Annotated in this window: 48 protein-coding genes (1 of these 48 running past the window's edge); 23 read left to right on the top strand and 25 right to left on the bottom strand. The window is 65.6% G+C overall.

Annotated elements, in window-relative coordinates; translation table 11 throughout:
• Positions 1 to 590: the 5' portion of a helix-turn-helix domain-containing protein gene (locus Q376_RS0100765; protein ID WP_027348676.1), read on the bottom strand. It extends 16 nt beyond the left edge of the window; 590 of the gene's 606 nt are visible here — the first part of the coding sequence; the start codon lies at positions 588 to 590; its stop codon lies off the left edge, out of view.
• A 29-nt stretch (positions 591 to 619) separates the two neighbouring features.
• Positions 620 to 778, bottom strand: a complete 159-nt coding sequence (locus Q376_RS24625) for a hypothetical protein (RefSeq protein ID WP_155834072.1) — start codon at positions 776 to 778, stop codon at positions 620 to 622.
• Positions 779 to 830: 52 nt separating this feature from the next.
• Here Q376_RS24625 and Q376_RS0100770 point away from each other — a divergent pair, with 52 nt between their 5' ends.
• The 3 genes from Q376_RS0100770 to Q376_RS20935 all read left to right on the top strand — a co-directional run bounded on the left by Q376_RS0100770 (position 831) and on the right by Q376_RS20935 (position 4,533).
• Positions 831 to 1,961, top strand: coding sequence for a M20/M25/M40 family metallo-hydrolase (locus Q376_RS0100770; RefSeq protein WP_027348677.1), 1,131 nt, complete (start codon positions 831 to 833; stop codon positions 1,959 to 1,961).
• A gap of 133 nt (positions 1,962 to 2,094) precedes the next feature.
• Positions 2,095 to 3,438: an MATE family efflux transporter gene (locus Q376_RS0100775; protein WP_027348678.1), complete on the top strand. Its 1,344-nt coding sequence runs from the start codon at positions 2,095 to 2,097 to the stop codon at positions 3,436 to 3,438.
• 30 nt (positions 3,439 to 3,468) lie between these two features.
• Positions 3,469 to 4,533: a hypothetical protein gene (locus Q376_RS20935; RefSeq protein ID WP_052364811.1), complete on the top strand. Its 1,065-nt coding sequence runs from the start codon at positions 3,469 to 3,471 to the stop codon at positions 4,531 to 4,533.
• Positions 4,534 to 4,537: 4 nt separating this feature from the next.
• Here the strand turns inward: Q376_RS20935 and Q376_RS0100785 are convergent, their stop codons facing one another.
• Positions 4,538 to 5,938 carry an aminotransferase-like domain-containing protein gene (locus Q376_RS0100785; RefSeq protein ID WP_027348679.1) on the bottom strand — a complete coding sequence of 467 codons (1,401 nt, stop codon included), beginning with the start codon at positions 5,936 to 5,938 and terminating at the stop codon, positions 4,538 to 4,540.
• A gap of 118 nt (positions 5,939 to 6,056) precedes the next feature.
• Here Q376_RS0100785 and Q376_RS0100790 point away from each other — a divergent pair, with 118 nt between their 5' ends.
• Positions 6,057 to 6,662: a LysE family translocator gene (locus tag Q376_RS0100790; RefSeq protein ID WP_043445505.1), complete on the top strand. Its 606-nt coding sequence runs from the start codon at positions 6,057 to 6,059 to the stop codon at positions 6,660 to 6,662.
• Positions 6,663 to 6,671: 9 nt separating this feature from the next.
• On the opposite strand, the gene Q376_RS0100795 is transcribed toward Q376_RS0100790, so the two are convergent.
• Both Q376_RS0100795 and Q376_RS0100800 read right to left on the bottom strand, forming a co-directional pair.
• Complete coding sequence (locus Q376_RS0100795; RefSeq protein WP_027348681.1) at positions 6,672 to 8,267, bottom strand: gamma-glutamyltransferase family protein; 1,596 nt, start codon at positions 8,265 to 8,267, stop codon at positions 6,672 to 6,674.
• Between the two features lie 47 nt (positions 8,268 to 8,314).
• Positions 8,315 to 9,058, bottom strand: coding sequence for an alpha/beta hydrolase (locus Q376_RS0100800; protein WP_027348682.1), 744 nt, complete (start codon positions 9,056 to 9,058; stop codon positions 8,315 to 8,317).
• Positions 9,059 to 9,284: 226 nt separating this feature from the next.
• Between Q376_RS0100800 and Q376_RS0100805 the strand changes: the two genes are divergently transcribed.
• Positions 9,285 to 10,340 carry an acyltransferase family protein gene (locus tag Q376_RS0100805; protein WP_027348683.1) on the top strand — a complete coding sequence of 352 codons (1,056 nt, stop codon included), beginning with the start codon at positions 9,285 to 9,287 and terminating at the stop codon, positions 10,338 to 10,340.
• A gap of 482 nt (positions 10,341 to 10,822) precedes the next feature.
• Here Q376_RS0100805 and Q376_RS23850 read toward each other — a convergent pair whose 3' ends face one another.
• From Q376_RS23850 to trpB, 3 genes are all read right to left on the bottom strand, one after another.
• A complete protein-coding gene (locus Q376_RS23850; protein ID WP_052364812.1) occupies positions 10,823 to 11,218 on the bottom strand; it encodes an I78 family peptidase inhibitor in 396 nt (131 codons plus the stop codon).
• Between the two features lie 88 nt (positions 11,219 to 11,306).
• Entirely contained in the window at positions 11,307 to 12,119 is an 813-nt protein-coding gene (gene trpA, locus Q376_RS0100820; protein WP_043445508.1) for a tryptophan synthase subunit alpha, read from the bottom strand.
• Complete coding sequence (trpB, locus tag Q376_RS20945; protein WP_052364813.1) at positions 12,119 to 13,429, bottom strand: tryptophan synthase subunit beta; 1,311 nt, start codon at positions 13,427 to 13,429, stop codon at positions 12,119 to 12,121. Before trpB ends, trpA begins: the two co-directional genes overlap by 1 nt.
• A 199-nt stretch (positions 13,430 to 13,628) precedes the next feature.
• Between trpB and Q376_RS20950 the strand changes: the two genes are divergently transcribed.
• Positions 13,629 to 14,570, top strand: a complete 942-nt coding sequence (locus Q376_RS20950; RefSeq protein ID WP_081803327.1) for a LysR family transcriptional regulator — start codon at positions 13,629 to 13,631, stop codon at positions 14,568 to 14,570.
• An 86-nt stretch (positions 14,571 to 14,656) separates the two neighbouring features.
• Positions 14,657 to 14,788, top strand: coding sequence for an entericidin A/B family lipoprotein (locus tag Q376_RS24160; RefSeq protein WP_211266577.1), 132 nt, complete (start codon positions 14,657 to 14,659; stop codon positions 14,786 to 14,788).
• 69 nt (positions 14,789 to 14,857) lie between these two features.
• Here Q376_RS24160 and Q376_RS0100840 read toward each other — a convergent pair whose 3' ends face one another.
• From Q376_RS0100840 to Q376_RS0100850, 3 genes are read right to left on the bottom strand one after another with little or no spacing between them, the layout of a single operon-like run.
• Entirely contained in the window at positions 14,858 to 15,151 is a 294-nt protein-coding gene (locus tag Q376_RS0100840) for a helix-turn-helix domain-containing protein (RefSeq protein WP_027348685.1), read from the bottom strand.
• The gene (locus tag Q376_RS20955; protein WP_043445511.1) at positions 15,148 to 15,903 is read right to left on the bottom strand and encodes a formate dehydrogenase accessory sulfurtransferase FdhD; all 756 of its coding nucleotides are present in this window, start codon (positions 15,901 to 15,903) and stop codon (positions 15,148 to 15,150) included. The genes Q376_RS0100840 and Q376_RS20955 overlap by 4 nt, the downstream gene beginning before the upstream one ends.
• The gene (locus Q376_RS0100850; protein WP_027348686.1) at positions 15,900 to 16,577 is read right to left on the bottom strand and encodes an HAD family hydrolase; all 678 of its coding nucleotides are present in this window, start codon (positions 16,575 to 16,577) and stop codon (positions 15,900 to 15,902) included. The genes Q376_RS20955 and Q376_RS0100850 overlap by 4 nt, the downstream gene beginning before the upstream one ends.
• 198 nt (positions 16,578 to 16,775) lie before the next feature.
• Between Q376_RS0100850 and Q376_RS0100855 the strand changes: the two genes are divergently transcribed.
• Positions 16,776 to 17,624, top strand: coding sequence for a siderophore-interacting protein (locus Q376_RS0100855; RefSeq protein ID WP_027348687.1), 849 nt, complete (start codon positions 16,776 to 16,778; stop codon positions 17,622 to 17,624).
• 167 nt (positions 17,625 to 17,791) lie between these two features.
• Positions 17,792 to 18,664, top strand: a complete 873-nt coding sequence (locus Q376_RS0100860; RefSeq protein WP_027348688.1) for a phytanoyl-CoA dioxygenase family protein — start codon at positions 17,792 to 17,794, stop codon at positions 18,662 to 18,664.
• A gap of 109 nt (positions 18,665 to 18,773) precedes the next feature.
• Here the strand turns inward: Q376_RS0100860 and Q376_RS0100865 are convergent, their stop codons facing one another.
• From Q376_RS0100865 to Q376_RS0100875, 3 genes are all read right to left on the bottom strand, one after another.
• The gene (locus Q376_RS0100865; RefSeq protein ID WP_052364814.1) at positions 18,774 to 20,975 is read right to left on the bottom strand and encodes a TonB-dependent siderophore receptor; all 2,202 of its coding nucleotides are present in this window, start codon (positions 20,973 to 20,975) and stop codon (positions 18,774 to 18,776) included.
• 179 nt (positions 20,976 to 21,154) lie between these two features.
• Entirely contained in the window at positions 21,155 to 22,198 is a 1,044-nt protein-coding gene (locus Q376_RS0100870; RefSeq protein WP_052364815.1) for a nickel/cobalt transporter, read from the bottom strand.
• Entirely contained in the window at positions 22,183 to 22,872 is a 690-nt protein-coding gene (locus Q376_RS0100875) for a DUF1007 family protein (protein WP_245598873.1), read from the bottom strand. Before Q376_RS0100875 ends, Q376_RS0100870 begins: the two co-directional genes overlap by 16 nt.
• Before the next feature lie 174 nt (positions 22,873 to 23,046).
• Between Q376_RS0100875 and Q376_RS0100880 the strand changes: the two genes are divergently transcribed.
• The 3 genes from Q376_RS0100880 to Q376_RS0100890 all read left to right on the top strand — a co-directional run bounded on the left by Q376_RS0100880 (position 23,047) and on the right by Q376_RS0100890 (position 28,053).
• Complete coding sequence (locus Q376_RS0100880; RefSeq protein WP_027348692.1) at positions 23,047 to 24,054, top strand: 2-hydroxyacid dehydrogenase; 1,008 nt, start codon at positions 23,047 to 23,049, stop codon at positions 24,052 to 24,054.
• A 50-nt stretch (positions 24,055 to 24,104) separates the two neighbouring features.
• Positions 24,105 to 25,724, top strand: coding sequence for an L-lactate permease (locus Q376_RS0100885; protein WP_027348693.1), 1,620 nt, complete (start codon positions 24,105 to 24,107; stop codon positions 25,722 to 25,724).
• Between the two features lie 334 nt (positions 25,725 to 26,058).
• On the top strand, positions 26,059 to 28,053 hold the full coding sequence (locus Q376_RS0100890; RefSeq protein WP_027348694.1) for a BCCT family transporter: 1,995 nt from the start codon (positions 26,059 to 26,061) through the stop codon (positions 28,051 to 28,053).
• A 440-nt stretch (positions 28,054 to 28,493) separates the two neighbouring features.
• Here Q376_RS0100890 and Q376_RS0100895 read toward each other — a convergent pair whose 3' ends face one another.
• From Q376_RS0100895 to Q376_RS0100905, 3 genes are all read right to left on the bottom strand, one after another.
• Positions 28,494 to 29,786, bottom strand: coding sequence for an MFS transporter (locus tag Q376_RS0100895; protein WP_027348695.1), 1,293 nt, complete (start codon positions 29,784 to 29,786; stop codon positions 28,494 to 28,496).
• A 266-nt stretch (positions 29,787 to 30,052) separates the two neighbouring features.
• Positions 30,053 to 31,240, bottom strand: a complete 1,188-nt coding sequence (locus tag Q376_RS0100900) for a CaiB/BaiF CoA transferase family protein (protein ID WP_027348696.1) — start codon at positions 31,238 to 31,240, stop codon at positions 30,053 to 30,055.
• Positions 31,241 to 31,257: 17 nt separating this feature from the next.
• On the bottom strand, positions 31,258 to 32,052 hold the full coding sequence (locus tag Q376_RS0100905) for an enoyl-CoA hydratase (protein ID WP_027348697.1): 795 nt from the start codon (positions 32,050 to 32,052) through the stop codon (positions 31,258 to 31,260).
• A gap of 267 nt (positions 32,053 to 32,319) precedes the next feature.
• Between Q376_RS0100905 and Q376_RS0100910 the strand changes: the two genes are divergently transcribed.
• The 3 genes from Q376_RS0100910 to Q376_RS0100920 are packed head-to-tail and all read left to right on the top strand — an operon-like array spanning position 32,320 to position 34,702.
• Positions 32,320 to 32,847, top strand: a complete 528-nt coding sequence (locus Q376_RS0100910; protein ID WP_027348698.1) for a gamma carbonic anhydrase family protein — start codon at positions 32,320 to 32,322, stop codon at positions 32,845 to 32,847.
• A complete protein-coding gene (locus Q376_RS0100915; protein WP_052364817.1) occupies positions 32,840 to 33,517 on the top strand; it encodes a GntR family transcriptional regulator in 678 nt (225 codons plus the stop codon). The genes Q376_RS0100910 and Q376_RS0100915 overlap by 8 nt, the downstream gene beginning before the upstream one ends.
• Before the next feature lie 42 nt (positions 33,518 to 33,559).
• Positions 33,560 to 34,702, top strand: a complete 1,143-nt coding sequence (locus Q376_RS0100920; protein WP_027348700.1) for a glycerate kinase — start codon at positions 33,560 to 33,562, stop codon at positions 34,700 to 34,702.
• On the opposite strand, the gene Q376_RS0100925 is transcribed toward Q376_RS0100920, so the two are convergent.
• The 3 genes from Q376_RS0100925 to Q376_RS20965 form a co-directional block, all read right to left on the bottom strand.
• On the bottom strand, positions 34,703 to 35,794 hold the full coding sequence (locus tag Q376_RS0100925) for a serine hydrolase (RefSeq protein ID WP_052364818.1): 1,092 nt from the start codon (positions 35,792 to 35,794) through the stop codon (positions 34,703 to 34,705).
• A 97-nt stretch (positions 35,795 to 35,891) separates the two neighbouring features.
• Positions 35,892 to 37,007: a serine hydrolase gene (locus tag Q376_RS20960; RefSeq protein ID WP_052364819.1), complete on the bottom strand. Its 1,116-nt coding sequence runs from the start codon at positions 37,005 to 37,007 to the stop codon at positions 35,892 to 35,894.
• Between the two features lie 119 nt (positions 37,008 to 37,126).
• The gene (locus Q376_RS20965; RefSeq protein ID WP_043445514.1) at positions 37,127 to 38,527 is read right to left on the bottom strand and encodes a DNA recombination protein RmuC; all 1,401 of its coding nucleotides are present in this window, start codon (positions 38,525 to 38,527) and stop codon (positions 37,127 to 37,129) included.
• Positions 38,528 to 38,797: 270 nt separating this feature from the next.
• Between Q376_RS20965 and Q376_RS0100940 the strand changes: the two genes are divergently transcribed.
• The 3 genes from Q376_RS0100940 (at position 38,798) to Q376_RS0100950 (ending at position 41,864) form a co-directional block, all read left to right on the top strand.
• Entirely contained in the window at positions 38,798 to 39,355 is a 558-nt protein-coding gene (locus Q376_RS0100940) for a type 1 glutamine amidotransferase domain-containing protein (protein ID WP_027348702.1), read from the top strand.
• Between the two features lie 159 nt (positions 39,356 to 39,514).
• Positions 39,515 to 41,257, top strand: a complete 1,743-nt coding sequence (locus Q376_RS0100945; protein ID WP_027348703.1) for a Na+/H+ antiporter — start codon at positions 39,515 to 39,517, stop codon at positions 41,255 to 41,257.
• 103 nt (positions 41,258 to 41,360) lie between these two features.
• Positions 41,361 to 41,864, top strand: a complete 504-nt coding sequence (locus tag Q376_RS0100950) for a YchJ family protein (RefSeq protein ID WP_027348704.1) — start codon at positions 41,361 to 41,363, stop codon at positions 41,862 to 41,864.
• A 6-nt stretch (positions 41,865 to 41,870) separates the two neighbouring features.
• Here the strand turns inward: Q376_RS0100950 and Q376_RS0100955 are convergent, their stop codons facing one another.
• Positions 41,871 to 43,463: an FGGY-family carbohydrate kinase gene (locus tag Q376_RS0100955; RefSeq protein WP_027348705.1), complete on the bottom strand. Its 1,593-nt coding sequence runs from the start codon at positions 43,461 to 43,463 to the stop codon at positions 41,871 to 41,873.
• A 562-nt stretch (positions 43,464 to 44,025) separates the two neighbouring features.
• Between Q376_RS0100955 and Q376_RS0100960 the strand changes: the two genes are divergently transcribed.
• From Q376_RS0100960 to Q376_RS0100980, 5 genes are read left to right on the top strand one after another with little or no spacing between them, the layout of a single operon-like run.
• Positions 44,026 to 44,973, top strand: coding sequence for an ABC transporter substrate-binding protein (locus tag Q376_RS0100960; protein WP_027348706.1), 948 nt, complete (start codon positions 44,026 to 44,028; stop codon positions 44,971 to 44,973).
• A gap of 14 nt (positions 44,974 to 44,987) precedes the next feature.
• On the top strand, positions 44,988 to 46,496 hold the full coding sequence (locus Q376_RS0100965; RefSeq protein ID WP_043445518.1) for a sugar ABC transporter ATP-binding protein: 1,509 nt from the start codon (positions 44,988 to 44,990) through the stop codon (positions 46,494 to 46,496).
• Positions 46,493 to 47,467: an ABC transporter permease gene (locus Q376_RS0100970; RefSeq protein WP_027348708.1), complete on the top strand. Its 975-nt coding sequence runs from the start codon at positions 46,493 to 46,495 to the stop codon at positions 47,465 to 47,467. Before Q376_RS0100965 ends, Q376_RS0100970 begins: the two co-directional genes overlap by 4 nt.
• Before the next feature lie 40 nt (positions 47,468 to 47,507).
• Entirely contained in the window at positions 47,508 to 48,620 is a 1,113-nt protein-coding gene (locus Q376_RS0100975; protein WP_043445520.1) for a zinc-binding dehydrogenase, read from the top strand.
• Positions 48,617 to 49,345: an SDR family oxidoreductase gene (locus Q376_RS0100980; protein ID WP_027348710.1), complete on the top strand. Its 729-nt coding sequence runs from the start codon at positions 48,617 to 48,619 to the stop codon at positions 49,343 to 49,345. Before Q376_RS0100975 ends, Q376_RS0100980 begins: the two co-directional genes overlap by 4 nt.
• Positions 49,346 to 49,555: 210 nt before the next feature.
• On the opposite strand, the gene Q376_RS0100985 is transcribed toward Q376_RS0100980, so the two are convergent.
• The 4 genes from Q376_RS0100985 to glgX form a co-directional block, all read right to left on the bottom strand.
• The gene (locus tag Q376_RS0100985) at positions 49,556 to 50,560 is read right to left on the bottom strand and encodes a LacI family DNA-binding transcriptional regulator (protein ID WP_027348711.1); all 1,005 of its coding nucleotides are present in this window, start codon (positions 50,558 to 50,560) and stop codon (positions 49,556 to 49,558) included.
• Between the two features lie 232 nt (positions 50,561 to 50,792).
• The gene (locus Q376_RS0100990; protein ID WP_027348712.1) at positions 50,793 to 52,226 is read right to left on the bottom strand and encodes an NAD-dependent succinate-semialdehyde dehydrogenase; all 1,434 of its coding nucleotides are present in this window, start codon (positions 52,224 to 52,226) and stop codon (positions 50,793 to 50,795) included.
• Between the two features lie 95 nt (positions 52,227 to 52,321).
• Positions 52,322 to 54,754, bottom strand: a complete 2,433-nt coding sequence (glgP, locus tag Q376_RS0100995; protein ID WP_027348713.1) for a glycogen/starch/alpha-glucan family phosphorylase — start codon at positions 54,752 to 54,754, stop codon at positions 52,322 to 52,324.
• Positions 54,755 to 54,810: 56 nt separating this feature from the next.
• Entirely contained in the window at positions 54,811 to 56,808 is a 1,998-nt protein-coding gene (gene glgX / locus Q376_RS0101000) for a glycogen debranching protein GlgX (protein WP_211266572.1), read from the bottom strand.
• Between the last annotated feature and the right edge of the window lie 344 nt (positions 56,809 to 57,152).

Consider the following 57,152-nt stretch of genomic DNA (forward strand, 5'->3'; position numbering starts at 1 on the left):
CTCGCCACCCAGATCATCTCCGCGTTCTCATCGCCGACGCACCAGAAACGAATCATGCAGGTGGCGGGAAAGGCGAAGGAGTCGCCCGCCTCGAGGCGATAAGGCTTGGCATCGACCTCGAGCATCACCGTCCCCGACAGCACGGTGCCGCATTTGAATCCCTGAGGATGGTTGTAGGGGGTATCGCCCGTGCTACCACCGGGCTTGAGCGTCATCCGGCACATCTGGATCCCGGTGCAGGCGTCCGGCGTCAGCAGCTCCTTGACCGTTCTCTTCTCGCCGAGATCGAGAATCCGGCGCCGGCGATGACGCACGACGATGCCATCGTCGGGGTCGTCCTGCGAGGTTCCCGCATCGTCGAACAGCCATGCCACCGGCATCTCCAGCGCCGCGCAGATCGCCGTCATCGAGTTGATCGATGGCATGGTCAGGCCACGTTCGATCTGGCTGAGCTGGCCGATGGAGATGCCAGCGAGGCTGGAAACCTCCTGCAGCGACATGTTGCGCACCTTGCGGCGCAGTCGCAGTCGCATGCCGAGCCCGCCCTTGCTGTCCTTTTCCTGCGCCGGCAGGCGCTGAGTTGCGCGCATCGTCTTCCCTTTCTGATATTTTTCTGATACTAAAATAATAGAACAATAATTTCAATCAGATGGAAACCACCATCCGGCCAGCGAATGAAGCCTGAGCCACCGATACCAGCGTCAGCTCCCAATGCGGCCGTCGGCATACGACGAGCGCAGCGGCCTGGCTGAATCACCATACCGAGCGTCAGGGCCACCCTCCCTTCCCTTGCATGCACAGGTGATGGGGCAAAGATACAGGAACCGATGATGTCACCGATTGACCTTCCCTTCGATCTCGAGCGGATGCTGAGCGGACTCAAGACCTGGGTCGAGTGCGAAAGCCCCACCACCGACGCCGCCGCGGTGGACCGGATGATGGACCTGGCCAGCTACGACCTCGCAGCCGCCGGCGCGAGTATCGAGCGCATCCCCGGACGCAAGGGGTTCGGCGGTTCGGTCAGGGCACGCTTCCCGCACCGCAATCCCGGCGCCCCCGGGATACTGGTGGCGGGCCACCTGGATACCGTCCATCCCCTCGGCACGCTGGACAAACTGCCCTTCAGGCGCGAGGGAGCGCTGTGCTACGGCCCCGGGATCATGGACATGAAGGGCGGCAACTACGCCAGCCTGGAAGCCATGAAGCAGCTCCTGCGGGCGGGCATCGAGACGCCGCTGCCGGTGACTTTCCTCTTCACCCCAGACGAAGAGTTCGGCACCCCCTCGACCCGCGAGCTGATCGAGACCGAAGCGGCCAAGCACCGCTACGTGCTGATTCCCGAGCCTGCGATGCCCGACGGAGGCGTGATCACCGGCCGCTACGCGATCGCCCGGTTCGGCCTGCAAACCCGCGGACGCCCGAGCCATGCCGGCTCGCTGCTGGCCGAGGGCCGCTCCGCCATCGCGGAGATGGCTCGCCGGCTGCTGCAGATAGAGGCGATGACCTCCGAGGACTGCACTTTCAGCGTCGGCGTGATCCGCGCGGGGCAGTGGGTCAACTGCGTGTCCTCGAGCTGCGATGCCGGGGCCTTGAGCATGGCCAAGCGGCAGTCCGACCTCGAGCGGGGAGTGCGCATGATGCTCGAGCTGTCGGGAGAGGCCAATGGCGTCGAATTCGAGGTGACCAGGGGGGTGACCCGGCCGGTCTGGGAACCCTCTCCCGAGACCATGGCGCTGTTCGACGTGGCCCGGGAAGTTGCGGGCGAAATCGGCTTCGAGATCACCGCCAACAGCGTCGGCGGCGGCTCGGACGGGAACTTCACCGGCGCGATGGGCATTCCCACCCTGGACGGGCTGGGCGTTCGCGGCGAGGGACTGCACACCCTGAACGAGCACATCGAGGTAGAGAGCCTGATCGAGCGTGCGCGCCTGATGGCCGGGCTACTGACCCGGCTGCGTTGAAGCCGACGAGAGGCGAGCGCCAGAACCCTCCAGCGTCTAGAATGCCCTGCACTGAATTGACGATGCGTCCCGCTCGCTGACCGCTATGGGTCGGGGAGCGGGCGCCTCGGCCGCTATCGATCCAGAGGTATTCTTGGCGCGTCCTTCTCCTTCATCCTCCACCGCTGCGGCCTCCTCCCCCTCGGTCTGGCGTCTGGCCTGGCCGATCATCCTCTCCAACGTCAGCGTGCCGCTGCTCGGGCTGATCGGCACCGCAGTGATCGGCCACCTGCCGGATGCGCGCTACCTTGGTGCGGTGACCCTCGGCACCACGCTGTTCAGCCTGCTGTTCTGGGCCTTCGGCTTCCTGCGCATGGGCACCACCGGACTGACCTCCCAGGCTCATGGGCGCTCGGACGCCGCTTCGGTGCGCGCGCTGCTGCTGCAGTCGCTGGCGCTGGCGGCGTCGATCGGCATGGTGCTGATCGTGCTTTCGCCCTGGTTGATCCCATTCGCTCTGGGATTGATCGGCGGCGAGCCCGAGGTCCAGGCGCTGGCGGCGGAGTATGCGCGAATCAGGATCTTCTCGGCGCCGGCGGTGCTGGCCAACTATGTGGTGATCGGCTGGTTCCTCGGCCAGCAGAATGCCAGGGCGACGCTGATCCTGATGGTCTTCGGCAACCTGCTCAACATCGCTCTGACCCTGGCGCTGGTGCTCGGCGTCGGGCTCAAGAGCGACGGGGTCGCCTGGGCGGCCCTGGTGGCCGACCATGCCACCCTCGCGCTGGCGGCGTGGCTGGTCCGCTCGCGCGGCCGCGAGCTGGCTGGGCGTTTCACGCTTGCGGCGCTGCGCGGACTGGCCGGCTACGCCGCGCTGTTCCAGGTCAACCGGCACCTTTTCGTACGCACCCTGTGCCTGCTCTTCGCTACCGCGTTCTTCACCTCGCGCGGGGCCGAGGCGGGCACCACCGTGCTCGCCGCCAATGCGGTACTGATGCAGTTCGTGATGCTGACCTCGTTCGCCCTCGATGGCTTCGCCCAGGCCGCCGAAGCGCTCACCGGGCGCGCGGTGGGGGCACGCCGGTTCGACCAGTTCGCCGCTGCGGTACGCGCCTGCGCGCGCTTCTCGCTGTACACCGCGATCGCTGCGGCGGCATCGTTCGCGCTGGCCGGGCCGTGGATGATCGACCTGCTCACCGGCATCGAAGAGGTGCGTGCGACCGCGCGCGACTACCTGCCCTGGCTTACGCTGATGCCGCTGATCGCGGTGTGGAGCTACCTGCTCGACGGAGTCTTCATCGGCGCCACCGAAACCAAGGCGATGCGCGATACTCTACTGCTGTCGCTGGCGATCTACCTGCCGAGCTGGTACCTGTTGCAGGGTTTCGGCAATCATGGGCTGTGGCTCGCCTTCAGCCTGTTCACCCTGACCCGCTCGGTGAGCCTCGGCGCGATCTACCTGCGCAGGCGCAAGGGCGCCTGGCGCGACAGCGCTTGAATCCAATTCTCAAGGAAGAGGCACGCGCCCATGCAGCCCCCCGATCCCTACCGCCGCGGCTATGATCCCGCCCTGGGCGAGCGAGCACGCAAGCGTTTCAAGGCCTACCAGCCCCCGCCGGTCAGCCCGGCCCGCGCGCGCTTCCACGATTTGTGGGACGCGATCATCATCGTTGTGGTCTGCCTGAGCCTGGGCCTGATCCTGTTCGATACGCTCTACCGCTGGACCGCGCTGCCGGCGCTTTTGGCGACCGCCTCTCCTTCGCTGAACGCAGCGGGTGGATGGCTCTCGGCCAACGCCACCCGCATCGATCTGATCTTCGTCGCCATCTTCGTCATCGACCTGATCGGCGGCTGGACCATGGCGATCATCGAGCGGCGTTACCACCGCTGGTTCTTCTACCCCTTCGTGCACTGGTACGACGTGCTCGGCAGCCTGCCGATCGCGGGCCTGCGCTTTTTGCGCATACTGCGCGTGATCGGCCTGGTCGCGCGACTGCAAAGGCGCGGCGTGATCGAGATCCGCGACTGGCGGATCTATCGCTTCTTCAACAAGTACTACCAGGTCGCGCTCGAGGAGCTTGCCGATCGCGTCGCGATCAAGCTGATGACCAGCGCCCAGGAGGAGATCCGCCTCGGCGATAGTCTACCCAGGCGGATGGTCGACGAAGTGCTCGCGCCACGCCGCGATGTGCTGGTGGGGTTGATCAGCGAGCGGCTGAACGGGCTGGTCGCCTTCGCCCGCGACCGGCATCGCGGCGACCTGGAGCGCTACCTGATCTCGAGCACCCGCAAGGTACTCGACGAGAACCCGCGCCTGCGCACGCTCAAGGCCCTGCCATTCGGCGACCATATGGCGCGCAGCCTCGAAAGCAGCCTGATCGATGTGATCCAACGGCTGGTGCGGGATTCCAACCAGGCGCTGTCGTCGGATCAGTTCCAGCAGGCCACCGAACGGCTGGTCGGCGACGTCTTCGATCGCGCGCTCGCAGACCCCGCGCTCAGCGACGGCCGGCTGGAGGAGACCCTGATCGACGTGCTCGAAGTGCTCAAGGACGAGATCCAGCTCCAGCGCTGGAAAGAGCGCTACGGCTGATCGATCAAAGCGGCTCGAGCGGCAGCTCCTGCGGGGTCTCGAGCTGGGCCACCAGGCGGTCGAGGGCGTGAGCCAGCGTCTCGCGGTCGCGCGCGGCTCCCAGGCACAGCCGCACCGCCTGGGGCGCCGGTGAGTGGCCGATGCAGAACGGCTCGCTGGGGGTGAACAGGATCCGCTCGGCGGCGAGCCGCTCGAGCAGCGGGCCGGCGCGCTGGTCCAGCGGCAGGGTGAGCCAGAGGAAGGTCGAACCGCGCTGGCCGCGCGGCGAGTAGCCGGCCAGGCGCTCGACGGCTAGATCGTAGCGCGCCTCGAGCTCGGCATTTTGCCATTCGAGCATCCGCGCGGCGTCACCGCTTTCGATCCAGGCACAGACCAGCGCACTCATCAACGGCGGTGTCATCCAGCTCTGCGCCCGCAGCGCCCCGCGCAGGCGGGTCGCCGCCTGGTCGGGCATCCGCATCACGCCCTGGCGCAGGCCACCGCCGAATATCTTCGAAAACGAGAACAGGTAGAGCGTACGCTCGGGAGCGAGACGGTAGAGCGGCGAGCCCCTGAGCGCCTGGGGCAGATAGAGCACCCCATCCTCGAGCAGCCACCAATCGTGACGCCGCGCCGCCTCCACCAGATGGCAGCGGCGCGCCTCGGACATCCAGCGTCCGGTCGGATTGTGCTGATCGGGCATCACATAGATCAGCTTCAGCGGCTGCTGGGCGTGGAGCCGCTCGAGCGCCGCCACGTCGATGCCCTGCGCGTCCTCCCCCACCCCGAGCGCCTTGACCCCGAGCTGGCGCGCGGCGCCCTGGAAGCCAGGGTAGGTCAGCTCGCAGCTGGCCGCCCGCTCGCCCGCGCGCAGCATCGCCGCCAGGGCGACGAAGATACCGTGCTGCCCGCCCTGGGTGAGCAGCAGCTCCTCGGCATCCACCGGCAGGCCGATCTCGCCCATGAACCCGGCGATGCACTGGCGGTGTTCGAGCAGCCCTTGCTCGCGCTGATAGCTGATCGACGCTTCGAGCATCTCCGCCCGTGCGCGAATACGCTCCATCGCACGCGCCAGGCCGGCGGCACGTTCGGGGTGGGGAGGCGCATGGGCGTGGCTCAGATCAATCGTCGAAGGCGGGTATTCGAAGGCGTTGGGCACCAGAAGCTGCTGGCGCGAGGAGATCGAGCTGGAGGAAACATAGGTGCCGCTGCCGACCCGGGCCTCGACCAGCCCCCGGCGCTCGGCCTCGGCATAGCCGCGCGTCACGGTACCGACGGTGACCCCGAGACGATCGGCGAGCTGGCGCTGCGGCGGCAGCTTGTCGTTCTCGCGCAGCTCTCCGCTGGCGATCGCCTTGCCGATCGCTTCGCATAGCGCACGGTAGCGGGGCCTGTCGGGAGCGAGCAGCGGCGTCCACATCGTCATGGTGACAATAATCCGATTGCGTTGGAAATTGACTCGATTATGCTCAAAAAAAGGGCGCAATAAAAAGAAAAATTGGGCCATTCATCGAAAATTGAACCCATACAAAAGAATCACCGCCATGACTGCCAGCCTGCTGCTCTCGTTCGTGCTGTTCGCCTTCGTCGCCTCGATCACGCCGGGGCCGAACAATCTGATGCTGCTTCACTCCGGCGTGCATTTCGGCTTTCGCGCCAGCGTGCCGCACATGCTCGGGATCAGCTTCGGCTTCGCGCTGATGGTGGCGATGATCGGCTTCGGCCTGGGTGCCGCCTTCACTCGGTGGCCGTTGCTCGATACCCTGCTGCGCTGGCTCGGGGCGGGCTATTTCGTCTGGCTCGCCTGGCGGCTGGCGAGCGCCCCGGCTCAGCCGCCGAGGCCGGCCGAGCTCGGCGCCGCGCGCCCATTGAGCAGCCTCGGCGCCGCTGCGTTCCAGTGGGTCAATCCCAAGGCGTGGATCATGGCGATCGGCGCGGTGACGACTTTCGTCCCGGCACAGGACTACGCCTTCAACGTGCTGCTGATCAGCGCACTGTTCTGCCTGGTCAACCTGCCAAGCGTCGGCTGCTGGGCCTGGGCCGGCGAACGGCTGCGGGTCTGGCTGGAGACGCCCTCGCGGATGCGCGCCTTCAACCTGACCATGGCCGCGCTGCTGCTCGCCTCGCTCTGGCCGGTACTGGCGGCCTGACCTGCGAGCTCAGAACCCCGCGGCGGCACCGTTGCTGCGCGGGTCGAAGGCACCCTCCAACACGCCATTGGGGTGACGAACCACCGCGCCGGCGTGACCCATGGTCTCGCTGAACGGCGCCAGCAGCTCGACCTCGTGGCCGCGTTCGGCCAGGGCTTCGACCACCGCCTGGGGGAAGCGCGACTCGAGCTTGAGGCTGTCGCTGGTGTCGCCCCAGGTACGTCCGAGCAGCCAGCGCGGTGCGCTCACTGCCTGCTGAAGCCCCTGGCCGAACACCGCGTAGCGGCTGTATACCGCGGCCTGGGTCTGGGGCTGGCCGTCGCCGCCCATGGTCCCGTAGACCAGGGTGCGGCCGTCGCTGAGCCGGGCGGCGGCGGGATTCAAGGTGTGAAACGGCTGCTTGCCTGGCGCCAACGCAAGGATATGGCCAGGGTCGAGGCTGAACGAGGCGCCCCGGTTCTGCCAGTTGATCCCGCTGCCCGGCAGCACCACACCGCTGCCGAACTCGTGATAGATGCTCTGGATGAACGATACCGCGAGGCCGGATTCGTCGATGACGCCCATCCAGATGGTATCGCCCGGCCCCTTGCCCTCTCCCCAGGGCGCCGCCCGCGCCATGTCGACCGCCGCCGCCTCGCGATCGAGCGCCGCGCTCTCAAGGCATGCCTGGGGATCGATGCGCATGCAGGCGGGATCGGTGATCTGGCTATCGCGCACCGCGAAGGCGCGCTTGGTCGCCTCGACCAGCGCATGGATGTGATCGGCGCTGTCGGCTTCGACCGTGGAGAGCCCCAGTCGGTCGGAGATGCCGAGGATCATCTGCGAGACCAGCCCCTGGGTCGGCGGGGCGAGATTGAATATCTCACCGGTGCTGTGGGCGAGCTTCAACGGCGTACCACGGCGTGCCCGGTAGCCGGCGAGGTCGGCGGCGGTCACCGGCATGCCGAGCCGGCCGATATCGGCGGCGATCGAGCCTGCCAGCTCGCCGCGGTAGAAGTCGTCGAGCCCGCTCGCGGCGAGCCGTGACAGCGTCGCCGCAAGCTTCGGCTGCTTGAACAGGCTGGCCTCTTGCGGCACTCGGCCATCGACCAGGAAGCTCTCGGCGAAGCCTGGGATGTGCTCGAGTTCACTGCGTTTGGCCCGGGTCGCGGCGACCTGGGAGTGGGTCACCGGCATGCCCTGGGAGGCGTAGTGGATGGCATCCGAGAGCAACCGGGGCAGCGGCAGCGGTGGCCGCTCGGCGAGCTCACCGGCGAGCTCGAGCGCGACCCGCCAACCGTCGACGGTACCAGGTACGGTCAGCGCAGCATCCGCGCCGCGAAACGGAATCCGCTCGCGCCCGGCGTAGCGCTCCAGGGTGGCGAGGCTGCCTGCCGGACCGCTGGCATCGATGGTCACCGGCTCGCCGTCGGGCGGCATCACCAGCCAGAAGCCATCGCCGCCGATCCCGTTCATATGCGGGTAGACCACCGCGATGGTGGAGGCGGCGGCGACCATCGCCTCGATGGCGTTGCCACCCTCGCGCAGGATCGAGAGCGCCGCTTGCGCTGCGAGGCTGTGAGGAGCGACGGCGAGACCGCGCGGGGCGACGGTGGCGTTGAGCATCTAGGCGAGTTCCTGGTGTCGTGGTTCGAAGCGAAGGTTAACGGCAATCAGCGGCCCGGCAGCGGCAACCAATCGAGCACGCGCTGGATCTGCTGGTCCCAATAGCGCCATTGGTGATCCCCCGGGCCCTCCTCGTAGCACAGCTCGAGCCCGGCGTCGAAAGCCGCGTCGCGGAAGTCGAGATTGGGCCGATGGAGGAAGTCCTCGGTACCGCACCACTGATAGAGCCTGGGCGCGGCCGAAGGCAGCTGGCGATAGCGATCGAGCAGCGCGAACAGGTCGTCCTCGCCGCCACGCGGATCGCGATCGGCGAAGATCAGTCCGAAATCCGGCGGCGGGTCGACACGCTGCGCGACCGCGACGATATCGAGCGAGCCGGAGAGGCTGGCCGCGGCGGCGAAGCGCTGCGGTTCTCGCAGCGCCCACTTGAAGGCGCCATAGCCGCCCATCGAAAGCCCGGCGACGAAGGTCTCCTCGCGACGACGCGAGATCGGCAGCAGCCGTTCGGCGAGCCTCGGCAGCTCCTCGGTGAGAAAGGCGTACCAGCGCGGGCCGTGGCGCATATCGGTGTAGAAGCCGCGTCCGCAGGCCGGCATCACTACCGCGAGATTGCGCTCGGCGGCGTAGCGTTCGATCGCGGTCTGCCGGCACCAGGCGCTGTCGTCGTCACTGAGCCCGTGGAGCAGGTAGAGCACCGGCCACGGGCCATCGCCCTGCTCCGGCACCAGCGCCTGGAGAGAGGCGTCGATGCCGAGTACCTCGGACGCGAATCTGTACTGCAGCCATGCCATGGCCACTGCTCCGCTTTGCATGTGATGCCCTATTACGCCGCGCGGACCCGTACTTGTCGAGCCAAGCGACGGTTAACGGCGCGTTGCTTTTTTGTGTCGAGTTGAAATTCCGGCGATCGATCCCTCCCAACCGCGGTCCATACTGCGAAAGTTCAACGCGGTGGCGGCATCCGAGCGCCGCCCGCGAGGGATCAGACGAATCAGAAAGACAAGGGACTCATCGCCTATGCTGGTTTCGATCCAGGCACTGCGGGCCTTCGCCGCTTGGCTCGTGGTCTTCCACCACTTCATGCAGGTGTTTTTCAATTTCAAGGCCGAAAGCCTGACCGGGCAGATGCTCTCCACCCGTGGTCAGGTCGGCGTCGACATCTTCTTCGTGATCAGCGGCTTCGTGATCTATCTGGCCAGCGCAGGCAAATCGATCCACACCCCTCGCTTCATGCTCGAACGCTTGATCCGCATCGCTCCCGCCTACTGGATCTTCACCCTGATCACCGCGTCGATCATCTACTTCGACGCCCGGATGATGCCGGACTACGGTCTCGATCCAGTGGCGCTGCTCAAGTCGCTGCTCTTCATTCCGACCCAGAACCCGGCCGGCTTCGGTTTCTATCCGATCCTCCCGGTGGGCTGGACGCTGAACTTCGAGATGATGTTCTACGCTCTGTTCGCGCTCTCGCTGCTTGCCGGGCGGCGCCACCGGGTGTGGGTCACGACGCTGCTGGTGGTGCTGCTCGGCGGCTGGCTGGCCCACCAGCCGTTCATCTCGAGCTTCTACACCAACCCGGTGATCTACGAGTTCCTGCTCGGCATCGGTCTGGCATCGATCTACCGTCGCGGCTGGCTGCCGGCCCTCTCGGGCTGGGCCTTGCTGGTCCCCGCGGTGATCGCGGCGGGCGCCGTAGCGATGATCCTGCAGTTCGACGATCAGCATCCCTATCGCCTGCTGACCTGGGGCCTGCCCAGCGCCGCACTGGTCGCCGCCTTGATCAGCATGGAGAAGCTGTTCGATGGCAATCGCGTGCTCAAGCACCTCGGCGACTGGTCCTATTCGGTCTACCTGCTCCACGTCATCGTGCTGTGGTGCGGCGCCTACCTGCTCCACCGTCGGCTCGGCCTCGACCCTTACCTGACCCTGGCGCTGTGCCTGCCGGTGATCGCCGTCGGCTCGTGGCTCAGCTTCACCTACGTCGAGATGGCACTGTCGCGCCGGCTCAAGCGCAGCCTGGGGCTGTCACGGCGTCCGTCGCGTGCTGAAGAGCGGCTCGAGCCGAACGCTTGAAGCGCGAGTCCCGCCGATCGTGGGTCATTGAACGCGCGATCCGAGACGACCGCGGCACGGTGCATCGAACGCCAAAGCGCCCGGCGAAATCAGCCGGGCGCTCAGATTAATGACAACCCCCCTTTAGACCCAGGCGACGCTCTCGATCCTGGCGAGTCGAGAACCGTTTTCGCTCCAACGAGCCTATCGCTCGTTTAGATGCGAGGGGCGGTCCCCTCGCGCTCCCCCTTTAGGGGGACGCGCCGCCACGAGATCGCGAAACCCTGGCCGATCAATCGCTTGCCCTCGGGTCGGCGCGCATGGACATCCCTGTCCGGGCGCGCCTTTTGCGACATCCATGTCGCAAACCCCGGTGCAATCGATTGCCGTCCAGCGCGCTCTCGGAGGCGGCTGGAAGCCATCGTGGCATCTTCAAATACTTTGTCAGCAGTCTGAAAGCGCCCGGCGAAATCGGCCGGGCGCTTCGGTGCTACTGGGTCGGATCAGCCACAGTCGAGGCCGTTGATCACGCCCTTGTCGTCGGTGCGGATGTTGAGCCGGTCATCACGATAGTCCATGGTCGCCGCGGTGTGCGGCGCCAGTACGCGCTGCTGGCGCGCGCCGCTGAGTGCGAGGATCTCCGCGTAGAGCGCATCGCTACCGGTCTGGCCGACATAGCTCTCGACCCTGCCGGCATCGCACTGCTGGTCGGGCGCGCCGGTCTGCGTCTGCTGCGTATCGCTCGGCTGTGCGCCGCTGGCACCCGTGCCCTGGTGCTGGTTCGATGGGGAGAGATACTCGACGCCGGGAGGCGCGCCCGGTATCTCTTGCTCGGGGGTGGAAGAGCAGGCGCTGAGCGCCATGGCCAGCACCACGCCACCTACGAGGGTTCCTTTCATTCCTAGCCTCCTTGATGATGGCCGGGCGCTAATGGCGACACCGGCCGACCCTGCCCAGCTTAGCAGCGGATCAACGAACCGGCGCGATTCAGCGCCGCGCGGCGCGCACGCCCTCGGCGAGCTCACGGGTCAGCCGGCTGACCTCGGCCACCGCTGTGGCGGTGTCGACCGCGCCTTCGATGCAATCGACCAGGGCGGAGCCCACTACCACCGCATCGCTGAAGCGAGCGATCTCCTCGGCCTGCTGCGCTCGACGGATGCCGAAACCCACCGCCACCGGCAGCTGGCTGTGCTCCTTGATCCGCCCTACCGCACGCTCGACATCGGTCGGCGTAGGCGCGCGGGCGCCGGTAACGCCCGCGACCGAGACGTAATAGACGAAACCCGAGGTGTTCTCGAGCACCTTCGGCAGCCGCTTATCGTCGGTGGTCGGGGTGGCGAGGCGAATGAAGTCGATGCCCGCCTCCCGGGCCGGCAGGCAGAGCTCGGCATCGTGCTCGGGCGGCAGGTCGACGACGATCAGGCCATCGACCCCGGCGGCCTTGGCATCGACCAGGAAGCGCTCGACGCCATAGCGGTAGATCGGGTTGTAGTAGCCCATCAGTACGATCGGCGTGGTGGTGTCGCGCTCACGGAAGCGTTTCACCATTTCGAGCGTCTTGATCTGGGTCTGGCCGGCGGCGAGCGCGCGCAGCGCGGCTTTCTGGATTGCCGGGCCGTCCGCCATCGGGTCGGTGAACGGCATGCCGAGCTCGATGATGTCCGCGCCGGCCCCAGGCAGCGCCTCGAGGATCGCAAGCGATGCATCGAAGCTCGGGTCACCGGCGGTGACGAAGGTCACCAAGGCGGCGCGGTTTTCCTGCTTGAGCGCGTCGAAGCGCGCAGTGATCCGCGAACTCATCAGTGCGTCTCCCCTTGGTTGGATCCCTGGCCGAACTGCAGGTCGTCGACATCGCGCGCGTCTTCGGCAGTATCGGGCAATACCTCGGTGTCGCCGCGCTTTTCGAGATAGGCAGCGACGCTCGCCATGTCCTTGTCGCCGCGTCCGCTGAGGTTGATCACCATCAGATGGTCCTTCGGCAGGGTCGGTGCGAGCTTGGCCGCATGGGCGATCGCGTGGGCCGATTCGAGCGCCGGGATGATGCCTTCGAGATGACAGCAGGTCTTGAACGCATCGACCGCTTCGTCATCGGTGATCGAGACGTACTCGACCCGCCCGGAGGAGAAGAGGAAGGCGTGCTCCGGGCCGATGCCCGGGTAGTCGAGCCCAGCCGAGACCGAATGGGCATCCTTGATCTGGCCGTCGTCGTCCTGCAGCAGATAGGTGCGATTGCCGTGCAGCACCCCCGGCACACCACCGTTGAGGCTCGCCGCGTGCTCGCCGGTCTCGATGCCGTGACCGCCCGCCTCGACGCCGATCATTCTGATCGATTCGTCCTCGAGCATGGGATGGAACAGGCCCATCGCGTTCGACCCGCCACCGATGCAAGCCACCAGCGAGTCGGGCAGGCGCCCTTCCTTGTCGATGATCTGCTCGCGGGTCTCGCGGCCGATCACCGCCTGGAAGTCGCGCACCATGGCGGGATAGGGATGAGGCCCGGCGACGGTGCCGATGATGTAGAAGGTGTCGTCGACATTGGTGACCCAGTCGCGCAGCGCCTCGTTCATTGCATCCTTGAGCGTGCCGGTGCCGGCGGTGACCGGGATCACCTGCGCCCCGAGCAGCTTCATGCGGAACACGTTGGGCTGCTGGCGCTCGATGTCGGTAGCACCCATGTAGACCACGCACTGCATGCCGAAGCGCGCGGCCACCGTGGCGGTGGCGACACCGTGCATACCCGCCCCGGTCTCGGCGATGATCCGCCGCTTGCCCATCTTCTTCGCCAGCAGGATCTGGCCGATGCAGTTGTTGATCTTGTGCGCGCCGGTGTGATTGAGATCTTCGCGCTTGAAGTAGATCTTCGCCCCACCGAGGGCGTCGCTCAGCCGCTCGGCGTGGTAGAGCGGGCTCGGACGGCCGACGTAGTCGCGCTGGAAGTAGGCCAGTTCGCGACGAAACTCAGGGTCCGTCTTCGACGCTTCATAGGCTTGCTCGAGCTGGAGGATCAGCGGCATCAGCGTCTCGGCGACGAATCGGCCACCGAAATCGCCGAAGAAACCGTCGGCGTCGGGGCCTGCGCCGCTGCGTACGGGCGTGGCGTTGGTGGTCATGGCGATAGCCTCTCGGAAGGGCTGCGCGAATACGCGCGAGCATGTCTCGACATACGCCCCGGCGGTGGAGCCCGGAGCGAAGAATGATCCCACCTTAGTGCAGCCGGGCGGCGATGAAAATCGATAAAAACGGGTGGGCTTGTGAGTTATGCTCACAAGCTCACCCGCATCGAAACTCCTCGTTCGAGACGCTGCCACCATGCCCCGCGACGACCTTCCCTCGCTCACCGCGCTGCGCGCCTTCGAAGCCACCGCCCGCCTGGGCTCGGCGAGCGCGGCGGCGCAGGCGCTCAACATCACCCATGGCGCGGTGAGCCGCCAGCTCAAGGCGCTCGAAAGCGAGCTCGACACTCAGTTGTTCATTCGCCGCGGCCGCAGGCTCGAACTCACCGCCCAAGGCGAGACCTTCGCCTACGCCTGCTCAGATGCGTTCGAGCGGCTGCGCGAGGCGCGCCGGGCACTGGAGCGCTCACGCGCGCGCGCGCCCTTCGCCCTCGCCTGCCCCGGCAGCCTGCTCGCGCGCTGGCTGATCCCGCGTCTCGACCGGCTCAACCAAGCCTTGCCCGAGCTGCGCCTGCAGGTGGTATCGAGCGAGCATGGCTTGGAGCCACTCGGGGATGGGGTCGATGCGAGCCTGCTGTTCGCCTCCCCCCCGTGGCCGTTCGAGACCGAAGCGCGAGTCCTCGCACCGGAGTGGATCGGCCCGGTGCTCTCCCGCGCCGCCGCAGAACGCATCGGCCTCGCCGCCGGACGGCAGGCGCCGCTCGAGCGGCTGCTCGACCAGCCGCTGCTGCACACCGCCTCCCGGCCTCAGGCATGGCCACAGTGGGCGGCGGCGGTCGGGCTCGATCCCAGACAGCTGACCCAGGGACAGGGTTTCGAGCATCTCTACTACCTGCTGGAAGCCGCCGAGGCCGGGCTCGGAATCGCTATCGCGCCGCGGCTATTGATCGAAGAGGCGCTGGTCCAGGGGCGGCTACTCGCCCCCTGGGGGTTCGTCGCCACGGGGGCCAGCCTGACGCTGTTCCAACGGCGCGACGCCAGTGCCGCCGAGCACCGCAGGACGAGCGCGCTGGGGGATTGGTTGGAGATCGCGCTGGGCGAAAACGGGTCACCGGCAAAGGATTGCAACCAACGGTAACCGAAGGAATGCTCCCAGCCTGCTATGGTAAGGAGAGTCGTGCTGGAATCGCGACATTCACCAGAAAAAGGAGAATGGACCTCATGATCAAGAAATATCTCGCCCTCGCCTGCCTCACCCTGCTCGGCGCCGGCGCACTGGCCGGCTGCAACACCGTGGATGGTGCGGGACAGGACATCGAAAGTGGCGGAGAGGCGATCCAAAACGCCGCCCAATAAGGCTCACGGAGCCTTCGGAAGATGCGTCCCGGGGAGTTTTTCCCCGGGGCGTTTTCGTTTGCGCCACGCTCAAGCGAGGCGCAGCGCCTGGCCTGCCGGCGCGAGGGAGAGATTCAGCTGTGCGCTGCGTTCCCGGCCACGGTCCACTTCGATCCAGCCCTTTTCGGCCAAGGCATCGGCTGCGCGTCGAACCAGCGCGTGCTCAAGTTCGAGATCGCGAGCAATCCGACCGCTGGTCAATCCGCGCTCAGCGACGAGCAGCCGGGCGAGTACCACGGCTTCGAGCGGGGCCAGCGAGTACGGTGGATCGATCAGGCGGGCGAGCCAGGCATCGAGCCCGGCTTCGAACGGGGCATCGCTCACCCCAGCTCTCCGCTGAGCAGCACCAGCCTTTCGCCACGATAGCAGTGGATGAGCTGAAGCCCGCACAGCCGCGCGGTCTCCACCGCCAGGTCGGAAGGCACCGAAAGCGTGGCGAGCGCGGGAATGCCCGCCCGCACCACCTTCTGCACCAGTTCGAGGCTGCAGCGGCTGGAAAGCATCACCAGGCTCGGCATCGGCCGCTGATCGAGCATGGCCTGGCCGATCAGCTTGTCGAGCGCATTGTGGCGACCGATATCGACCCCAACGCCTAAGCGTTCACCCTCGGCGCCGAGCCCGAGCGCCACGTGCAGCCCTGGCCGGCGCTCCTGCTCGAGCCATTCGAGCGCGGCCTCGAGCACCGTGACATCGGGTGCCACGCTCGGCGCCAGCCGATGCAGCCCGAGCATCATCGACGCCTCGGAGGCCGAACCGCAGCGCCCGCAGCTGCTGGTCGAGGAGCCTACCCGGCGCTGCTCCTGGGCGCGCTGCTCGATCCGCCCGCCGACGGTGAGACGCACGAGGAGCCCATGGCGCAGGTGATCGATCTCGATCTTTTCGACCTGGTCGCGGCGGTCGATCAGGCCCTCGCCATAGCTGAAGCCGAGCGCCCATGCCTCGAGCGACGCAGGCGTCGCCAGCACGCTGGCGTAGTCGACCGCGCCGAAGGCCAGGGTCACCGGCAGCTCGCTCGGCCCGGCGACCCGCGAGGTCGCCTCCTGGCTTCGATCCTCGAGCCGTCTTCCAGCGTTCATCGCTCGACTGCTCCCCCGAGCCGCTCACGCTCGATCCACTCGATTGCATCGGGCAAGCCGTCGGCGATGAAGCTCGCCTCACCGAAGTCGTGATCGCGGGAGTAGTCGTTGGGTATCGCCACCACCTCCAGCTCGGCGGCGTCCGCAGCCTGTACCCCATGGCAGGTGTCCTCGATCGCGAGCGCCTCGGAGGCGGGCAGCCCGAGCAGCTCGAGCGCCCGCAGGTAGCTTTCGGGGTCGGGCTTGCTGTGCGCTACGTCATCGCGGGTCACCACGCATTCGAAGAACCCGGCCAGACCATGGTGATCGAGGGTAGGGGTGAGCTCGGCGCGAGCGGTGCCGGTCACCAGGGCGAGGCGCAGCCCACGCCCGCGCGCCCATTCGAGCGCCTCGCGCGCATGCGGCATCAGCGCGACCGGGACGCTCGCGAACACCTCCGCGGTCAGGCGGGTCTTGCGCTCGACCAGCTCGAGCTCGTCGACCTCGAGTCCCCGCGCCTTGCAGACTTTGTGCGCACCGGCCGGCACCGGCAGGCCGGCATAGTCGCGCTTGTACTCCTGCTCACCCAGTTCGGTGCCGTAAGCGGCGAGAATTCGGTTCCAGACCCCGCGGTGCGCTTCCTCGGAGTTCGCCAGGGTGCCATCGAAATCGAACAAAATGGCCTTGAGCGTCATTCGCGGGTTCCTCGAAGCAGGCGAAAAATGAGCACGTACCGGGTCGATGAGGCGACTGATCCCCCGCACGTCGATCGGACTAGTCTATCAGCCGGGAGAAAGCCGCCGCGAGGTTTGAGTGGCGCGCTTTGATAAGCCTTCTCAACGATAGTACCCTACCTCCCCGCTCGGCCTCTCCCATCTCCCGGAGCCCTCTTGATGCAACACCTCCGTCGCCCTGCCGGCTCTCCGGCACCGCGCAAGAAACGCGCCCCCAGCCTGTTCGAGGTGCTGCGCACCGAGCGATTGAGCCCGAGGATGATCCGCGTGGTGCTTGGCGGCGAGGGTATCGACGCGTTCGACGAAAACGCCTACGCCGCCCACATCAAACTGATGCTGCCCCGCCCCGGCCAGCGCGAGCCCAGCCTGCCGACGCTCGGCGAGCAGGGGCCGGTCTGGCCGCCGGCCAGCCAGCGGCCGATCGTTCGCACCTACAGCGTGCGCGCCTGCGACCGGGACAAAGGCGAGCTGGTCGTCGACTTCGTCGCCCACGGCGATGAAGGGCCCGCCTCGCGCTGGGCGCTCGCTGCGCGCCCTGGCGATCGGATCGGCATCGCGGGCCCGGGCGGGCCGATGCCGATGCTGAAGCCGGCCGACTGGACCCTGCTTGCGGGCGACATGACCGCGCTGCCGGCGATCGCGGCGATGCTGGAGCGACTGCCCGAAGACGCACGCGGCTGCGCGCTGATCGAGATCCCCGACCCGGCCGAGCGCCAGGAGCTTCGTCATCCCAGCGGCGTGGAGCTGCGCTGGCTGGTGCGCGAAGCCAAGAGCCCGAGCGAATCGCGCCTGCTGCTCGATGCGGCGATTGCGCTCGACATCCCATCGCAGGCGTCGCTGTTCGCCTGGGTCGGCGGCGAGAACGCAGCGGTGATCGCGCTGCGCGATCACTTGCGCGATCGCCATTCGTTGCGCAAGCCGATGCTCTATGCCGTGCCCTACTGGAAATACACCCTCGATGAGGAAACCTATCACCAGGAACGACACCGGGTGATGGACGAACTCTGAGCCGCTCCCCCGAGCTTCCCCTGCGGGTGACGGTCGTGGATGGTCGTTCGCGCTTACCGACTGGATCGCAAAAACTGATCGCGAGCAGCGGAATTTGATTGTTTATCCACCCCCTTCATTGCCCTAGCCTCGATATCGATCCCCGCCGCTGCCCTTTCGGAGGCCACATGTTGAACCAAGCGCAGATCGATGCCTTTCATCGCGATGGCTATTTGATGGTCGAGAACGTACTCGACAGCGGCCAAATCGCTGAACTGCAGCGCGAGTTCTCGACCTGGGTCGAACAGAGCAGGGAGCACCAGGCTGCCTACGGCAGCACCCTGGACGGACGCCCCCGCTTCGATCTCGAGCGCGATCACGCCTTCGATCACCCCTCGCTGCGCCGGGTCAGTTCACCCACCGAGGTCTCGCCAGCCTATCTCACCGCCGCCTTCGATTCCCCCATGGCGGCGATGGTCGGCCAGCTGATCGGTGCGGGAGGGGTACGCTTTCATCACAGCAAGATCAATTCGAAGCTGCCACGAACCGCCACCGAGGTGAAATGGCACCAGGACTTCCTGTTCACCCCGCACAGCAACGATGACCTGGTCACGGCGCTGCTGATGATCAGCGAGGTCACCGCTGAGAACGGTCCGCTGCAAGTGATCCCGGGCAGCCATCACGGGCCGCTTCACTCCCACTGGCGGGGAGATCGCTTCACCGGCGCGGTGGATGAAGAGGTGATCGAACGAGCGTGCGCCTCGCCGGTCGAGTGCCTCGGTCCGGCGGGATCGGTCTGCTTCATGCACACCCGGCTGCTGCACGCCTCCAAGCCCAACGACTCCGACCTGCCACGCACGCTGTTCATCACGGTCTATGCCGCGGAGGATGCCTTGCCTTATGGGGAGAACCCACTGCCGAGCCAGCACCAAGGGGTGATCGTCAGCGGCGAGGAGAGCGGCACGGTAAGGACCACCGCGAACGTGCTGAAGCTGCCGCAGAAACCGCGCGGCGCCTCGTTCTTCGTGCAGCAGGCGGGAACGGACGTCGCCTCGGCCTGAACGAGCGGCAGCTTACGGGAGCGCTTGACGCTCGGATGCAACGACCGCGCCCAGGCTTTGGCCTGGGCGCGGTCGTTGCATCCGGCCTGGGGGACCAGGCCGGCCGAGCTTAGAACTGATAGCGCAGCGAGGCGACTACGTTGCGAGGCGCACCGTACATGTTGAAGGTGCCGAAACTGCCGACCCGCTCGTAGTACTTGCGGTCGAACACGTTGTTGACGTTGAGCTGGCCGCGCAGGTTCGGGGTGAAGTCGTAGGCCGCCATGGTGTCGACGGTGGCGTAGCCGGGTGCATCGATGCCCTGGGACGAACTGAAGCTGCTGGCCGCGGTGACCCCGCCGCCGACGCTGAACTTATCGAGCATCCCGCCCTGGAAGGCATACTGGGTCCAGAGGTTGACGGTATTCTTCGGCATCAGCAGGAAGACCGCGTCATTGGAGCTGGCTTCCTTGATCTCGGTATCCATGTAGGTGTAGCCGGCGATCACCCCCCACTGCGGGGTAATGTCCCCCGACACCTCGAGCTCCGCCCCCTGGATCCGAGTCTTGCCCGCCGCTGCGTTGCGATCGTCCACATCAGCGGAGGCGACCACGCGATTGTCGTCGTACAGGCGGAACAGACTGGCGCGCGCGTTGAGCCGGCCATTCATGTAGCTGCCCTTGATCCCGGCCTCGTACTGATCGCCCTCGCGCGGCTCGACCAGCCGGCCACTGTCGTCGAGATCGGTCTGCGGCTTGAACACCTGCGAGTAGCTCGCGTACAGCGAATGATGGTCGTCGAGATCGAAGACCGCGCCGGCATAGCCGGTGAACTTCGCATCATCGCTATAGGTATCGCCCTGCCCTTGCGTACGCTCGTAGGCATGGACGTCGTAGGAGCTGACCCGGCCACCGGCGATCAGTGCCAGGCGCTGGATCGGCCGGAAGGTGATCTTGGAGTAGAGACCGTACTCTTCGACCGAAGAGCGCGTGTTGGTGTAGGTGTAGCCGCTGGCGCCGTTGCGGCCATTGCCCAGGATATCGACGTAGGCAACGTCGTTGATGCCATCCACGGAGACGTTGCTGTAGAGCGCACGCGCGGCGGAGCGCTCGTAGTCCTGCTCGAAGCGCTTGTAGTCGGTACCGACGACGAACTCGCTGACGTTGCCCAAGGCCTCGAACGGCTGGCTGTAGCTTGCATCGATCGCAAGCGAACGCTCGTCCACCTTGGCGCCGAGGCCTGTGACGGTGAGGGTGTCGCTGGCCGAGACGCCGCTGCCGCCATAGGCGTAATTGAAGTCGGCGTTGCGCGTGGAGTAGCGCGCGGCCACCCGGCCGTAGCCGCCGTTGTCGAACTGGTGGGTCAGCTCGGCGATCCAGTCGTTGGACTGGCTCTGGAAAGCGTTCCAATCGGCGCCGAAGGCGGTATTACGCGAGTAATCGAGCAGATTGCCGCTGGTATCGGTGGCGACCCCGTTGTTGACGTCGATGTCGTAGGTCTGGCGCAGGAACGCCAGCGAAAGCTCGGTGGCGTCGTCGAGGTCGATGTCCAGCGCGCCGTAGAAGCTGTTGGCCTCGTTGTCGTTGTTGTCGACGAAGCCGTCGGAGTCGGTGTTGGAGATCACCATCCGCCCGCGCACGCTGCCGGAGGCGTTCAGCGGTCCGGAGATATCGCTTTCGAGATAGCGCTGGTTCCAACTGCCGTAGCTGCCGGTGAAGCTGCCCTGGAAGTCAGGGGTCGGGCGCTTGCGCACCAGGTTGACGATCCCGCCCATTTCGCTGGTGCTGTTGAAAAGCCCTGAAGGACCGCGCATCACTTCGACCCGGTCGAAAGCGCCGAGCTGCGGGACCGAGCCTGCGATGCTGGCCATCGGCGCCGGCAGGCCATCGATACTATATTCGTCGTACTCGTAGCCGCGCGAGTAGATCGAAGAACGGCCGTTGTCGTTGTTGAGCACCCGCATCCCAGGCGTACGCCGCGCCATTTCGTCGAGGGTATGGAAGTTCTGGTCCTCGATCGCGTCACGGGTCACCACGCTGATCGACTGCGGAATGTCACGCAGCGCCGCCGGGGTCTTGGTACCGACGGTGGCGGCATCGACCGCATAGCCCTTGGTTTGCTCCGAGGGCGCCATATGATAGAGACGGTTGCCCTGCACGGTGATGGTATCCAGCCGGCTGCCACCCTCGGGTGACGCGACCACCGACCCGGACTGCCCGGCGGTGTCATCGTCGGCCTGCTGGGCCAGTACCAGCGGCGAGGCGTGCATCACCATGAGGCCGAGTGCTACGCCTGACAGCGCCCCTCCTTTACCTAGACGTGAATCTCTCATTGCTCGCATTCCCTTGAGTCTCTTATCGGACAGGATCGATCGACTGATCGTCGGACCAGGGCAGCGCCGCTATGCTGCGGCTTGAAATCCCTAGATGAAACTGAAGATGAATTAGAACGCAAATGATAAGGGCTATCAATTTGATCCCGCCAAACCACGTTCTTTTCACAATCCATCGATCAGAATCCGAAAGGTGAACCCGCCTCCGGCCGGGTGAGCGACGCCACCAGCAGCAGCGTGCCGAGCAGGCAGAGCACCACGCCTCCCGCCATCGCAAGCCAATGGGAGAGCCGCAGCATACGAGTGCCATCCCGCACGCCGAGACGCAGCATCAGGTCACGGGCGTAGACGCTGAGGATCGCCAGTGCGGAAACGGTCAACCCGGTGCCGAGCCCCATCGCCAGCACCGCGAGGACACCCGCGAGCCACTGCCCCAGCAGCGCGGCGACGCTGAGCACCAGCAGCGCTCCGCTGCACGGACGCAGACCGATCGCGAGTACCGCCGCAGCGTCGTCGCGCCAGTGCCCTTCGAGCCGGGCGGGATCGATGTGATGGCCTACGCCACAGCAGGCGCAAGCGTCGCTATGCTTAGCATGCGCCGAAGGCGCAAGCCCTATGCCGCTGCGCGCTGCGAGCGTTGGCGGAACGAGCTGGAAGCCAGCGACATCGCCCAGCGGCTGCGATTCGAAGGCTTGGACCCGGGACTTTGCGCGGCGCAACCGCCAGAGACGAAGCCCCGCGCGAGCCGCAAGCCACGCACCGAGCGTCGCCACCATGGCGAAGCTCGCCGCATCGAGGTAGCGGCTGCTCGCCACCGCCTTCGAGGCCAGCCAGCCGAAACCGAAGACCAGTACCGCAACGGTGATGATCGCCACCAGCGCCTGGGCGGCGGCCGCTAGCATCGAAAGCGCGATGCCGCGACCGAGCCGGGTACGCTGGGTCACCAGGTAGCTCGCGATCACCGCTTTGCCATGGCCCGGGCCCGCGGCATGGAAAATGCCGTAGGCCAGGCTCAGCGCCATCATGCTCCAAACCATCTCGCCACTGGGCCGCTCGGCCAGCGAAGTGAAGGTCTCGACCAGCTGGCGGTGGAAGTCCCGCTGCCAGCCGAGAATCCACACCACCAAGCTGCCGTAGGCGCGCTCGAGCAGCGAAAGCCACCATGGCATGCCGATGACCAACGCCAGCAACAGCGAAGCCCAGGGGCTCAATCGGCGGAGCATAGGATCTCTCCGGTATCGGTGAAGAAGCGGCCAAGCCCATCGGGTGCCTGGCCATCGACGTCGATCATCGCGGCCTGGGCGACCAGCGCGGGGTCGGGATCGGCCGGGATCACCCGTGACTCGCAGCCCTCGGGTGCGTCGACCAGTGATATCGCCACATCGTCGGGGTCGTGAAGAAACTCGATGTAGTAGGAGCTATCGTAGATCTGGTAGCGCAGCGGCCGTTGCTTGGTCGGGCGCAGCGGCTCGGCGAGCGGAAGTTCGAAGCTGACCAGGATACGGCTGCCCTGGCGCTCGACGTGGACCTCGTCGACCTCGCCCTGGCCGAGCTCCGGGCCCGCATCGACATTGCCGGCATAGAGATGGGTCAGGTAGCGCCCGGCGGCGAGGGTCTCGGTGATATCCTGGCCGAGCTCCAGGCGGCCATCCTCGTCGCTACCGGCGGCCGCCATCTCCTCGATCAGCGTCAAGCTGTAGAACGGATCCATCCTCCACACCTCGCGCAGGGCCACTACTCTTCCCTGGTCATCGAAGCGTACTTCGACACGGTAATCGACCCAGCCGTGAGGATGGGCCTGAACCACTTGGCTCGGCGCCAACAGCGAGGCTGCGAGCAATGCCGACCAAGCGGCGCGGCGGAACAAGGATAGCCTTTGCGATGACGACGGAAACACCCGGGAAACTCCTCGCGCGATAGGCGACCGATGAACGAAGAACGAAGAACGAAGAGCGCGACATTGCGCCACTTTCAAGCTCGTAGTCTTTTAACCACACTGTGAAAACGGTTATACCTAGGGCCCAGCTCGAACGGCCTGCGGGCGAATCATTCGCAAACGAGGAATACGCTCATGCAAGTCACCGTCTTCAGTGCACACCCCTACGACCAGAATTCACTCGACACGGTGGCTCAAGAGCGGCTCTCGCATCGTCAAGTCACGCTGATCTACCAGACGGCGGCCCTGTCGCGCCAGACTGTCCCGCTCGCCGCCGGCAGCGACGCGGTCTGTGTATTCGTCAACGACCAGCTCGACGCCGAAGTACTCGAACAGCTCGCCGCCAGCGGCGTCAAGGCCGTGCTCTTGCGCTGCGCCGGATTCAACAACGTCGATATCGCCGCGGCCGAGCGCCTGGGGCTATTCGTCGCCCGGGTGCCGGCCTACTCCCCGGAGGCGGTCGCCGAGCACACCCTGGCGCTGGTAATGACCCTCAATCGCCATACCCATCGCGCCTACAACCGGGTTCGCGAGGGCAACTTCATGCTCGACGGCCTGCTTGGCGCCACGCTGCATGGCAAGACCGTCGGCATCATCGGCACCGGCAAGATCGGCCTCGCCACCGCGCGGATCTTCAAGGGCATGGGCTGCCGGGTGCTGGGCTACGATCCTTTTCCCGCCGATGCATTCAGTCAGACCGGCGAGCTGGTCGAGCTGGATCGGCTGCTCGCCGAGGCGCACGTGGTCAGCCTGCACTGCCCGCTGCTCGATGACACTCACCACATGATCAACGCTGACTCGCTCGCCAAGATGAAGAAGGGTGCGATGCTGGTCAATACGTCACGCGGCGCACTGATCGACACCCGTGCGGTGATCAGCGCGCTGAAGCATCGCCAGCTCGGCGCGCTGGCCATCGATGTCTACGAGCAGGAGGGGCCGCTGTTCTTCCAGGATCGCTCGGCGGAATTCATCGATGACGATCTGTTCGTGCGACTGATGACCTTTCCCAACGTACTGATCACCGGCCACCAGGGGTTCTTCACCCACGAGGCGCTGCGCGAGATCGCCGAGACCACTCTCGGCAATCTCGAGGACTTCCTCGACGGTCGCGAAAGCCCCAATGCGGTCAGAACCGGGCGCTGAGCCCTGCGCTTCGACACGCTACTCCAACAACCGGGACAAGGAACCTTCGCATGTGGCAGCATCTTTATGATCCCATCGGCAACGCTTATGTCTCGGCCCTGCTCGCCGCGATACCGATCATCTTCTTCCTCGCGAGCCTCACCTTGCTCAAGCTCAAGGGGCTCAATGCCGCGATCCTCAGCCTCGGCCTTTCGGTGGTGGTCTCCATAGCGCTGTTCGGCATGCCGTTCGAGAAGATCGCCTCCGCCGCCTTCTTCGGCATCCTCAGCGGCATGTGGCCGATCGGCTGGATCGTGCTGATGGCGGTGTGGCTCTACAAGATCGCGGTCAAGAGCGGCAAGTTCGAGGTAATTCGCGGCAGTATCGCATCGATCTCCAACGATCAGCGCGTTCAGGTGATCCTCATCGCCTTCTGCTTCGGCGCCTTTCTCGAGGGCGCGGCGGGCTTCGGCGTACCGATCGCGATCTGCGCGGCACTCTTGGTCGAGCTCGGCTTCAAACCGCTCAAGGCGGCGATGCTCTGCCTGGTCGCCAACGCCGCTTCCGGCGCCTATGGCGCGATCGGTATCCCGGTGCTGGTCGGTGCCCAGCAAAGTGGCGTGCCGCTCGATGCCTTGGCACTGATGATGATCGCGATCATCCAGCTCAGTACCCTGTTCGTGCCGGCGCTGCTGATCGTGATCCTCGATGGCGTGCGCGGCCTGCGCGAGACCTGGCCGATACTGCTGCTGATCGGCGTGCTGTTCAGCGCCAGCCAGTCTCTGATCCTCTATCTGCTCGGTCCGGAGCTGGTCGACGTGATTCCGCCGGTGCTGTCGATGGGCGCGCTTGCGCTATTCATGCAGTACTGGACGCCCCGGCGCATCTACCGCGAGGAAGGGGCTCCCGAGATCAGCGACAAGCGCTGGTCGCTGCCCGAGGTGATCCGCGCCTGGTCGCCCTTCTACATCCTCACCGCGGTGATCCTGGCCTGGAGCCTGCCTGCGTTCAAGGCGCTGTTCGCCGCCGGCGGTCCGCTCGCCTTCACCACCATCCCGTTCGCGATGCCCGCACTGCACCTGCAGATCGAGGAGCTGCCGCCGATCGCCACCGCGGCGCGGGCGCTGCCGGCGATGTGGAACCTCAACCTGATCAGCGCCTCGGGCACCGCGATACTGATCAGCGCGCTCCTGACCACCGCCTTCTCGTCGTCGATCACCCTGCGCCAGAGCGCGGGCCAGCTGCGCCAGGCGTTTCTCGAGCTGTGGAAGCCGTTGACCATGATCTGCCTGATCATGGCGGTGGCCTACATCGCCAACTTCTCCGGCGCCTCCTCGACCATGGGCCTGGCTCTGGCCGAGTCGGGTCAGGTGTTCCCGCTGTTCTCGCCGGTGATCGGCTGGCTCGGAGTGTTCATCACCGGTTCGGTGGTCAACAACAACACCCTGTTCGCCCACCTCCAAGCGGTCACCGCTCAACAGATCGGTACCTCACAGGCGCTGCTGGTCGCCGCCAACACAAGCGGCGGGGTCATGGCCAAGCTGATCTCCCCGCAGTCGATCGCGATCGCCGCGGCTGCGGTCAACCAGGTCGGCAAGGAGTCCGAGATCATGCGGATCACGCTCAAGTACAGCCTCGGCCTGCTGGTCTACGTCTGTATCTGGACACTAATCCTCTCGTTCTTGCTCTGAACCAGCAACGGTGTGGCAGGCGGCGAAGGGGCCGCCTGCCACGCACATCCTTAACCCTACCTTTACAACCCGCCTTTCCCACCGAATTATCACCAACCGCCGATTTCCGGCTACAGCACCCGCCGTTGAGCCATCCCTACTACGCTCGAGTCGATGCGCCGCGCCTGCACGGCGAAGAGGCGGGAATGACGTTGACGTATCCGGCCCCTAGAATGATTCGGTTTTCGTCAATTCACCGAAGGTGGGGCGAACATTCACTTGGGCGGTCTCGCCATTAAATGCCGGTAGCACCGTCCAGGCTCCGTGCCCCGCTGGAATGCACAAGGAAAAGTGTATGGCCGATTCATCCTCACCCAGGAGTTCGATCAATCCACCGGTGTTCTACAGCTCCGCCCTGGTCATCCTCGCTTTCGTTCTCTTCGCAGTGATCGCGCCCGAGTTCGCGGGCAACGTGTTCGGCGCAGTGCAGGGTTGGATCACCGATACCATGGGCTGGTTCTACCTGCTGTCGATGGGCGTGTTCCTGATCTTCTGCTTCGTCGTCGCCTTCACCCGCTATGGCAAGGTCAAGATCGGTCTCGACCATGAAGAAGCCGAGTACAGCTATGGTTCCTGGTTCGCGATGCTGTTCGCCGCTGGGATGGGCATCGGGATCATGTACTTCGGTGTCGCCGAGCCGGTCTCCCACTACCTCTCGCCGCCGACTGGCGAGGGCTCCACCCCAGCCGCGGCCCGGCTGGCGATGGAGTCGACGTTCTTCCACTGGGGGCTGCATCCTTGGGCGGTCTACGCCGTGGTCGCGCTGGCACTCGGCTATTCGCACTTCCGCCATGGCCTCCCGCTGCGGATAAGCTCCGCGCTCTACCCGCTGATCGGCAACCGCATCTATGGCCCGATCGGCAACGCGGTCGACGTCTTCGCCGTGTTCGGCACCATGTTCGGCCTCGCCACCTCGCTCGGCCTCGGCGTCCTGCAGATCAACTCGGGTCTCACCCACCTGTTCGAGCTGCCCAACAGCCTGCTGATCCAGTTGGTGCTGATCGCACTGATCACCGCCGCCGCGACCGCCTCGGTGGTCGCGGGGCTCGACAACGGCATACGCCGGCTCTCCGAGCTCAATCTGTGGATGGCGATCGCGCTGCTGCTGTTCGTGCTGGTCACGGGTGCGACGATGTTCATGTTCCAGACTTTTGCCCAGAACGTCGGTAACTACCTCTCAAGCGTCGTCGAGCGCAGCTTCAACATGTACGCCTACGACCAGGATGCCACCTCCGAGGGCTGGCTGAGCGCCTGGACCATCTTCTACTGGGGCTGGTGGATCTCCTGGTCTCCGTTCGTCGGCATGTTCATCGCACGGGTATCGCGCGGCCGTACCATTCGTCAGTTCATCATGGGGGTGCTGTTCGTTCCCACCGGATTCAACTTCATCTGGATGACCGTATTCGGCGATGGCGCGCTGCACATGCTGATGGTCGATGGCTTCACCGACCTGGCCACCGCGGTGCAGACCGATACCTCGCTCGCGCTGTTCGCCTTCCTCGAGCACCTGCCGCTGGCGAGCGTCACCTCGATCGTCGCCCTGGTGCTGATCGCCACCTTCTTCGTCACCTCGGCCGATTCCGGCGCGCTGGTGATCGACATGCTGACCACCAAGCACGGTGAGGAGTCGCCGACCTGGCAGCGGATATTCTGGGCGGTCGGCGCCGGGGTGGTGGCCATGGCGCTGCTGGTCGCTGGCGGCTTGGGCGCGCTGCAGGCGGCCTCGATCGCAGCCGCCCTGCCGTTCACCATGATCCTGCTGGTGGTCTGCTACGGCGTGCTGCGAGCGCTGCAAATCGATGCCCACAAGCGGGACAGCCTGAGTTTCCAAAGCGGTGCCGTCACCGCCAACTATGGCGTGCACAGGTCCAAGGCGTGGCAGGGCCGGCTCGAGACCCTGGTCAGTACCCCGCGCCGCCAGCAGGTTCGCGAGTTCCTCGGCAAGGTCGTCACGCCGGCGCTGGAAGAGGTCGGCCGTGCCTTCGAGGAACGGGGCCTCGACGTCAAGCTGACCCAGGAGGACGATCGCAGCTACATCAGGGTCCAGCACGGAGAAGAGGACGACTTCGTCTACGGCGTACGCGCCCGCGCCTATGCCGCCCCCTCCTTCGGCTTCGGCGGCGTTCGCCGCGACGATAAGCAGGAGGAGCGGCGAGAATACAGGGCCGAGGTGTTCCTGCGCGAAGGCGGCCAGGGCTACGACTTGATCGGCTACAGCAAGGAGCAGGTGATCAGCGATGTGCTCGATCAGTACGAGAAGCACCTGCACTATTTGCATCTGATCCGCTGAGCGCACACTTGCCCAGGCCAAAAGCCCGCCAAAGCCCGCCGAACGCTCGGCGGGCTTTCAGACTGCTGACAAAGTATTTGAAGATACTACGATGGCTTCCAGCCGCCTCTGAGAGCGCGCTGGACGGCAATCGCTTGCACCGGGGTTTGCGACATGGATGTCGCAAAAGGCGCGCCCGGACAGGGATGTCCATGCGCGCCGACCCGAGGGCAAGCGATTGATCGGCCAGGGTTTCGCGATCTCGTGGCGGCGCGTCCCCTTTCAGGGGGAGCGCGAGGGGTCCGCCCCTCGCATCTAAACGAGCGATAGGCTCGTTGGAGCGAAAACGGTTCTCGACTCGCCAGGATCGAAAGCGACACCGGGTCAAAAGGGGTTTGTCATTAATCTGAAGCCCGCCGAACGCTCGGCGGGCTTGCCTCGCTTGCTCAAGGCCACGGACCTCAGGAAAAGTCGGTGCGCATGACCGGTTTGCTGGTCGCGTTGGCATCGAAGGCCCGCTGCGGCTTCATCGTGAAGGTAAGCAGCACCCCACAGGCGAGTACGCCGATCGAGACCAGAAACGGCAGGCTCCAGTTGCCGGTCTGATCGATCAGATACCCCGCCAGCACGGGACTGATGATCGTCGCCGTCGCGGCGGTACCGTTCATGATCCCGCTCGCGGTGCCAGCGCGGTCGTTGGCGATATCCATCGGCACCGCCCACATCGGCCCCACGATCATCTCGTTGAAGAACAGCGCCAGCCCGAGGAACAAGAGCGAGTACATCGGCTCCTGGAACAAAAGCACTGGAATCAGCGAAAGGCCGGTCAAGCCCATGCACACGGCGACGAGATAGCTGCGTGCCAGCTTGAGGTTGCCGGTACGGCGCAGAATCCTGTCGCTGAGCACCCCACCGAGCAAGTCACCGAGCACCCCGGCGAAGAACACCCCCGAGGTATAGAGCACCGCGTCTTTGATGTTCAGCTGGTAGTTGTGCATGAAGTACATCGGGATCCAGCTCAGCATCAGCCAGAGGATCCAGTTGTAGCAGAAGTAGACGCTGGAGACCGGCAGCATCCGACGGAACAGCCTCATCCAGGTCCCTGGCGCATCGGGCCCACGCGCGGGCTTTGGCGGCGGCAGGCTGTCGAGCTCCTGCTGGGTGATCCGCGGATGATCGGCCGGCTTCTCGGTATAGGTCGCATACCAAAGCACGATCCAGCCGAAGCTCAATCCGCCGAGCAGGTAGAAAGAGAAGCGCCAGTCGTAGGCGGTCATCAGTGCGGCAACGATCATCGGCGCCATCGCGTTGCCCAATCGCGCGGCGGAGTGAGTGACGCCCTGAGCGAAGCCGCGCTTGTCCTTCGCCACCCAAGCGGACATGGCGGAGGTCGCGGCGGGAAAGGTCGCACCCTCGCCCAAACCCAGCAGCATCCGCGCCGCCACCAGGCTGAGGAAGCCACCCGCCAGACCAGTGAGCACCGTCGCCGTGGCCCAGATGAAGGCGCAGACGATCAAGGTGCGCTTGGCACCGAAACGGTCGCTGACCCAGCCGCCGATGAACTGGAACACCAGGTAGGGGTAGGCAAAAGCGGAGAAGATGAACCCGAGCTGCGTATTGGTCAGCCCCAGCTCGGCACTGAACTGCCCGGCCGCGGTACTGACGTTGACGCGATCCACGTAGGTGATGAAGTACATCAAGCACAGCATCACTAGCACCATGCTGGTGGCTTTGACTTTGAACAACCTGTTCATGTTGCTCTCCTCGATCGTTTCGACCGTCCGCGCAGTGGCACGCGACGCAGTCATGGGGCCATTCCCCACGACGCCAGCGGTCCACCGAGGCGCGACGAATGAGTGCCGATTCGCCCTCTCGGGCGCGGTTGCGTCATGGATACTTCTCGATCCGGGGCCGCTTTCCGGTTCTTACGGTTCATGCAAGGCCGAGCCGCTCGGCGATGGCGGAGCGAAAACGGCGTTGGAAAGCGCCCCGAAGGGGCGAAGTGGATGCGAAGCTTGGTCTAGACGGTAAGTCCTGCGCCCTTGAGCGCATCGTTGTCATCGTTGGAAAGCCCGAGCTCGGCCAGGACCTCTTCGGTATGCTGGCCGAACAGCGGTGCGGGACGTCGTACCTGTGCCGGCGTGGCTGAGAACTTGGCGGGGAAACCGAGCATCGACAGCTCGCCGAGCCGAGGATGATCGACCTTGATCACCATCTCCCGCTCGCGGTAGTGCGGGTCTTCGAGCGCCTGGGAGAAGTCGTTGATCGGACCGGCCGGCACGCCCGCCCGGTCGCAGCGCTCGAGCCATTGGGAAACGTCGCGGCTGGCGAAGATCTCTTCGAGCTCGCGCTCCAGCGTCTCGACGTTGGCGCCGCGATCGCTGTTGGTGAGAAAGCGCGGATCGGCGATGAGTTCGGGCCGCTCCAGCACCTCTTCACAGAGCCGCTCCCAGGTCCGCTGATTGGCGCAGCCGAGCATCAGATAGCCATCTCGTGCCTTGAGCGCCTGGTAGGGCGCGGAGACCCGATGGCGCCATCCGGTCGGCCCGGGCACCCGCCCCTCGGCGAAGTAGGCCGCCGCCTCCCAGGTGAACCACGGCAATCCGCATTCGGCGATCGCCACGTCGACCTGCTGCCCCTCCCCGGTGTTGAGCTTGTGCACGTAGGCGGCGAGGATCGAATAGACCGCGGTGATCCCGGCGCCGATGTCGTAGACCGCGATGCCGGTCTTGAGCGGACGCCCACCGGGCTCGCCGGTCATCGACATCAGCCCGGTCATGCCCTGCGCGACCAGATCGAAACCGCCCTTGCCACGATAGGGGCCGGTCTGGCCGTAGCCCGAGATCGAGCAGTAGATGATCCCCGGGTTGATCTTCTTCAGCGTGGCGTAGTCGATCTTGAGCCGGCTGGTCACTCCGGGACGGTAGTTCTCGACCACCACATCGGCCTCGCGGGCGAGCTGGTAGAACGCCTCGAGCGCCTGCGGGTCCTTGAGATCCAGCGCTACGCTTCGCTTGTTGCGGTTGATCTGCGCGAAACAGGTCGACTCACCATTGACGTAGGGCCCCATCTGGCGGCTGTCGTCGCCACCGTTGGCCTTCTCGATCTTGATCACCTCCGCGCCCATGTCGCCCAGCACCATGGTGCAGTAGGGGCCGGCCATGATCTGCGAAATGTCGAGCACCTTCATTGCTTCGAGTGGCAGCATCTTGATCTCCTCGGCGCTCAGCGACCGCGCCATTGGTAGGGACGTTTTTCGACAAAGGCCGAGACGGCGGCGGCGAAGTCTTCGCTGCCATAGCACGCCTCGATCAGGTCGTCGCCGGCCTCCTGGCCGGGACGGCGTGCGTCGAGCACCCGCTGGATCGCCTGCTTGCTGGCACGCAGGGTCAGCGGCGCGTGGCGGCGCAGGCGCTCGATCCGCGCCGCCAGCGCAGCGTCGATCTCGTCGGACTCGAAGCGCTCGTTGACCACCCCGCAGGCCAGTGCCTCCTCGACATCGAGCAGCCGGGCCATCATCAGCACCTCCTTGCTGCGTGCCACGCCAAGCGCTTCGACCAGGCGAGCGACGTTGGTCACCGACAGGCAGTTGCCGAGGGTTCGGGCGATCGGCACGCCGAACTTCAGCGCGGGATCGGCGTAGCGGAAGTCGCAGGCCAATGCGATCGCGGCACCTCCGCCGACGCAGAATCCCTCGAGCATGGCGATGGTCGGCTGCTCGATCCGCTCGACCGCACCGACCACCGCATCGATCCGGCGCTCGTAGGCGACGCCCGCGGCACCGTCCTCGAACGCTTCGAACTGGGCGATATCGGTGCCGGCGACGAAGGCAGCACCTCCTACGCCGCGCAGCACCACGACTTCCACCGCCGCATCGCGCCCGCAGTCGGCGCAGACTTCCTCGAGCTGGGCATACATCTCCCAAGTCATCGCATTGCGCGCCTCGGGACGGTCGAACTCGACCCAGGCCACCCCTTCGTCGTGCCGCACCCTGACGCTTCCCGGCCGCTGCGCTGGCATGGTCACTCCTCCTCCTGGTCGGCCAGCCGTGATCAGCTCGCCTTCAACACTCGAGAGGATAATGAATTCAAAATTCAAAATGCGATCTAGACGATAGTTTGGGGGTAACGTCGAGGAAAATAAGATCAACTACGAATCAATCAGTTGAATGGCACCTCATACTTAATGCGTAATCCGAATGTCTGTGCAGCCAGACCCTCGCGCACTAGGATGGATGGGGCCCGTGCGAGCCAAGGGCACCCACATGGCAACCAGAAGGAGAACGCAGTGGCTGGGTCGATCTATGAAATGGGTGACGAGCGGCCTCGTCTGGCGACCAACAGCTTCATCGCCGATGGAGCGAAACTGATCGGTGCAGTGACCATGGGTCCCGAGAGCAGCGCCTGGTTCAACGCGGTGCTGCGTGCGGACGCCGAGCCCATCTCCATCGGTGCGCGCTCCAACGTGCAGGACAACTGCGTGATCCATGTCGATCCAGGCTTTCCGGTCACGCTCGGCGAGGAGGTCACCATCGGCCATCTGGCAATGATCCATGGCTGCACCATCGGCAACCGCTGCCTGATCGGCATGCATGCCACGCTGCTCAACGGCGCGGTGATCGGCGACGACTGCATCGTCGGCGCGGGCGCGGTGGTCACCGGCGGCAAGCACTTCGAACCCGGCGGGCTGATCTTTGGTGCTCCAGCGCGCCGGATCAGGACGTTGAGCGAGGAGGAACTCGCCGGCATCCGCCTCAACGCCGCCGCCTACGTCGAACGCGCAGCGAAATACCTGTCGGAACTCAGACGTGTCTGAGCCGCTGACCGCCAGTGACGAGACGGCTAAGACGCTGCGCATCCGTGCGACCAGCCTGCATGCCCAGGTATCGGAACGGCTGCGGGCGATGATCGGCAGCGGCGAATTGGCCGCGGGAGAGAAGATCCAGGAGCGAGCGCTATGCGAACTGCTCGGTGTTTCGCGCACGCCGCTGCGCGAGGCATTGAAGGCACTGGCCAATGAAGGGTTGATCGAGCTTTTGCCCAATCGTGGCTCCCGGGTCGCGGTGTTCACCCGCCGGCAGCTGCAAGAGGCCTTTGCGGTGATGGCCGCGCTGGAGGGGCTGGCCGGCGAAGAAGCCTGCGAGAGCGCCAATGATGCCGAAATCGCCGAAGTCGAGGCGCTGCATCAGGAGCTGCTCGAGTACTACCGCGAGGGTAATGCGGGTGACTACTTCGCGATCAACCGTGCGATCCATGAGCGGATCGTGCTCGCCTCCCACAACGAGACGCTGATCGAAGTCTACCGAGGTCTCAACCACCGGGTACGGGCGATGCGCTTCTCGATGCGCATGGACCCGCAGCAGTGGCGCGAAGCGATCGAGGAGCACGAATCCATCCTGCGCCACCTCAAACGACGCGACGGCCACGAACTCGGCGTCCTGTTGCGCTACCACTTGAGGAACAAGCTACGTGATGCACCCGCTTGAGCACTCGCTCGACCACCTTTCAACCACCGGAGATGCCCCGCCATGCGCATCGTGATCGCCCCCGACAGTTTCAAGGATGCGCTTTCAGCGCAGCAGGCCGCCAAGGCTATCGGCACAGGCGCGCTCGCCGCCTGCGCAGACGCTGAGCTGGTCGAGTGCCCGCTGGGAGATGGCGGCGAAGGCACGCTCGATGCGGTGCTCGCGGCCTCCGGCGCAGTGGAACGCCGGGCATCGGTGCATGATCCTCTCGGGCGCCCGATCGAGGCGCGCTGGGGGCTGATCGAGCGCGAGGGCGAGCGCAGTGCGATCGTCGAACTCGCTGAAGCCAGCGGCCTGCAACGGCTGCCCCCGGCCGAGCGCGATGCCCGGGTGACCTCCACCTATGGTCTCGGCGAGCTGATCCTCGCCGCGCTCGACGAAGGCGTCGAGCACCTGGTGCTGACCCTAGGCGGCAGTGCGACCAACGACGGCGGCAGCGGGATGCTCGCGGCCCTCGGCGCACGCTTTCTCGACGCCCACGGCGAGCCGCTGCCGCCGGGCGGTGCGACGCTGGCGAAGCTGGCACGGATCGAGCTCGACGGGCTCGATCCTCGCCTCGCCCGGGTACGCTTCGAGGCCGCAGTGGACGTCGACAACCCGCTTTGTGGCGAACGCGGCGCCAGTGCGGTGTTCGGGCCGCAGAAGGGCGCCGACCCAGCGACGGTGGCCGAGCTCGATGCCGCCCTGATGAAGCTCGCCGAGGTCGCCGCCGAGACGCTCGGCGAGGACCACCGAGAACTGCCCGGCGCCGGGGCGGCGGGCGGCATGGGCTTCGCCGCCCGCGCCTTCCTCCAGGCGCGGCTGCGTCCGGGCATCGAACTGGTGATCGAGCAGCTCGGCTTCGAGGCGCTGCTCGAGGGGGCGGATCTGCTCATCGTCGGCGAAGGCGGGCTCGATGCCCAGAGCCTCGGCGGCAAGACGCCGATCGGCGCAGCGCGGGTCGCCAAACGCCTCGGCATCCCCTGCGTAGCGCTGGTCGGCAAGCTCGGCCCAGGTTGGCAAGGCGCGCACCAGCAAGGGGTCACCGCCGCCTTCGCCCTCGCCGACGGCCCGATGAGCCTCGAACAGGCACTGCCGCGCACCTTCGAAGCGCTGGCCGCGCGTACGGAGGAAGTGGTGCGGCTATGGCAGGCGGCGCGGGGCTGATCAGCTCTGCCGCCCGGGTGCGACCAGGATCTCTTCGATCGATGCGCCGACCCGTTCGAGCAACGCCTCGCTAGGGCTCGCCTCGTCCATGTCCTGAGTGCAGGCGATCACTACGATCGCGCGCTCGGGATCGGATGGGTCGATGACCCCTGCGTGGCAGGCGCGCTGGCGCTGGGTTCCGGTCTTGTGGATGAATTCAGTGGCCTCGTCGAGGCCACCCTCCAGCCGATAGGCCTCATAACGGTCGATCTTCATCAGCCGATACAGCAGAGCCCTGTGCTCGGAATTCAGCAGCTCGCCCTCCACCAGGCCTTCGAAAAGACGTGCGACATCGGCCAGCGCGGCGCTGTTGTCCCCTTGGGCGTAGTAATCGGCATAGGCCGCGTCGATGTCGTCCAGCTCGAGCTCGGCGCGCTCGACCCCCAGGGCGCGGGCCACCGCGTCGACCCGCAGCGGGCCGATCGCAGCGGCGGCGATCTCGGCGAGCTGCTGGCGATCGAGCCCGACCGCGTCGGGATGCAGGCGCCGATAGACCTGGTAGCGAACCTCGGCGAGCGTAGTGATCGGGCCGAATCCCGGAGCCCCGATGCCAAGCCGGTCGCCGATCGTCGAGAGACGCTGGTTGAGTCGCTCGACACCGATGCGGCTGATCAGCATGTCGGCGGCGGTATTGTCGCTGTGGGTCACCATCCGCTCGAGCAGATCGCCGACATCGTAGCGCCCGCCGGTCTGCTGCCAGATCAGTTCGCCAGCGCCATCCACCCGCACGTCGTCTTGCAGTACCAGCGCTTCATCGAGGCCGATCTCCCCCTCCTCGACCAGCTCGAGCAGGACGATCGCCACCGGCACCTTGACCGTGGAGGCGAGGTACCAGCGCTGCCCGGCACCAATCGACACCGCTTCCTCCTCGCGCACCCGTTTGACGTAGACCCCCAGCTCACCGGGCGCTTCGTCCGCCAGCGCTCGCAGCCGCTGGTCGAGGAGCGCCTGCCAGCGATCGGGATCCTCCTGCTCGGCGCAGGCGCTAGTGACGAGCAGCCAAGGCAGCAGCAGATACCACCAAAAACGTTGCAGCGGACGGTTCGCGTACATTGGGCATCCTTGATCTCGATTCAGCGCAAGACAGGGTTTCACCGGGCAAGCAGTTGGGGCGGTACCGCTCGTTCACCTTTCGCTGCGCCGCCTTGGCTCAGTCGAAGGCCCCTGCTCGCCAGGCCGCGGCGCCGAGTTCACGCATCGCACGCTCGGCATCGGCAAGCGAAAGCGAGCCCCGGGTACAGGCCACCACCACCAGCCGGCGCGTGCTTTCACCCACCGTGCGACTCGCGATGCCGCCGTCGCAGAAGCGCCCGCGCTGGGTGCCGGTCTTGTGGGCGAACCCGACCGAATCGGGCCAGCCTGCCTTGAGCCGATGCTCGCCGGTGACCACCCGCGACATCACCCCGAGCAAATGCACGGTCGATGGGGTCGACAAGGCGTCCGAGCGCTGCAGTCGTTCGAGCAGCAGCGCATGGGCATCGAGCCGCCCTGAATTCGCCCCGGTGGCGTAGTAGGCTTCGAATGCGCTGGAGAGATCGCTCACCGCGAAGCTGTCGCGAGCGACCCCGATCCGCTCGGCGATGCTCGCCAGCCGCGCGGATTCATCCTGTTCACCGCGAATCTCGATGAAGTCGCGCCCCGACAGAGACGAGGCCCCGGGATGGAACTCCGCGTAGGCACGCCGGCGGACGTCTGCGAGCGTGGTGATCTCGCCGAAGCCGTGCGCTACCAGCTCGGCGCGACGTGCGTTGACCCGCTCGATGCCGATCCGGCGGATCAGCATGTCGGTCGCGGTATTGTCGCTGCGGATGATCATCTGCTCGAGCAGCCAACCCAGCCTGAGCTGGGCGCCGGGACCGTGCCAGTTGGTCTCGCCGGCGCCATCGACATAGTCCGAGGCGTTGAGCGTCATGCGCTCATCGAGGCTGGCCTCGCTACGGTCGACCATGTCGAGCAGCGCCAATGCCACCGGCAGCTTGACCATCGAAGCCAGGTACCACTGCTCTTGCGCGCGCAGCGAAAAGTACTCGCCGCTGTCCAGATCGCGCAGATAGAAGCCGAGCTCGCCTGGGAACTCCTGATCGATCTGGGCGACCAGCGGAGCCAATCGCTCTGGCCAGCCCTGGCCCAGGCTCCTTCCGGTCTCGCCCGCTGAGCCGGCGCAAGCGAAGGAGGCGCCGGCGAGCCAAAGCGGCAGTGCGAGCAGGGTCTTGCCTACCTTCGAGAGAGTGAGGGAAACCAGCGCTGATGCAACGGCGATAGGCATGGCGAACCTTATTGGACGAGGCCGGCGCGATCGCGCCGGCACACGACTTCCAGCCTAGTCGGTCAGGCCGGGGAGCTGGGCCGCCATGCGGATGCTTTCAAGATCGGTTCAGCCCCCGACTAAGGCTCGGGCGTGGCGTTCGTCTCGTCCTCGTCGTCCTCTCCCTCGGGCAGGGGTTTTCTGCTCCGCACGCCGAGCCGATTGAGCGCGCGGGCCTGGCTGACCAGGCTGCCCTGCCCTTCCGAAAGCCGCTTCAACGCCTGCCGATGGCTAGCGCCGGCACGCTCGAGATGAGTACCGACATCGTTGAGGCTGTCGACGAAGCCGATGAACTTGTCGAGCAGCTTCTCGCCGCGCTCGACGATCAGCCTGGCGTTCTCGTTATGCCGCTCTAGCCGCCAGAGATTGGCCACGGTGCGCAGGCTGGCGAGCAGGGTGGTGGGCGTGACGATCACCACATGGCGCGCGAAGGCGTCTTGGAACAGCCGCTCGTCGTGTTCGAAAGCCAGTGCGAAGGCCGGCTCGATCGGCATGAACATGAACACCATGTCCGGCGAGTTGAGCCCGGGCAGTCGCGGGTAGTCGCGCGCCGCCAGCCCCTCGAGGTGGCTGCGCAGCGAGCGCAGGTGCTGGCGCAGCGCCTGCGCCCGGGCGGCGTCGTCCTCGGCGGCGAGATACTCGCTGTAGGCGACCAGCGAGACCTTGGCGTCGACCACCAGGTGGCGTCCTTCCGGCAGCTGGATCACCGCATCGGGGCGGCGCAGTCCATCCTCGGCGCGAATCGCCACCTCGCGACGATATTCGATGCCCTTGCGCAGCCCGGAGCGCTCGAGCACGGTCTCGAGCATCAGTTCGCCCCAGTTGCCCTGCAGCTTGCGATCCCCTTTCAGCGCCCGGGTCAGGTTGCTGGCGTCCTCGCTCATCTGGCGGTTCAGCGCGCTAAGCTGGTCGAGCTGGGCGCGCAGCGCGGACTGGCGCTGCACCTCCTGGTCGTTGATCCCATCGAGACGGCCGCGGAACTCCTGCAGCTGCTGGCGCAGCGGGCCGAGCAGTGCCTGGAGATCGTCGCGGCTCTGTACCGAAAAGCGCTGGCTGCGCTCCTCGAAGATCTTGCCAGCCAAGCGCTCGAACTCTCCCTTGAGCTGGTCACGGGCCTGCTCCAGCAGCGCCAGCCGCTCGTGGTGGTGGCGTTGGTCGCGCTCCATCCCGGTCTCGAGCTCGGCACAGCGGGTACGCAGCCGGGCGCACTCCTGCTCGAGGCGCTGGTGTCGCACGCTGAGCGCCTCGCCCTGGTCACGCTCGCGCTCGAGCAGCGCCTCGCGCTCGGCGAGCAGACGCTCCGCTTCGTGGTGGGCCTCGCGACTCTGCTCCAGCGCCTCTTCCAACCGCGCCGACCGCTCGCGCACCTCCACCAGTTCACGCTTGGGCGCTGCGCGTCCAAGCCAGGCACCGACGATGGCACCACCGAGCGCGGCCAGCGCCACCGCGGCGAACGCCAGGGCAATCAAGGGGGTAGACATCCAACTCTCCTTACACCACGCCTTCGCGCGCGATCCCCGGGACCGCGTCCGCCCCGAGTCTACACGCCCGGGTGCGCATTTCGACCCTGCGCTCGCGAGCTTTGCATCGTTGCATCGAGAACGTGATCGGGTCTGGACAGACTCGCCGGTCGGTGTTCGCGTCCTAACGGATATGCTCCTACGCTGAGAAGCCAAGGACGCGCCGGGAGCGCGCGTCCTGACGGAGGTCGATCGTCAACGCCGAACGGCAACAACTAAGGAGTGGTTGTGATGAGTGATGAAAACGTACGTGTCGCAATATTGGCCACCGATGGCTTCGAGGAGGTCGAGCTGACCTCGCCGAAGAAGGCGCTCGAAGACGAGGGCTTCCAGGTCGAGGTGGTAGCACCGAAGAGCGGCACCATCCGGGCCTGGGCCGAGACCGACTGGGGCGGCGACTATCCGGTCGATCGCACCCTCGGCGAGGCGAGGCCCGAGGAGTACGACGCGCTGGTGCTACCCGGCGGAGTGATCAACCCGGACAGTTTGCGCACCAACGAAGAGGCGCTCACCTTCGTGCGGGCGTTCTTCGAGGCCGGCAAGCCGGTATCGGCGATCTGCCATGCCCCCTGGACGCTGATCAGCGCAGGTGTGGTCGACGGCCGCCAGATGACCTCGGTCGCCTCTGTCGCACAGGATCTGAAGAATGCGGGCGCGCTGTGGGAAGACAGTGAAGTCGTGTGCGAGAACGCGCTGGTCACCAGCCGCACGCCCAAGGACCTGCCCGCGTTCAACGCCAAGACCATCGAGGAAATCCACGAGGGCCGGCATCGCAAGCAGCATGCCTGAGCCCGCTCTCCAGCGTACCGCGCCCTCTCGATTGCATCGGGGGGCGCTTTGGTCGATATCCTCCTCTCGCGTGATAAGCTTAATCGCTGTTTAATGGTGCCCGTTACCACGTCCGGTCACGGCCCTCTCCCTCGCACAAGATTCGACGTCCGCTAAGTAATGGAAACCGTTTCTCTCGTTCTCATCCTGCTGTTCGTCGCCTCGGCCACCGGGGTCGCGGCTCGCTTTCTCCCCTCGCTGCCCACCCCGCTGGTGCAGGTTGCCTTCGGCGCCGCGCTGGCCTGGCCGGCCGAAGGCATCCACGTCAGCCTCGAGCCAGAACTGTTTCTGCTGCTCTTCATCGCCCCACTGCTCTACTCGGATGCCCGGCGCTTCCCCCAGCGTGAGTTGATGGCGCTGCGCGGACCGATTCTCGCCCTCGCCTTCGGACTGGTGCTGTTCACTGTGCTCGGGGTCGGCTACTTGATCCACTGGATGCTGCCGGTGATCTCGCTGCCGATCGCCTTCGCCCTCGCCGCCGTGCTTTCGCCCACCGACGCGGTCGCGGTCTCGGCGATCTCGGGACGGCTGCCCGTGCCGCCCAAGCTCATGCGCGTGCTCGAGGGCGAGTCGCTGATGAACGACGCCTCGGGACTGGTGGCGTTCAAGTTCGCGGTGGCGGCGGCCTTGACCGGCGCATTCTCGCTCAGCGAGGTATCGACCAGTTTCCTCTTCATCGCCTTTGGCGGCCTGCTGTTGGGTGGCGCCTGCGCTTGGCTGTTCAGCGTGGTCCGCACCCGGCTGATCGACCGGCACGGCGGCGAGCAATCGGCGACCCAGATCGTGCTTTTGCAGCTGCTGATGCCGTTCGCGGTCTACTTCCTCGCCGAACACTTCGGTATGTCGGGCATCCTCGCCGCGGTGGCGGCGGGGCTCGTGGTCAACTACACCGACCTCAAGCGCCAGGATCAGATCCAGACCCGGCTCAAGACCCGCAGCATGTGGGAAATCATCGAGTTCGTGCTCAACTCGCTGGTGTTCCTGCTGCTGGGCTTCCAGCTCCCCGACATCATCGGCGGCGCCTTCAGCCACTCGATTCACGACGGCAGCCAGTTCGAGCTGCTACGCCTGTGCGCCTACGTCTTCATCATCACCACGGCGCTGATGGTGCTGCGTTTCATCTGGGTGTTCGGCGCACTTTGGACCTCGCGGCTGGCGGCCAGGATCCGCCAGCGCAAGGTCCAGCCGTTCCCCGCACGACTGATGCTCGTCACCACCATCTCCGGCATTCGTGGCACCATCACGCTCGCCGCCGCCCTCTCCTTTCCCCAGACGATGCTCGATGGCACTCCCTTCCCTGGGCGCGAGCTGCTGGTCTTCATCGCTACCGGCGTGATCCTGCTCACCCTGCTCAGCGGCAGCATCGGCCTGCCGCTGCTGCTCAAGGACCTCGACCTCCCGCCCGATACCCGGCTCGACGAGGAAGAAGCCAGGGCGCGCAAGCGTGCTTCGGAAGCGGCGATCCGGCGCGTCGAGGAGTATCGCCACGCCCGGGTCGAAGCGCTGACCGCCGAGCATTCCGACACCAACGGCGCTGCTGATGCGGGCAGCCCTGCAGAGCCGATGGAAAAGGACGATCGCATCCTGATCTACGCCGAGCAGAGCACCCAGTTGATGAATCTCTATCGCGAACGGGTGACGATCGACGATACCGAATCGGCCAGCAAGCGTGCCGAGTACGAACGCAAGGTATGGCGCGAGCTGCTCCAGCAGGCGCTGCAGGCCGAGCGCGCCGAGTACTACCGGCTACGCAGCCGTAACCGGATCAACGACGACCTGCTGCGCAAGCTGGTGCGCGAGGTCGACCTCAGCGAGACCGCGCTGATCGCGGGTCAGGAAGAGAGCGGTGGTGGACACCACTGAGGCACCTTCGCATGGGCCCTGCGGGGCCCGTACTTCGCTCTCTGCCGGCTCGAACCAGCCGACGAAACTGCCTACCATGCGCGCATCGACAGCAGGAGCATCCATGACGACCACTTCTCCCTTCTGCCCCTGCGGCAGCGGCCTCGTCTATGACACCTGCTGCAGACCGCTGCACCAGGGTGAGCGCGAGGCCGAAAGCGCCGAGGCGCTGATGCGCTCGCGCTATGCGGCTTTCGCCCTCGGCGGGCTCGGCGACTATCTGCTCGCTACCTGGCACGACGACGCGCCGGCCAAGGCCGGGCTCGATGCCGCTGCGCTCTCACGACGCGAGCTCGACTGGCGGCGCCTCGAGGTGCTGGCGGTCGACGAGCAAGGCGCGCGCGCGACGGTGGAGTTTCGCGCCACCTTCTCGCCCCCTGCGCCGCTCGGTGCCAAAGCGGTCGAGGAGTCGCTGCACGAGCGCTCGCGCTTCGTGCGCGAAGAGGGGCGCTGGCGCTATCTCGACGGTGAGATATTCGATCCTGCGCGAGCGGTCAAACAAGGGCGCAACGCCCCTTGCCTCTGCGGCAGTGGGCGCAAGTACAAGCACTGCTGCGCCCAGCGCTGAACACCGTCAGCCGTCGCACTCTGCCATCAGTTCGCGATAGTGCAGCTGATCGAGGTAGAGCTGGTGGAAGACGCGGTACTTGGCGGCGTGGAAGCCGCGCGTCTCGGCTCTCGGTTCGATGGTGCCGCCAGCGCTGAACATGCCTCGCGCGGCCTCACGCAGCGAGGGGAAGTCTCCCGCAGCGGCGGCGGCGAGCATCGCCGCGCCGAGCATCACCGTCTCCGGCTCACCGGGCAGCTCGATCGGCCGGCCAGTGACGTCCGCCAGTTCGCGCAGCCACAGCGGATTCTTCAGTGCGCCACCGCAGATCGCCAATCGCTCGATCACGTGGCCCTGGGCCTCCAGCGCCTCGATGATATGCAGGGTGCCGTAGGCGATCGACTGCAGCGTGGCCAGGTAGCGCCGCGCCAACTCATCGAGGCCCTGCTCGAGGGTCAGTCCGGAAAGCATCCCGCGCAGGCTGGGATCGGCGCGGGGCGAGCGGTTGCCGTGATGGTACCCGAGCAGGTGCAGGTGCCGGGTCGGCCAGCGCTCCTCGGCCTCGAGCCTCGCGACCCTCTGGTTGAGCAGATCGAAATGACTCACGCCTTGGCGTTCGGCCTCGGCCCTGAGTTCCGGCCAGGTTGCGCTCTCCTCGAGTACGTAATCGATCAGCGCCCCGACTGCGCTCTGCCCTCCTTCGTTGATCCAGGCGTCCGGTAGTACCGCACCGAAGTAGGGGCCCCATACCCCAGGCACGAAGCGCGGCTCGGCGCTCAGCGCGATATGGCAGGCGGAGGTCCCGCCGATGATTGCAAGACGCCCCTCCGGCGACTCACCGAGCATCCCCAGCGCGCCGGCGTGGGCGTCGATGATCCCTGTGGCGACTACCGTCGCCGGCGAAAGCCCGAGCTCGGCGGCGACCGCGGGCGCGAGTGTCCCGGCGGGGCTGCCGAGCGGCAGCACCCGCTGTTCGAGATAAGGCTGGCGATAGAGCTCGTCGAGCCCGATCTGGTCGAGCAGATCCTTCGGCCAACGCCCCTCGTGGGCGAGATAGAGCCATTTGCATACCAGCGTGCAGGCACTCAGTTCGGCCACGCCGGTAGCGTGGAAGACCATATAGTCGGCGAGATCGAGGTAGTAATCGGCGCGGGCGAACTGATCCGGACGGTTGCGCTTCATCCACAGAAGCTTCGGCAGCTCGAGCTCAGGACTCACCTCGCCACCGACATGGTCGAGCGCAGGATGGCCGGTGGCGGCGATCTCCCTCGCTTCATCCACCGCACGGTGATCCATCCACATGATCACGTTGCACCGATCGTCGTCATCCGGCGAGATCGAGACCGGGCGCCCCTCGCGATCGACCGCGACCAGAGAGCAGGTCGCATCGAAGCCGATCGCACGGATCGACGCCACCTCCACCGCCGAGCGCTCGACCGCCCCTCGCACCGCCACCACGCACTGACGCCAGATCTCGTCGCTGGACTGCTCGACGAAACCGGGACGCGGGCGCCAGCGGCTGATCGGTGCGCTCTGGTGGGCGACACACCGCCCGTTTGCGTCGAACACCCCGGCCCGCACGCTGCCGGACCCAACATCGACACCGATGTAATGCTTCATCACTCTCTCCCTTGGTGATCAGCGCGATCCGAGCCGCATCGCTTCGCCCCGGCTCACGCCATCATCATCGCCAAACCGCCGGCGCTGCGTCGAGCCGATCCGCTTGGAGCATGCCTGTATTCCCGGCCATCGCTCCAATCGGCAGCAACCATCCGGACTGCAAAGAGCCGATGACATCCAATCAAATGACGCCTCAATACCTCAGTCATTTCTCGAAAATAAAAATATCAATCAAATCATATGAGCAGAATCAACGGATCCGACATTCGATCTCATAAATCCTAAAAGCAAATCATCAAAATCATGACCCATGAAACAAAAGTATAATAAATATCGTTTGATACTTTGGTCCTTATCCAATTGACAGCGGGCTTTGGCAAGAACTAAATATGTAATGACAACGATAACATTTTTTTGAAATACCACACTTTGTACAGAGAAAACGTTCTCACATCGAGCACCTACTCCCAAGGCTATCGAGCACAATTCACCGAACATTCAATAGACCAACCCTCTTCGTAACCGGACTTTTCGCACACGATGAGAAAAAAGAGGAACCGGCATGCACGAGCGCACATCTCTCAAACTCTCTGGCCGTCTCGCCCGAATGCTCGCTTACGGCGTCTTCTGCGCCACCGCGCTGGCGAGCGTTCAAACCCAGGCCCAGGACACCCCGGTCACCGTCGGGATGTCGTTCCAGGAGCTCAACAACGTCTACTTCGTCACCATGCAGCGGGCGCTGGAAGCCAGGGCACAGGCCAGCGGCACCACCCTGGTGATCACCGACGCCCGCCACGACGTGGCCAAGCAGATCAACGATGTCGAGGACATGCTGCAGCGTGGCATCGACGTCCTGCTACTCAACCCTACCGATTCGGTCGGTATCCAGTCGGCGGTGCTCTCCGCCGAGGAGGCCGGCGTGCCGGTGATCGCGGTCGATGCGCAGGCCGAAGGTCCAATCACCGCTTTCGTCGGCTCGAAGAACCGTGATGCAGGCTACCAGGCCTGCTACTACCTCGCCGAGCAGCTCGGCGGTGAGGGCAAGGTAGCGATCCTCGATGGCATCCCGGTGGTGCCGATCCTCCAACGAGTCGAAGGCTGCGAAGCGGCCTTGGGTGAGTTCGATGGTATCCAGGTCGTGACCAAGCAGAACGGTCGCCAGGATCGCACCCAGGCAATGACCGTGACCGAGAACATCCTCCAGTCGCATCCCGACCTCAACGGCATGTTCAGCGTCAACGACGTCGGCTCGCTCGGCGCTTTGACCGCGATCCAGGCCAGCGGGCTGGAGGTCAAGCTTGCCAGCGTCGACGGCAACCCCGAGGCGGTGCAGGCGATGCAGGAGGCCGACTCTCCATTGATCGCCATCGCCGCCCAGCACCCACGCCAGATGGTCGAACAGGCCTTCGACCTGGCACTGGCCGCGCACCGCGGCGAAACCGTCGCCGCCGAAGTACCGATCGATATCGAGCTGGTGACCCGAGACAACGCTGCCGACTTCAGCTGGTAGACGAGGATTTCGCCATGTCGCTGCTCAGCCTCGAAGGCATCAGCAAATCGTTCAACGGCGTTGCCGCCCTCAGCGAAGTGAGCCTGACGCTGGAGGCAGGAGAGGTGCTGGCGCTGCTCGGTGAGAACGGAGCCGGCAAGTCGACGCTGATGAAGATCCTCTGCGGCATTCATCGCCCAGACGCGGGAGAGGTTCGCCTCGATGACGCCCGGGTGGAATTTCGCAACTACCGCGAAGCTTCCGCCGCCGGAGTCGGCATCGTGTTCCAGGAGTTCAGCTTGGTGCCGTGGCTCACCGCGATCGAGAACATCTTCCTCGGCCGCGAGCCGCGTAACGCCTTCGGCCTGATCCAGCGCTCGCGGATGCGCGTAGACGCCGAGCGGCTGGTCGGGCGGCTCGGCATTGAGCTCGATCTCGATACCCCGGTCGCTGCGCTCAGCGTGGCGGACCAGCAATTCGTCGAGATCATGAAGGCGCTGTCGCTCGACGCCCGGGTGCTGGTGCTCGACGAACCGACCGCGCCACTGACCCCGAGCGAAGTCGAGCGGCTGTTCGCGATCGTACGCGCGCTCAAGCGAGAGGGCGTGGGGATGATCTTCATCTCCCACCACATGGAGGAGATCTTCGAGATCTGCGACCGGGTCACGGTACTGCGCGACGGCGGCTACATCGGTACCCGCGAGGTCGCCGCGAGCGATGCCGCGACTCTGGTGGAGATGATGGTCGGGCGTCGGGTCGACACCGTGTTCCCACCGCGCCCACCGCTCGCAGCCAACGCACCGCTGGTGCTCGAAGCCGGGATAACCGCGCCGGGAAGCGCCCAGACCGACCGGGTACGACTCAGGCATGGCGAGATACTCGGCTTCGCCGGTTTGGTCGGCTCAGGGCGCAGCGAACTGGCGCTGAGGCTGATCGGTGCGCTGCCGGCGAGCCGCCAGATGAGAGTGGACGGCAGGGAAGCGAAGATCCGCGCGCCTGCCGACGCCCTGGCGCTCGGCATCGGCCTGCTGCCCGAGAGCCGCAAACAGCAGGGGCTGATCCTGCCATTCAGCTGCCTCGACAACATCACCCTCAACCAGCTTGGCCGTTTTCGCCACGCAGGCGTACTGATCGATCGCGGCAGTGAGCACGCCGAGGTCGAGCGGCTGATGGATCAGGTGCGGGTCAAAGCGCCCGGAGCCGACAGCGTGGTCGGCGAGCTGAGCGGCGGCAACCAGCAGAAGGTGGTGATCTCACGCTGGCTCGGCCGGGTCGAGGATGTCGAGCGCGGTATGCGTGTGCTGATCTTCGATGAGCCGACCCGCGGCATCGACATCGGCGCCAAGACCGAGATATACGCCTTGATTCGCGCGCTCACCGAGCGCGGTGTCTCGATCCTGCTGATCTCCTCCGAACTGCCCGAAATCATCGGCCTCAGCGATCGAGTCGCGGTGTTTCGCAAGGGCCACATCGTCGCCGAGCTAGAAGGTGAGGAGATCGACGCACCCACCATCATGGCCCACGCCACAGGGGGCGCCCAATGACTACCACCCACACCGCTTCCACACCCCGACGCGGCCGCTCGCGGCTCACACGCCTGTTGCGCTCGCCGGTGTTCTATCCATTGATTGGCTTCGTCATCGTGTTCGCGCTGATGGCGCTGATCAACGACAACTTCCTATCCACCGCCAACCTGACCAACGTCGCCCGACAGGGTGCGATCATCGGCATCATCGCGGTGGGGATGAGCTTCGTGATCTTCACCGGTGGCATCGACCTATCGGTCGGCCCGGTGATGGCGCTGACCGGCACGGTAATGGCCGGGCTGATGGTGATAGGGCTGCCGATTGGGCTGGCGATCGCCGGCGGCCTGGGCCTGGGGCTCGCGATCGGGGCGTTCAACGGTGCCTGCGTGGCCTTCGCTCGAATGCCGCCGATCATCGTCACGCTGGCGACGATGGGGATCTGCAAAGGCCTGGCGTTGATCTATACCGGCGGCTATCCGATCTCTGGCCTGCCCGCCGGCTTTTCATTCTTCGGGCGCGCCACCCTGCTCGGCATCCAGGTGCCGATCCTGATCATGCTGGCGGTCTACGCCATCGCCTGGGTGGTGCTGCACCACACCCCCGCCGGTCGCTACGTCTACGCGATCGGCGGCAACGAGGAAGCGACCCGGCTGACCGGGATCCGGGTCTCCCGCTACAAGCTGATGGTCTACTCCATCAGCGGTCTCACCGCGGCGCTGGCCGGCCTGGTGCTGGCCTCGCGACTGATGAGCGGCCAGCCCAACGCGGGTACCGGCTTCGAGCTCGACGCGATCGCCGCGGTGGTACTCGGCGGTGCGGCGATCAGCGGCGGCCGAGGCGTCATCCTCGGCACCCTGGTCGGCGCGATGCTGCTGGCGATCCTCAACAACGGTCTCAACCTGCTCGGCGTCTCTCCCTACCTCCAGGACGTGGTCAAGGGCGCGATCATCCTGCTCGCGATTCTGATCCAGCGCGGGCGCGCGAGCTGAGCCTACCTTCCCTTTCACCATCCGATCATGAGGACACGAGATGAATTCGAACACCGCATCACTGCCGTCGGGACAGCTCCCGACACAGATGGAGGCCGTGGTCTGCCACGGTCCCGAAGACTATCGGCTGGAGCGTATTGCGCGTCCCAAGGCCGGCCCACGGGAGATGATACTGAGGATCAATGCCTGCGGTATCTGCGCCAGCGACGTCAAATGCAAAAGCGGTGCGGCGATGTTCTGGGGCGATGGAGACAAGCAGCCGAGCTGGGTCAAGGCGCCAGTAGTGGCGGGTCATGAGTTCTTCGGCGAGGTGGTCGAGCTCGGCGAAGGCGCGTTCGAGCATTTCGGCTTCGACCTCGGCGAACGCGCGATCGCCGAGCAGATCGTGCCGTGTGAGAAATGCCGCTACTGCCGCGACGGTCACTACTGGATGTGCGAGGTGCACGACATCCTCGGTTTCCAGCAAGGCGTCGCCGAGGGCGGCATGGCCGAATATCTCAAGGTGCCGGCCAACGCCCGGGTGCACCGCATTCCCGATTCGCTCAGCCTCGAGCAGGCGGCATTCATCGAGCCGCTGGCCTGCGGCATCCACGCGGTCAACCGCGGAGATATCCAGCTCGACGACATCGTGGTGATCGCCGGCGCAGGGCCGATCGGGCTGGCCATGGTGCAGGTAGCGCGGCTCAAGACGCCAAAGAAACTGATCGTGGTCGATATGCTCGACGCCCGGCTCGAACTCGCCCGCAGCTACGGTGCCGATGTGGTGCTCAACCCCTCGCGCGACGACGTCGGCGGCGAGATCCGCGCACTCACCGAGGGTTACGGCTGCGACGTCTACATCGAGGCGACCGGCGCGCCGAGCGGGGTGATCCAGGGGCTCGACGTGATCAGGAAGCTCGGTCGTTTCGTAGAATTCAGCGTGTTCGGCAAGCCGACCACGGTCGATTGGTCGATCATCGGCGATCGCAAGGAGCTCGACGTGCGCGGTGCCCATCTATCACCGGCGACCTTCCCAGTGGCGATCGACCTGCTCGCCAGGGGACTGGTGACCACCGAGGGAATCGTCACCCATCGCATGCCACTGGCCGAGTTCGAGCAGGGCTTCAAGATGGCCGCGGCGGCCGAGTCGATCAAGGTGCTGCTCGAGCCATGAACATCGACCTCGTGGGACGGCGCATCCTGGTCACCGGAGCAACCAGCGGCATCGGCCTTGCCACCGTAGAGGCGCTGCTCGAGGCCGGCGCACGGGTCGTCGCGCTGGGCAGAAATCGCGACGCGCTCGACCGGCTAGACGCGCTCGGCTGCACAGCGCGGCAGGTGGAGCTCACCGATAGTGCGCGGCTTGAGGCACAGATCGATTTGCTCGGGCCTTTCGACGGCCTGGTCAACGGCGCCGGTATCACTCGGCTCGGCGGTGTCTTTTCCTTCGCCGCCGAGGACCTCGACGCGCTGTTCGCTGCCAATGCCCGCGCGTCGGCGGTGGCCGCCCGCGCGGTGGCGCGCGGGATGCGTGAGGCCGGCATCGGAGGCAGCATCGTCAACGTCTCGAGCCAGGGCAGTCTGGTCGGGCTGGCGGAGCACCTCGGCTACTGCGCCTCGAAAGGCGCACTCGATGCAATCACCCAGGTGCTATGCATCGAGCTTGGCCCGCATGGCATCCGGGTCAACGCGGTCAACCCGACGGTGACGCTGACGCCGATGGCGCGGCAGGCCTGGAGCGACCCGGCCAAGGCCGCGCCGATGCTGGCCCAGATCCCACTGGGCCGCTTCGCCAGGCCCGAGGAGGTGGCGGCGCCGATCCTCTTCCTGCTCTCCGACGCGGCGAGCATGATCAGCGGCGTCAGGCTTCCGATCGACGGCGGCTATACCTGCCGTTGACGAGGCCGTGGTTCGAGGCGTTTGCGAGCGCCCTGAACGAGCGTGGTCCGAGCATCTCAAGCAAGCAGCGCATCGAGAGACAAGAACCGGGGAACCTGGCCTCAGCGCCAACCCCCAACCGTTCATCCCGAGCGGCGTCCCGCGCCAAGCTCGGAATCCGGCGTGGCAAACACGGACGCCTGTCGAGGGACCGGTTTTTGCAGCGAGCTCTTAGTCGACCAGCTCGCCTACGACGGTCACCGTGCGGCTCGGCGCACGCGGCGATTCGAGCCGCTCGAACAGCAGCGCCAGCGCTTCGAGCCCGGCCTGGCGGCCGTCGTGGACGATGCTCGGGACGCGCAGATCGAAGATGTCGAGATAGGGCAGCCGGTCGATGCACACCAGCGGCAGGTCATCGTGAGCATAACCGTAGGCCTTGAGCGCCTGCAGTGCGCCGAAGGTGATCAGCTGGTTGAAGCAGAACACCGCCTGCGGCCTCGCCCCTCCGGCCAGATAGGCATCGACCGCCTCGCGAGCGGGCTCGAGGGTGTAGTCGCTCTCGACCACATCGAGCACGATCTCGCGGCGGCTCTGCTCGATCGCCCGACGGATCCCTGCCAGCCGCTCGAGAGTGATCCGCGACCGGGCAGGGCCCCCTACCGCCAGCAGCAGATCACCGTCGGCGAGCCGCTCGAGCAGGTAGTGCCCGGCCCGCCAGCCCGCCTCCCGGTTGTCGAGCACCACCGCATCGAACGGCGTACGCGCCAGGGCGCGGTCCAGATGCACCACCGCGACCTGGCTCGCGACCAGCGCGTCGAGATACTCCGGGCGATAGTCGAGGGCATCCGAGACCGGCGAAAGGATGATGCCGGCGACCCGATAGCTGAGCAAAGTCTCGATCGCAGTGGCCTCGAGCCGCTCCTCGCCATCGGTGTCGAACAGCATGATCGCGTAGCCGCGTCGCTTGGCCTCCTTGCCGATGGTCTTGATCATCTCGATGTAGAAAGGGTTGTCGATGCTTGCAGCGACGATCCCGATCAGCCGGCTGTCGCTCTGCTTCAATCCGCGGGCAAAGGCGTTGGGTACGTAGCCGAGCTCGCGGGCGGCCGAGAGGATTCGCTCGCGGGTCGAAGCCTTGACCAGCTCAGGCTTGGACAGCGCCCGGGAGACGGTGATCGACGTCAGCCCGACCCGCTCGGCGATGTCGGCGATAGTGGCATTGCGCTGTCTGGCCATAGGCGCTGGGAGTTCCTCGCGATCTGATCTTGGTCGTAGAACGTCGGCCGAATCCATCAAGCATCTCACCGACGCCGATATGCGTCATCCCTCCTGGATGCGGGCGGGTTGCTGGATGTCAGCACTCATCAGTCACCTTTCACTCGATCTTCAGCGAAACGGGGCCGGCGCATAGGCACCGACCCCGTTCTTACCGCCCTTTACCGCCCTCGCCGATGAGGATTCCTCTGGCTCAGACCGCCTTGTGGGTGACCAGCTTGGTGACGAGGTAGGCGTCGATCGCCTCGCTGCCGCCCTCGGAACCGTAGCCTGAATCCTTGACCCCGCCGAAGGGCAGCTCGGGTAGCGCCAGACCGACATGGTTGATCGTCAGCATCCCGGTCTCGACCTCGCGGGAAAGGCGCATCGCGTTGGCCGACCCGCGGGTATAGGCATAGGCCGCGAGCCCGTAGGGCAGGCGGTTGGCCTCCTCGATCGCTTCATCCAGGTTCGATACCCGGTTGATCAACGCCAGCGGTCCGAACGGTTCCTCGCTCATGACCCGTGCGGTGAGCGGCACCTCGCCAAGCACGGTGGGTGCGAAGAAGTAGCCCTTGCCCGGCAGCCGCTCGCCACCGGCGAGCAGCTTGGCGCCGTGTTCGCGGGCGTCCTGGATCAGCGACTCGAGCGCCGGGATGCGCCGCTCGTTGGCCAGCGGCCCGACGGTCACCCCTTCGGCGTCGCCGCGGCCGACCTTGAGCTTTTCGACCACCTCGAGGAAGCGTGCAACGAAGGTGTCGTACACCGCGTCCTCGACCAGGAAGCGGGTCGGCGAGATGCACACCTGGCCGCAGTTGCGGAACTTGGCGGTGGCCATCTCGCGGGCGGCGAGTTCGACGTCGGCGTCGGCGCAGACGATCACCGGCGCGTGGCCGCCAAGCTCCATGGTCACTCGCTTCATGTGGCTGCCCGCCAGTGCGGCGAGCTGCTTGCCGATCGCGGTGGAGCCGGTGAACGATATCTTGCGAATCGCCGGATGCGGGATCAGGTACTCGGAGATCTCGGCCGGTACACCATAGACCAGGTTGACCACGCCGGCGGGAACCCCCGCGTCGGCGAAGGCGCGGATCAGTTCGGCAGGTGCGGCGGGGGTCTCCTCCGGTGCCTTGACGATGATCGAGCAGCCGGCGGCCAGGGCGGCGGAGAGCTTGCGCACCACCTGGTTGATCGGGAAGTTCCAGGGGGTGAAGGCCGCGACAGGGCCGACCGGCTGCTTGACCGCCAACTGCTGGACGTTGGGGTCGCGCGAGGGGATCACCTGGCCATAGGCGCGACGCCCCTCTTCGGCGAACCAATCGATCACATCGGCACCGGCGAGCACTTCGCCCTTGGCCTGGTCGACCGGCTTGCCCTGCTCGAGGGTCATGACCGCGGCGATCTTGTCGGCACGCTCGCGCAGCAGCTGCGCCGCGCGGCGCATCACCTGGTAACGGGTCATTACCGAGGTGTCGCGCCACTCCTTGAAACCTTTGTTCGCCGCTTCGATCGCGAGATCGAGATCGCCGCGCTCGGCGTGGCTGATGCGTCCGATCACCTCTTCGCTTGCGGGATCGACCACATCGATGGTCTTGCCGCTTTGCGCGTCACGCCATTCGCCGTCGATGAACAGCTGAATATCGGGGTACATGAGACCTCCAGTAATGGGATGGGATCATTGCCACAGCGGCACTCATCTCTCCAAGATGGAGGCCATCGCGGCGGGTTGCAATCCCGCTCTCGACCTCATAGCCGCAAAGGCTCGACCTGCCAGATCCGCTCGGCATACTCGGCCACCGCTCGATCCGAGGAGAAATAGCCGATCCGGGCGATGTTGAGCGCCGCCTTGCGGGTCCAGGCGGCCGGGTCGCGATAGAGCACATCGACCTGCTCCTGGGTTTCGACGTAGCTCCTGAAGTCGGCGAGCAGCTGGTAGTTGTCGTTGAGATCGAAGCAGTCCCGGTAGCGCCCAGGCTCCGTCGGACTGAAGGTGCCGCCGATGACCTGGTTGAGCAGGCGGAAGAGTTCGGGATCCTTTACATAGTAGTCGCGCGGGTTGTAGCCGTTGCGCCTGAGCTCCTCGACCTGCTTGGCGGTGTTGCCGAAGATGAACATGTTCTCCTCGCCGATACGCTCTCGCATCTCGACGTTGGCCCCATCGAGCGTGCCGATGGTAAGCGCCCCGTTGAGCGCGAACTTCATGTTGCCGGTTCCCGAGGCTTCGGTGCCGGCAAGCGAAATCTGCTCGGAAAGATCAGCGGCTGGAATCAGCAGCTGGGCCAGGCTGACCCCGTAGTTGGGTATGAACACCACCTTGAGCAGCTTGTTGGCGCGAGGATCGGCGTTGATCACCGTGGCGACGTCATTGATCAGCCGGATCACTTGTTTGGCCGCGTGGTAGGCCGAAGCCGCCTTGCCGGCGAAGATCACCGTGCGCGGTACCCAATCGCCGTCCGGATCGTCGAGGATGCGGTTGTAGCGCGCCAGCACGTGGAGCAGGTTGAGCAGCTGGCGTTTGTACTCGTGGATGCGCTTGGCCTGGACGTCGAACATCGAGTCGGGGTCGATCTCGATCCCGAGCTCGCTTTTGACGTAGTCGGCGAGGCGCTGCTTGTTGGTCCGCTTGATCTCACGCAGCTGGTCGATGAAATCGTGCACCTCCACCGCCGGCTCGAGTCCGACCAAAAGTTCCAGGTCGAGCCGCCAGCGCTTGCCGATCCGGCTGTCGACCAGCCGGCTAAGACCAGGGTTGGCGCAGTCGAGCCAGCGCCGGGGAGTGACGCCGTTGGTGACGTTGACGAAGCGGGTGGGAAAGAGCCTGGCGAAATCGGCGAACAGCGACTCGACCATCAATTTCGAGTGCAGCTCCGAGACGCCGTTGACCTTCTGGCTGGCGACCACCGCCAACCAGGCCATCCGTACCCTGCGCCCGTTCCCCTCGTCGATCAGCGAGACCCGCGAGGCGAATCCATCGTCGCCCGGCACCTGCGCGCGCACCCGCTCGAGGAAATGCTCGTTGATCTCGAAGATCAGCTGCAGGTGACGCGGCAGGATGCGCCCGAGCATATCGACCGGCCAGGTCTCCAGCGCCTCGTTCATCAGCGTGTGGTTGGTGTAGGAGAAGATCCGCTCGGTCGCGGCCCAGGCATCGTTCCAGGCGAAGCCGTGCTCGTCGATCAAAAGCCGCATCAGTTCAGGGATCGCCAGCACCGGATGGGTGTCGTTCAAGTGGATCGCGATCTTGTCGGCGAGGTTGTCGTAGCGCTGGTGGTATAGGAAGTGGCGCTGGAGGATGTCCTGCATCGTCGCCGAGACCAGGAAGTACTCCTGGCGCAGCCGCAGCTCACGCCCGGAGCTTGTGGTGTCGTCGGGATAGAGCACCCGGGAGACGTTCTCCGACTGGTTCTTGTCGGCCACTGCGGCGAAGTAGTCACCCTGGTTGAACTTGCCGAGGTTGATCTCGTTGCTGGCGCGCGCCGACCAAAGCCTCAAGGTGTTGGTGGCGCTGGTGTCGTATCCGGGGATCACCTGATCGAAGGCGCGGGCGATGATCACCTCGTCCTCCATCCAGCGCGCGCGGGCACCCTCGAACTGCAGGCGGCCACCGAAGCGCACCTTGAACCGCACGTTGTCGCGCGGGAACTCCCAGGAGTTGCCGTACTCGAGCCAGTTGTCAGGCACCTCGGCCTGCTGGCCATCGACGATCCGCTGGCGGAACATACCGTACTCGTAGCGGATCCCGTAGCCACGCGCGGGCAGGCTGAGGGTCGCCATCGAATCGAGGAAACAGGCGGCGAGCCGGCCCAGGCCACCGTTGCCGAGCCCTGGGTCGGGCTCCTCCTCGGCGAGCTTGTCGATATCCAGGTTGAGCCCCGCGAGGGCCTCCTTGACCTCGTCGTACAAGCCAAGCGAGACCAGCGCGTTGATCAGCGTGCGCCCGATCAAGAACTCCATCGACAGGTAGTACACCTGCCTGGTCTCCAGGTTGGACTCGGCCCGGTTCGAGCGCAGCCAGCGCTCGACCATGCGGTCGCGGGTCGCCAGCAGGGTCGCCTCGAGCCATTCGAGGGAATTGGCACTCACCGGGTCGCGTCCGATCGAGAACGCAAGCTTGTAGGCGATCGAACGTCGCAGCGCGTCCACCGCTAGTGATGGGGGTTGATAATCGAAGTCGTTCATACCCGCCGCCCTCTTCATGGTTCGGATGGAGAAACTCAAAGCCAAGCAGCGCCACTTCAGTCCATCGAGAGCAGCACTACCACTGCACGCGGCGGCACCCGCCACGCCTCATCTTCGTCCTCGATCAGCGCCTCGCAGGCGCTCGCCACGCGCCAACGGCGCGCTTGCCACATCGGCGGCACCATCAGCGGGATGGACGCCACGCCACGATGGAAGATCAGCAGCGCCCGCTCGCCCAGGCTCAGCTGCAGGGTCTCGCCGGCCGGGTCCCGCCAGGCCTCGGCACTCATCGCGCGCCCGTCGCCATCGAACCAGGCGACCTGGTCGGGAGACCACCAGTCGCGCCCCCGCGCATCGACCAGCTCGCCGCGCAGCCGCACCATCGCCGCGAGCCAATCGATCAGCGCAGGCGGCCGCTCGGGCCAATCCAGCCAGCCGATCGGGTTGTCCTGACAGTAGGCGTTGTTGTTGCCACTCTGGCCATTGGCGAACTCGTCCCCACCGAGCAGCATCGGCGTGCCGTGGGCGAGCAGCAGGGTGGAGAGCAGCGCGCGACGGGAGCAATCCCGCGCCTCGGCTGTCGCCGCGTCAGCGGTGTAGCCCTCGATCCCATGATTGGCGGAGAAGTTATTGCCGTGGCCATCCCGCCCCTGCTCACCATTGTCCTGGTTGTGGCGCTGGTCGAAACAGAGCAGGTCGTGGAGCGTGAACCCGTCATGACTGGTGAGCAGGTTGATCGAGGTCCAGGGAGCCCGACCATGATGATCGAAGAAGTCGCTGGAACCCGCCAGCCGGGTGGCGAACTCGTCGCGGGCAATATCGCCGGTGAGCCAGAACCGCCGCACCGCGTCGCGAAAGCGGTCGTTCCATTCACCGAATGGAAAAGGGAAGCCGCCGAGGCGATAGCCATCGGGGCCCAGGTCCCAAGGCTCAGTGATCAGCTTGCAGGCCGAAAGCACGGGATCCTGGCGAATCGCGCTGAGCAGCGGCGCCTGGGCGGTGAATCCGGGTGTGCGTCCAAGGGCGACGCCCAGGTCGAAGCGAAAACCGTCGACGTGGCAGAGCTCGACCCAGCTGCGCAGGCACTCCATCACCCAGCGCACCGCCTCCCCTCGATCGAGCCGCAGGGCATTGCCACAGCCGCTCCAGTCGCATGGCGCTCCACGCTGGTCGAGCCAATAGGCATGGCGATTGTCGATGCCGCGCAGCGATAGCGTCGGCCCCTCGGCATCGAGCTCGGCGCTATGGTTGAACACCACATCGAGGATCACCTCGATCCCCGCCGCGTGAAGCGCGCGCACCGCCAGCCGGAACTCGTCGAGCGGCGACAGGCCGTCTCGTCCACTGGCGTGCCGGGGGTCGAGCGCGAACGGGGCGAGCACGTTGTAGCCCCAGTAGTTGGATAATCCCAAACGGCGTAGCCGGGGCTCGTCGGTGCCATGCTGGACCGGCAGCAGCTCGAGGGTGGTGACGCCGAGACGCTTGAGGTGATCGATCACCGCCGCCTCGCCGAGCGCGGCGTAGCTGCCGCGCAGCTTAGGCTCGACGCCGGGGAAGGATTGGGTCAGGCCACGGACGTGGGCCTCGTAGATCAGCGTATCGGACCACGGCACCCGAGGGGGGCGATCACCCTCCCAGTCGAAACCGGTATCGACCACCAGGCAGCGCGGCAAGCAGGGCGCGCTGTCGCGAGGATCGGGGGATGCGGCGCCATCTTCGAGGCGCGGATCATCGAGCACCTCGCCGACGAGCGCCAGCGCGCAGGGGTCGATCAACAGCTTGGCGGGATTGAAGCGCAATCCTTGGTCGGGCGCCCAGCGGCCATGGACACGAAAAGCGTAGCGCTGTCCCGGCGCCACGCCTGCAAGATAGCCATGGTGGCAAGCGCCGCTGCGTCCTGGCAGGCGGTATCGGGTCTCGACTCCTTCGGCGTCGAACAGGCAAAGCTCGACCCAGTCGGCGTCGGGCGCTTGCAAGACGAAATTGGTGCCGCGGCCATCGAAACGTGCACCGAGACGCCTGTCACTCCCCCACTCGATGACGGCTACGCTCACAGACCCTCCTCTGACCGCAGGGGCGACCAAGGTCGTGGAGCCGAGCATAACCAATGTGATGGAACCTAACCAGCGCATCTCCCTGACCTATCCTTTGGTCTAACCAACCAGCGATTCATCCCACCTCCAGCGTCCGAAGGATTGCTAATCTTTCCGACTTTGCCCGCCAAGGTTGTCGACAATCACGACCAAACCCGCCGAAACGCTGCTAAAGCAACCAACGATGGCCGGTAACTCATTGATAATTTGATTTACAGCGGCAGAGATTTCTATTTTCGGAAACCATTTTTATTTTAAAACTCGATCGTATAGGCTGCATTTGTCGACAACGACAGAGTGTAAGA

Source organism: Halotalea alkalilenta DSM 17697, assembly GCF_000621205.1.
Classification (GTDB): Bacteria; Pseudomonadota; Gammaproteobacteria; order Pseudomonadales; family Halomonadaceae; genus Halotalea; species Halotalea alkalilenta.

Bases quoted from the DNA above. Each gene is read 5' to 3' on its own strand.
- Q376_RS20950 (WP_081803327.1), top strand. From the start codon at position 13,629: ATGCCCCGCGACGACCTTCCCTCGCTCACCGCGCTGCGCGCCTTCGAA.
- Q376_RS0100990 (WP_027348712.1), bottom strand. From the start codon at position 52,226: ATGTACCCCGATATTCAGCTGTTCATCGACGGCGAATGGCGTGACGCG.
- Q376_RS0100960 (WP_027348706.1), top strand. From the start codon at position 44,026: ATGCACGAGCGCACATCTCTCAAACTCTCTGGCCGTCTCGCCCGAATG.
- Q376_RS0100790 (WP_043445505.1), top strand. From the start codon at position 6,057: ATGACTGCCAGCCTGCTGCTCTCGTTCGTGCTGTTCGCCTTCGTCGCC.
- Q376_RS0100855 (WP_027348687.1), top strand. From the start codon at position 16,776: ATGCAACACCTCCGTCGCCCTGCCGGCTCTCCGGCACCGCGCAAGAAA.
- Q376_RS0100880 (WP_027348692.1), top strand. From the start codon at position 23,047: ATGCAAGTCACCGTCTTCAGTGCACACCCCTACGACCAGAATTCACTC.
- Q376_RS0100920 (WP_027348700.1), top strand. From the start codon at position 33,560: ATGCGCATCGTGATCGCCCCCGACAGTTTCAAGGATGCGCTTTCAGCG.
- trpA (WP_043445508.1), bottom strand. From the start codon at position 12,119: ATGAGTTCGCGGATCACTGCGCGCTTCGACGCGCTCAAGCAGGAAAAC.
- Q376_RS23850 (WP_052364812.1), bottom strand. From the start codon at position 11,218: ATGAAAGGAACCCTCGTAGGTGGCGTGGTGCTGGCCATGGCGCTCAGC.
- Q376_RS20955 (WP_043445511.1), bottom strand. From the start codon at position 15,903: ATGAACGCTGGAAGACGGCTCGAGGATCGAAGCCAGGAGGCGACCTCG.
- glgP (WP_027348713.1), bottom strand. From the start codon at position 54,754: ATGAACGACTTCGATTATCAACCCCCATCACTAGCGGTGGACGCGCTG.
- Q376_RS0100850 (WP_027348686.1), bottom strand. From the start codon at position 16,577: ATGACGCTCAAGGCCATTTTGTTCGATTTCGATGGCACCCTGGCGAAC.
- trpB (WP_052364813.1), bottom strand. From the start codon at position 13,429: ATGACCACCAACGCCACGCCCGTACGCAGCGGCGCAGGCCCCGACGCC.
- Q376_RS20965 (WP_043445514.1), bottom strand. From the start codon at position 38,527: ATGTCTACCCCCTTGATTGCCCTGGCGTTCGCCGCGGTGGCGCTGGCC.
- Q376_RS0100895 (WP_027348695.1), bottom strand. From the start codon at position 29,786: ATGAACAGGTTGTTCAAAGTCAAAGCCACCAGCATGGTGCTAGTGATG.
- Q376_RS0100885 (WP_027348693.1), top strand. From the start codon at position 24,105: ATGTGGCAGCATCTTTATGATCCCATCGGCAACGCTTATGTCTCGGCC.
- Q376_RS0100980 (WP_027348710.1), top strand. From the start codon at position 48,617: ATGAACATCGACCTCGTGGGACGGCGCATCCTGGTCACCGGAGCAACC.
- Q376_RS0100945 (WP_027348703.1), top strand. From the start codon at position 39,515: ATGGAAACCGTTTCTCTCGTTCTCATCCTGCTGTTCGTCGCCTCGGCC.
- Q376_RS0100970 (WP_027348708.1), top strand. From the start codon at position 46,493: ATGACTACCACCCACACCGCTTCCACACCCCGACGCGGCCGCTCGCGG.
- Q376_RS0100860 (WP_027348688.1), top strand. From the start codon at position 17,792: ATGTTGAACCAAGCGCAGATCGATGCCTTTCATCGCGATGGCTATTTG.
- Q376_RS0100940 (WP_027348702.1), top strand. From the start codon at position 38,798: ATGAGTGATGAAAACGTACGTGTCGCAATATTGGCCACCGATGGCTTC.
- Q376_RS0100870 (WP_052364815.1), bottom strand. From the start codon at position 22,198: ATGCTCCGCCGATTGAGCCCCTGGGCTTCGCTGTTGCTGGCGTTGGTC.
- Q376_RS0100770 (WP_027348677.1), top strand. From the start codon at position 831: ATGTCACCGATTGACCTTCCCTTCGATCTCGAGCGGATGCTGAGCGGA.
- Q376_RS0100950 (WP_027348704.1), top strand. From the start codon at position 41,361: ATGACGACCACTTCTCCCTTCTGCCCCTGCGGCAGCGGCCTCGTCTAT.
- Q376_RS0100805 (WP_027348683.1), top strand. From the start codon at position 9,285: ATGCTGGTTTCGATCCAGGCACTGCGGGCCTTCGCCGCTTGGCTCGTG.
- Q376_RS0100985 (WP_027348711.1), bottom strand. From the start codon at position 50,560: ATGGCCAGACAGCGCAATGCCACTATCGCCGACATCGCCGAGCGGGTC.
- Q376_RS0100865 (WP_052364814.1), bottom strand. From the start codon at position 20,975: ATGAGAGATTCACGTCTAGGTAAAGGAGGGGCGCTGTCAGGCGTAGCA.
- Q376_RS20960 (WP_052364819.1), bottom strand. From the start codon at position 37,007: ATGCCTATCGCCGTTGCATCAGCGCTGGTTTCCCTCACTCTCTCGAAG.
- Q376_RS0100965 (WP_043445518.1), top strand. From the start codon at position 44,988: ATGTCGCTGCTCAGCCTCGAAGGCATCAGCAAATCGTTCAACGGCGTT.
- Q376_RS0100975 (WP_043445520.1), top strand. From the start codon at position 47,508: ATGAATTCGAACACCGCATCACTGCCGTCGGGACAGCTCCCGACACAG.
- Q376_RS0100905 (WP_027348697.1), bottom strand. From the start codon at position 32,052: ATGCCAGCGCAGCGGCCGGGAAGCGTCAGGGTGCGGCACGACGAAGGG.
- Q376_RS20935 (WP_052364811.1), top strand. From the start codon at position 3,469: ATGCAGCCCCCCGATCCCTACCGCCGCGGCTATGATCCCGCCCTGGGC.
- Q376_RS0100890 (WP_027348694.1), top strand. From the start codon at position 26,059: ATGGCCGATTCATCCTCACCCAGGAGTTCGATCAATCCACCGGTGTTC.
- Q376_RS0100795 (WP_027348681.1), bottom strand. From the start codon at position 8,267: ATGCTCAACGCCACCGTCGCCCCGCGCGGTCTCGCCGTCGCTCCTCAC.
- Q376_RS0100925 (WP_052364818.1), bottom strand. From the start codon at position 35,794: ATGTACGCGAACCGTCCGCTGCAACGTTTTTGGTGGTATCTGCTGCTG.
- Q376_RS0100800 (WP_027348682.1), bottom strand. From the start codon at position 9,058: ATGGCATGGCTGCAGTACAGATTCGCGTCCGAGGTACTCGGCATCGAC.
- Q376_RS0100785 (WP_027348679.1), bottom strand. From the start codon at position 5,938: ATGACGATGTGGACGCCGCTGCTCGCTCCCGACAGGCCCCGCTACCGT.
- Q376_RS0100900 (WP_027348696.1), bottom strand. From the start codon at position 31,240: ATGCTGCCACTCGAAGCAATGAAGGTGCTCGACATTTCGCAGATCATG.
- Q376_RS0100955 (WP_027348705.1), bottom strand. From the start codon at position 43,463: ATGAAGCATTACATCGGTGTCGATGTTGGGTCCGGCAGCGTGCGGGCC.